The 57,520-nt window shown below is 38.6% G+C and carries 63 protein-coding genes, 1 pseudogene and 1 other annotated feature (2 of these 65 only partly in view); of the genes and pseudogenes, 54 read left to right on the forward strand and 10 right to left on the reverse strand.

The window, feature by feature from the left end; translation table 11 throughout:
- On the forward strand, positions 1-170 hold the final stretch of the coding sequence (locus tag AAHB15_RS22115; RefSeq protein WP_342043354.1) for a YrrS family protein. The gene continues 436 nt to the left of window position 1, outside the view; 170 of the gene's 606 nt are visible here — the last part of the coding sequence; its start codon lies beyond the left edge, outside the window; its stop codon occupies positions 168-170.
- 33 nt (positions 171-203) lie between these two features.
- Here the strand turns inward: AAHB15_RS22115 and AAHB15_RS22120 are convergent, their stop codons facing one another.
- Positions 204-407 carry a DUF2536 family protein gene (locus AAHB15_RS22120; RefSeq protein ID WP_098529905.1) on the reverse strand — a complete coding sequence of 68 codons (204 nt, stop codon included), beginning with the start codon at positions 405-407 and terminating at the stop codon, positions 204-206.
- Positions 408-699: 292 nt separating this feature from the next.
- Here AAHB15_RS22120 and mtnN point away from each other — a divergent pair, with 292 nt between their 5' ends.
- The 6 genes from mtnN to AAHB15_RS22150 all read left to right on the forward strand — a co-directional run bounded on the left by mtnN (position 700) and on the right by AAHB15_RS22150 (position 4,633).
- Positions 700-1,395, forward strand: a complete 696-nt coding sequence (gene mtnN / locus AAHB15_RS22125) for a 5'-methylthioadenosine/S-adenosylhomocysteine nucleosidase (protein ID WP_335574121.1) — start codon at positions 700-702, stop codon at positions 1,393-1,395.
- A gap of 17 nt (positions 1,396-1,412) precedes the next feature.
- Entirely contained in the window at positions 1,413-2,336 is a 924-nt protein-coding gene (locus tag AAHB15_RS22130; protein ID WP_335574120.1) for a PLP-dependent cysteine synthase family protein, read from the forward strand.
- Position 2,337: 1 nt separating this feature from the next.
- Entirely contained in the window at positions 2,338-3,471 is a 1,134-nt protein-coding gene (locus AAHB15_RS22135) for a bifunctional cystathionine gamma-lyase/homocysteine desulfhydrase (RefSeq protein WP_335574119.1), read from the forward strand.
- Between the two features lie 142 nt (positions 3,472-3,613).
- Entirely contained in the window at positions 3,614-3,868 is a 255-nt protein-coding gene (locus tag AAHB15_RS22140) for a YrhC family protein (RefSeq protein WP_335574118.1), read from the forward strand.
- Between the two features lie 461 nt (positions 3,869-4,329).
- Positions 4,330-4,470 carry a YrzI family small protein gene (locus AAHB15_RS22145; RefSeq protein ID WP_144564103.1) on the forward strand — a complete coding sequence of 47 codons (141 nt, stop codon included), beginning with the start codon at positions 4,330-4,332 and terminating at the stop codon, positions 4,468-4,470.
- A gap of 22 nt (positions 4,471-4,492) precedes the next feature.
- Complete coding sequence (locus AAHB15_RS22150; RefSeq protein ID WP_335574117.1) at positions 4,493-4,633, forward strand: YrzI family small protein; 141 nt, start codon at positions 4,493-4,495, stop codon at positions 4,631-4,633.
- A gap of 475 nt (positions 4,634-5,108) precedes the next feature.
- On the opposite strand, the gene AAHB15_RS22155 is transcribed toward AAHB15_RS22150, so the two are convergent.
- The gene (locus AAHB15_RS22155) at positions 5,109-6,908 is read right to left on the reverse strand and encodes a M3 family oligoendopeptidase (protein ID WP_342043355.1); all 1,800 of its coding nucleotides are present in this window, start codon (positions 6,906-6,908) and stop codon (positions 5,109-5,111) included.
- A gap of 116 nt (positions 6,909-7,024) precedes the next feature.
- Positions 7,025-7,189 (reverse strand): hypothetical protein, encoded by a 165-nt coding sequence (locus AAHB15_RS22160; protein ID WP_342043356.1) that lies wholly within the window; start codon positions 7,187-7,189, stop codon positions 7,025-7,027.
- 224 nt (positions 7,190-7,413) lie between these two features.
- Here AAHB15_RS22160 and AAHB15_RS22165 point away from each other — a divergent pair, with 224 nt between their 5' ends.
- The gene (locus AAHB15_RS22165) at positions 7,414-8,370 is read left to right on the forward strand and encodes a F510_1955 family glycosylhydrolase (RefSeq protein WP_335574114.1); all 957 of its coding nucleotides are present in this window, start codon (positions 7,414-7,416) and stop codon (positions 8,368-8,370) included.
- A gap of 74 nt (positions 8,371-8,444) precedes the next feature.
- Here the strand turns inward: AAHB15_RS22165 and sigK are convergent, their stop codons facing one another.
- Both sigK and pssA read right to left on the reverse strand, forming a co-directional pair.
- Entirely contained in the window at positions 8,445-9,158 is a 714-nt protein-coding gene (gene sigK, locus AAHB15_RS22170) for an RNA polymerase sporulation sigma factor SigK (protein WP_144564091.1), read from the reverse strand.
- Positions 9,159-9,331: 173 nt separating this feature from the next.
- Entirely contained in the window at positions 9,332-9,871 is a 540-nt protein-coding gene (gene pssA, locus AAHB15_RS22175; RefSeq protein WP_098529915.1) for a CDP-diacylglycerol--serine O-phosphatidyltransferase, read from the reverse strand.
- A gap of 129 nt (positions 9,872-10,000) precedes the next feature.
- Between pssA and AAHB15_RS22180 the strand changes: the two genes are divergently transcribed.
- Positions 10,001-10,783, forward strand: coding sequence for a phosphatidylserine decarboxylase (locus tag AAHB15_RS22180; RefSeq protein ID WP_342043357.1), 783 nt, complete (start codon positions 10,001-10,003; stop codon positions 10,781-10,783).
- An 80-nt stretch (positions 10,784-10,863) separates the two neighbouring features.
- Here AAHB15_RS22180 and sda read toward each other — a convergent pair whose 3' ends face one another.
- Positions 10,864-11,004, reverse strand: a complete 141-nt coding sequence (gene sda / locus AAHB15_RS22185; RefSeq protein ID WP_251563454.1) for a sporulation histidine kinase inhibitor Sda — start codon at positions 11,002-11,004, stop codon at positions 10,864-10,866.
- Positions 11,005-11,501: 497 nt separating this feature from the next.
- Between sda and AAHB15_RS22190 the strand changes: the two genes are divergently transcribed.
- Genes AAHB15_RS22190 through AAHB15_RS22225 form a run of 8 tightly spaced genes read left to right on the forward strand, consistent with a single transcriptional unit; the run spans position 11,502 to position 16,547 of the window.
- Positions 11,502-12,017, forward strand: coding sequence for a YqeG family HAD IIIA-type phosphatase (locus AAHB15_RS22190; protein WP_144564082.1), 516 nt, complete (start codon positions 11,502-11,504; stop codon positions 12,015-12,017).
- A 3-nt stretch (positions 12,018-12,020) separates the two neighbouring features.
- Complete coding sequence (yqeH, locus tag AAHB15_RS22195) at positions 12,021-13,127, forward strand: ribosome biogenesis GTPase YqeH (protein WP_342043358.1); 1,107 nt, start codon at positions 12,021-12,023, stop codon at positions 13,125-13,127.
- 32 nt (positions 13,128-13,159) lie between these two features.
- Positions 13,160-13,993 carry a shikimate dehydrogenase gene (aroE, locus tag AAHB15_RS22200; RefSeq protein ID WP_335574111.1) on the forward strand — a complete coding sequence of 278 codons (834 nt, stop codon included), beginning with the start codon at positions 13,160-13,162 and terminating at the stop codon, positions 13,991-13,993.
- Positions 13,993-14,283 carry a ribosome assembly RNA-binding protein YhbY gene (gene yhbY, locus AAHB15_RS22205; protein WP_335574110.1) on the forward strand — a complete coding sequence of 97 codons (291 nt, stop codon included), beginning with the start codon at positions 13,993-13,995 and terminating at the stop codon, positions 14,281-14,283. Before aroE ends, yhbY begins: the two co-directional genes overlap by 1 nt.
- Before the next feature lie 35 nt (positions 14,284-14,318).
- A complete protein-coding gene (locus tag AAHB15_RS22210; protein WP_098529922.1) occupies positions 14,319-14,909 on the forward strand; it encodes a nicotinate-nucleotide adenylyltransferase in 591 nt (196 codons plus the stop codon).
- A complete protein-coding gene (gene yqeK / locus AAHB15_RS22215) occupies positions 14,878-15,444 on the forward strand; it encodes a bis(5'-nucleosyl)-tetraphosphatase (symmetrical) YqeK (RefSeq protein ID WP_342043359.1) in 567 nt (188 codons plus the stop codon). Before AAHB15_RS22210 ends, yqeK begins: the two co-directional genes overlap by 32 nt.
- Before the next feature lie 3 nt (positions 15,445-15,447).
- The gene (rsfS, locus tag AAHB15_RS22220) at positions 15,448-15,804 is read left to right on the forward strand and encodes a ribosome silencing factor (RefSeq protein WP_098529924.1); all 357 of its coding nucleotides are present in this window, start codon (positions 15,448-15,450) and stop codon (positions 15,802-15,804) included.
- The gene (locus AAHB15_RS22225; protein ID WP_342043360.1) at positions 15,801-16,547 is read left to right on the forward strand and encodes a class I SAM-dependent DNA methyltransferase; all 747 of its coding nucleotides are present in this window, start codon (positions 15,801-15,803) and stop codon (positions 16,545-16,547) included. The genes rsfS and AAHB15_RS22225 overlap by 4 nt, the downstream gene beginning before the upstream one ends.
- Positions 16,548-16,621: 74 nt before the next feature.
- Here AAHB15_RS22225 and comER read toward each other — a convergent pair whose 3' ends face one another.
- Positions 16,622-17,443 (reverse strand): late competence protein ComER, encoded by an 822-nt coding sequence (gene comER / locus AAHB15_RS22230; protein WP_144563240.1) that lies wholly within the window; start codon positions 17,441-17,443, stop codon positions 16,622-16,624.
- An 86-nt stretch (positions 17,444-17,529) separates the two neighbouring features.
- Between comER and AAHB15_RS22235 the strand changes: the two genes are divergently transcribed.
- The 3 genes and pseudogenes from AAHB15_RS22235 to AAHB15_RS22245 all read left to right on the forward strand — a co-directional run bounded on the left by AAHB15_RS22235 (position 17,530) and on the right by AAHB15_RS22245 (position 21,124).
- Positions 17,530-18,177 (forward strand): helix-hairpin-helix domain-containing protein, encoded by a 648-nt coding sequence (locus AAHB15_RS22235; protein ID WP_342043361.1) that lies wholly within the window; start codon positions 17,530-17,532, stop codon positions 18,175-18,177.
- Positions 18,178-18,249: 72 nt separating this feature from the next.
- A pseudogene (locus tag AAHB15_RS22240) lies at positions 18,250-18,693 on the forward strand (ComE operon protein 2); the annotation flags it as partial.
- A 103-nt stretch (positions 18,694-18,796) separates the two neighbouring features.
- Complete coding sequence (locus tag AAHB15_RS22245; RefSeq protein WP_342043363.1) at positions 18,797-21,124, forward strand: DNA internalization-related competence protein ComEC/Rec2; 2,328 nt, start codon at positions 18,797-18,799, stop codon at positions 21,122-21,124.
- A gap of 71 nt (positions 21,125-21,195) precedes the next feature.
- Here the strand turns inward: AAHB15_RS22245 and AAHB15_RS22250 are convergent, their stop codons facing one another.
- Positions 21,196-21,330 carry a YqzM family protein gene (locus AAHB15_RS22250; RefSeq protein WP_098529929.1) on the reverse strand — a complete coding sequence of 45 codons (135 nt, stop codon included), beginning with the start codon at positions 21,328-21,330 and terminating at the stop codon, positions 21,196-21,198.
- Positions 21,331-21,637: 307 nt separating this feature from the next.
- Between AAHB15_RS22250 and holA the strand changes: the two genes are divergently transcribed.
- Positions 21,638-22,654, forward strand: coding sequence for a DNA polymerase III subunit delta (holA, locus tag AAHB15_RS22255; protein WP_342043364.1), 1,017 nt, complete (start codon positions 21,638-21,640; stop codon positions 22,652-22,654).
- A gap of 49 nt (positions 22,655-22,703) precedes the next feature.
- On the opposite strand, the gene rpsT is transcribed toward holA, so the two are convergent.
- The gene (gene rpsT, locus AAHB15_RS22260; RefSeq protein ID WP_098529931.1) at positions 22,704-22,964 is read right to left on the reverse strand and encodes a 30S ribosomal protein S20; all 261 of its coding nucleotides are present in this window, start codon (positions 22,962-22,964) and stop codon (positions 22,704-22,706) included.
- Between the two features lie 212 nt (positions 22,965-23,176).
- Here rpsT and gpr point away from each other — a divergent pair, with 212 nt between their 5' ends.
- The 13 genes from gpr to deoC all read left to right on the forward strand — a co-directional run bounded on the left by gpr (position 23,177) and on the right by deoC (position 38,241).
- A complete protein-coding gene (gene gpr / locus AAHB15_RS22265) occupies positions 23,177-24,295 on the forward strand; it encodes a GPR endopeptidase (RefSeq protein WP_342043365.1) in 1,119 nt (372 codons plus the stop codon).
- 123 nt (positions 24,296-24,418) lie between these two features.
- A complete protein-coding gene (gene spoIIP / locus AAHB15_RS22270) occupies positions 24,419-25,624 on the forward strand; it encodes a stage II sporulation protein P (RefSeq protein WP_335575287.1) in 1,206 nt (401 codons plus the stop codon).
- Between the two features lie 17 nt (positions 25,625-25,641).
- Positions 25,642-25,956 carry a DUF3679 domain-containing protein gene (locus AAHB15_RS22275; RefSeq protein WP_335575288.1) on the forward strand — a complete coding sequence of 105 codons (315 nt, stop codon included), beginning with the start codon at positions 25,642-25,644 and terminating at the stop codon, positions 25,954-25,956.
- A 271-nt stretch (positions 25,957-26,227) separates the two neighbouring features.
- Positions 26,228-28,063, forward strand: a complete 1,836-nt coding sequence (gene lepA, locus AAHB15_RS22280; protein ID WP_098529935.1) for a translation elongation factor 4 — start codon at positions 26,228-26,230, stop codon at positions 28,061-28,063.
- Positions 28,064-28,141: 78 nt separating this feature from the next.
- The gene (gene hemW, locus AAHB15_RS22285; protein WP_342043366.1) at positions 28,142-29,281 is read left to right on the forward strand and encodes a radical SAM family heme chaperone HemW; all 1,140 of its coding nucleotides are present in this window, start codon (positions 28,142-28,144) and stop codon (positions 29,279-29,281) included.
- Positions 29,282-29,406: 125 nt separating this feature from the next.
- Positions 29,407-30,438 (forward strand): heat-inducible transcriptional repressor HrcA, encoded by a 1,032-nt coding sequence (gene hrcA, locus AAHB15_RS22290; RefSeq protein ID WP_342043376.1) that lies wholly within the window; start codon positions 29,407-29,409, stop codon positions 30,436-30,438.
- Positions 30,439-30,588: 150 nt separating this feature from the next.
- The gene (grpE, locus tag AAHB15_RS22295) at positions 30,589-31,188 is read left to right on the forward strand and encodes a nucleotide exchange factor GrpE (protein ID WP_335575290.1); all 600 of its coding nucleotides are present in this window, start codon (positions 30,589-30,591) and stop codon (positions 31,186-31,188) included.
- A gap of 29 nt (positions 31,189-31,217) precedes the next feature.
- On the forward strand, positions 31,218-33,044 hold the full coding sequence (dnaK, locus tag AAHB15_RS22300; RefSeq protein WP_342043367.1) for a molecular chaperone DnaK: 1,827 nt from the start codon (positions 31,218-31,220) through the stop codon (positions 33,042-33,044).
- A gap of 136 nt (positions 33,045-33,180) precedes the next feature.
- Complete coding sequence (dnaJ, locus tag AAHB15_RS22305; protein ID WP_335575292.1) at positions 33,181-34,308, forward strand: molecular chaperone DnaJ; 1,128 nt, start codon at positions 33,181-33,183, stop codon at positions 34,306-34,308.
- Positions 34,309-34,325: 17 nt separating this feature from the next.
- Positions 34,326-35,267, forward strand: coding sequence for a 50S ribosomal protein L11 methyltransferase (prmA, locus tag AAHB15_RS22310; protein ID WP_342043368.1), 942 nt, complete (start codon positions 34,326-34,328; stop codon positions 35,265-35,267).
- A gap of 94 nt (positions 35,268-35,361) precedes the next feature.
- Positions 35,362-36,111, forward strand: coding sequence for a 16S rRNA (uracil(1498)-N(3))-methyltransferase (locus tag AAHB15_RS22315; RefSeq protein WP_335575294.1), 750 nt, complete (start codon positions 35,362-35,364; stop codon positions 36,109-36,111).
- A gap of 6 nt (positions 36,112-36,117) precedes the next feature.
- Positions 36,118-37,491, forward strand: a complete 1,374-nt coding sequence (gene mtaB, locus AAHB15_RS22320) for a tRNA (N(6)-L-threonylcarbamoyladenosine(37)-C(2))-methylthiotransferase MtaB (protein WP_342043369.1) — start codon at positions 36,118-36,120, stop codon at positions 37,489-37,491.
- Between the two features lie 75 nt (positions 37,492-37,566).
- Positions 37,567-38,241 (forward strand): deoxyribose-phosphate aldolase, encoded by a 675-nt coding sequence (deoC, locus tag AAHB15_RS22325; RefSeq protein ID WP_335575296.1) that lies wholly within the window; start codon positions 37,567-37,569, stop codon positions 38,239-38,241.
- A 42-nt stretch (positions 38,242-38,283) separates the two neighbouring features.
- On the opposite strand, the gene AAHB15_RS22330 is transcribed toward deoC, so the two are convergent.
- Positions 38,284-39,225 carry a Na/Pi symporter gene (locus AAHB15_RS22330; RefSeq protein ID WP_144563224.1) on the reverse strand — a complete coding sequence of 314 codons (942 nt, stop codon included), beginning with the start codon at positions 39,223-39,225 and terminating at the stop codon, positions 38,284-38,286.
- 186 nt (positions 39,226-39,411) lie between these two features.
- Between AAHB15_RS22330 and rpsU the strand changes: the two genes are divergently transcribed.
- The 20 genes from rpsU to rpoD all read left to right on the forward strand — a co-directional run.
- Positions 39,412-39,585 (forward strand): 30S ribosomal protein S21, encoded by a 174-nt coding sequence (rpsU, locus tag AAHB15_RS22335; protein WP_007087607.1) that lies wholly within the window; start codon positions 39,412-39,414, stop codon positions 39,583-39,585.
- Between the two features lie 15 nt (positions 39,586-39,600).
- Positions 39,601-40,047, forward strand: coding sequence for a GatB/YqeY domain-containing protein (locus AAHB15_RS22340; protein WP_098529945.1), 447 nt, complete (start codon positions 39,601-39,603; stop codon positions 40,045-40,047).
- Between the two features lie 132 nt (positions 40,048-40,179).
- Positions 40,180-40,812 carry an NfeD family protein gene (locus tag AAHB15_RS22345; RefSeq protein WP_335575297.1) on the forward strand — a complete coding sequence of 211 codons (633 nt, stop codon included), beginning with the start codon at positions 40,180-40,182 and terminating at the stop codon, positions 40,810-40,812.
- 22 nt (positions 40,813-40,834) lie between these two features.
- Entirely contained in the window at positions 40,835-41,830 is a 996-nt protein-coding gene (gene floA, locus AAHB15_RS22350; RefSeq protein WP_396897333.1) for a flotillin-like protein FloA, read from the forward strand.
- A 33-nt stretch (positions 41,831-41,863) separates the two neighbouring features.
- Entirely contained in the window at positions 41,864-42,310 is a 447-nt protein-coding gene (locus AAHB15_RS22355) for a hypothetical protein (protein ID WP_342043370.1), read from the forward strand.
- 76 nt (positions 42,311-42,386) lie between these two features.
- Positions 42,387-42,689: a sporulation protein YqfC gene (yqfC, locus tag AAHB15_RS22360; RefSeq protein ID WP_098529948.1), complete on the forward strand. Its 303-nt coding sequence runs from the start codon at positions 42,387-42,389 to the stop codon at positions 42,687-42,689.
- Positions 42,686-43,900: a sporulation protein YqfD gene (yqfD, locus tag AAHB15_RS22365; protein WP_342043371.1), complete on the forward strand. Its 1,215-nt coding sequence runs from the start codon at positions 42,686-42,688 to the stop codon at positions 43,898-43,900. The genes yqfC and yqfD overlap by 4 nt, the downstream gene beginning before the upstream one ends.
- Positions 43,875-44,843, forward strand: coding sequence for a PhoH family protein (locus AAHB15_RS22370; protein WP_098529950.1), 969 nt, complete (start codon positions 43,875-43,877; stop codon positions 44,841-44,843). Before yqfD ends, AAHB15_RS22370 begins: the two co-directional genes overlap by 26 nt.
- Before the next feature lie 202 nt (positions 44,844-45,045).
- Complete coding sequence (locus AAHB15_RS22375) at positions 45,046-47,217, forward strand: HD family phosphohydrolase (RefSeq protein ID WP_335575301.1); 2,172 nt, start codon at positions 45,046-45,048, stop codon at positions 47,215-47,217.
- The gene (ybeY, locus tag AAHB15_RS22380; RefSeq protein ID WP_335575302.1) at positions 47,214-47,684 is read left to right on the forward strand and encodes an rRNA maturation RNase YbeY; all 471 of its coding nucleotides are present in this window, start codon (positions 47,214-47,216) and stop codon (positions 47,682-47,684) included. Before AAHB15_RS22375 ends, ybeY begins: the two co-directional genes overlap by 4 nt.
- Positions 47,668-48,048, forward strand: coding sequence for a diacylglycerol kinase family protein (locus tag AAHB15_RS22385; RefSeq protein WP_335575303.1), 381 nt, complete (start codon positions 47,668-47,670; stop codon positions 48,046-48,048). Before ybeY ends, AAHB15_RS22385 begins: the two co-directional genes overlap by 17 nt.
- A 235-nt stretch (positions 48,049-48,283) precedes the next feature.
- Positions 48,284-48,667 carry a cytidine deaminase gene (locus AAHB15_RS22390; protein WP_420491225.1) on the forward strand — a complete coding sequence of 128 codons (384 nt, stop codon included), beginning with the start codon at positions 48,284-48,286 and terminating at the stop codon, positions 48,665-48,667.
- Positions 48,657-49,577, forward strand: coding sequence for a GTPase Era (gene era, locus AAHB15_RS22395; protein WP_335575305.1), 921 nt, complete (start codon positions 48,657-48,659; stop codon positions 49,575-49,577). The genes AAHB15_RS22390 and era overlap by 11 nt, the downstream gene beginning before the upstream one ends.
- Positions 49,578-49,734: 157 nt before the next feature.
- On the forward strand, positions 49,735-49,878 hold the full coding sequence (locus AAHB15_RS22400) for a YqzL family protein (protein WP_098529956.1): 144 nt from the start codon (positions 49,735-49,737) through the stop codon (positions 49,876-49,878).
- Between the two features lie 36 nt (positions 49,879-49,914).
- A complete protein-coding gene (gene recO, locus AAHB15_RS22405; protein ID WP_342043372.1) occupies positions 49,915-50,667 on the forward strand; it encodes a DNA repair protein RecO in 753 nt (250 codons plus the stop codon).
- A 113-nt stretch (positions 50,668-50,780) separates the two neighbouring features.
- Positions 50,781-50,965 (forward strand) — a binding site (T-box leader).
- Positions 50,966-51,038: 73 nt separating this feature from the next.
- Positions 51,039-52,421 (forward strand): glycine--tRNA ligase, encoded by a 1,383-nt coding sequence (locus AAHB15_RS22410; RefSeq protein WP_098529958.1) that lies wholly within the window; start codon positions 51,039-51,041, stop codon positions 52,419-52,421.
- Positions 52,422-52,544: 123 nt separating this feature from the next.
- A complete protein-coding gene (locus tag AAHB15_RS22415) occupies positions 52,545-53,180 on the forward strand; it encodes a helix-turn-helix transcriptional regulator (protein ID WP_342043373.1) in 636 nt (211 codons plus the stop codon).
- A gap of 26 nt (positions 53,181-53,206) precedes the next feature.
- Positions 53,207-54,016 carry a pyruvate, water dikinase regulatory protein gene (locus AAHB15_RS22420; protein WP_335575307.1) on the forward strand — a complete coding sequence of 270 codons (810 nt, stop codon included), beginning with the start codon at positions 53,207-53,209 and terminating at the stop codon, positions 54,014-54,016.
- A 543-nt stretch (positions 54,017-54,559) separates the two neighbouring features.
- Positions 54,560-56,368, forward strand: coding sequence for a DNA primase (gene dnaG, locus AAHB15_RS22425; RefSeq protein WP_098529961.1), 1,809 nt, complete (start codon positions 54,560-54,562; stop codon positions 56,366-56,368).
- A 42-nt stretch (positions 56,369-56,410) separates the two neighbouring features.
- Positions 56,411-57,520, forward strand: partial view of an RNA polymerase sigma factor RpoD gene (rpoD, locus tag AAHB15_RS22430; protein ID WP_098529962.1) — the 5' portion only. It continues 21 nt past the right edge of the window; the window shows 1,110 of its 1,131 coding nt (coding positions 1-1,110); it begins with the start codon at positions 56,411-56,413; its stop codon lies beyond the right edge, outside the window.

A 57,520-nucleotide genomic window follows, 5' to 3' on the forward strand; every position in this document is an offset into this window, starting at 1 on the left:
CAGGTCTTGATCAAAGCAATATGACCGTATATTGGCTTGGCAGTGATAAGTCTACTAGCAATGGAGCCGTTGGGACCGTTGCTTCTAAAGATAAGTCACAGAAATATAAGGTTTATATAAAATGGGTCGATGGCCAAGGCTATGTCCCTACAAAGGTTGAACCACAATAATGATAATAGGATGGTGCATCTAATAGCACCATCCTATTTCTTTTTAAAATGCACAACCGCTGTAAAATAGGTCTGACCGTTTTCGTTCACATGCATTTGATGTGAAACAGAGTGGACGGATAACATAATGGCACGATTCTCATCAATCTGTGACTCAATCTTTTTCTGCAATGTCTTTAAATTATCCGCCTCAAAAAATTCTACCTTATCCTCAATAAAGTCGAGTTGAAAATTCATTTGGCTCCCCCTTTCCATATGTTGATTTTAGTTAATTTAATGCTTGTATACAATTGTTTTATCATTAATCTAGCAGGTTGTTTTTAAATGGTGATAGAATAGGGTTTGCGGATACGATGTAGGAATACGAGGAAGATTATAATCGTACATTCGTAAATATTAAAAACTAATTGCTTACACTAACCTGACAATACATAACTGAATACAATAATGCAATCCCATTTTTGATGGAGTGATATATTTATTTGTCCGGGTTAATGGCAGGCTACAGAAAGAAGAAAGAGGTAAACATATGAAGATCGCAATAATTGGAGCAATGGAAGAAGAAGTAACCTTACTACGAGATAATATTAAGGATCAAACACAAGAGACGGTTGCGGGCTGCGAATTTACATTTGGTAACATGCATGATTCAGAGGTCATCTTACTGCGTTCGGGTATTGGGAAAGTAAATGCGGCGATGTCGACGACCATCCTGCTTGAAAAATATAAGCCCGATTGCATCATCAATACCGGTTCAGCAGGAGGCTTTAATCCTTCTTTAAACGTTGGGGACGCCGTTATTTCAACAGAAGTCCGTCATCATGATGTCGATGTAACTGCCTTTGGATATGAATATGGCCAGGTACCTCAGCTTCCTGCTGCTTTTTTAGCGGATGACAAATTAATTTCTGTGGCTGAATCTGCGGCAAAAGAACTTGATAAGTTTCAAATTGTTAAGGGACTAATCGTAACAGGTGACTCCTTTATGGAAGACCCGGCACGGGTTGAGTTTGTTCGGTCGAAATTTATGGACCTTCAGGCGGTGGAAATGGAAGCTGCAGCGATTGCGCAAGTGGCCCACCGTTTCGGAGTTCCGTTTGTCATTATTCGTTCACTTTCCGACATTGCCGGAAAAGAGTCTGAAATCTCATTTGATCAGTTTATCGACAAAGCAGCAACTAATTCTGCTACTTTGGTTATGAAAATGGTAGCTGCATTAAAATAGTATTTAGGGGTGGAGCAATGCAGTTTTACAAAAACGTCCATGAATTAATTGGGCATACACCTATGGTTGAAATTACACAATTTTCTTTGCCTGAAGACGTTCGTATTTTTGCAAAGCTTGAATTCATGAACCCAGGGGGAAGTGTCAAGGACCGGCTTGGTATTAAACTTTTAGAAGAGGCGTTTTCGAGCGGGAGACTAAGGCCAGGCGGTACCGTCATTGAACCCACTGCTGGAAATACCGGAATTGGTCTGGCGCTAGCCGCGATTAATAAAGGAGTACAGGTCATTCTGTGTGTACCAGAGAAATTTAGTATCGAAAAACAGGAATTAATGAAAGCACTGGGGGCTAAGGTCGTTCATACTCCAACAGAACAGGGGATGAAGGGAGCAATAGCTAAAGCTGACGAGCTTTTAGAAGAAATCCCGGGTTCCTATTGTCCGCGGCAATTTGGGAATCCGGCTAACCCTGAAACATATTATAAAACACTTGGGCCCGAAATTTGGGAACAAATGGATGGGAACGTCCATATTTTTGTTGCCGGGGCAGGTACTGGCGGAACCTTTATGGGGACCGCCCGGTATTTAAAAGATCAGAACCAAGCAGTTAAGACTGTTATAGTGGAACCAGAAGGATCTATATTGAATGGCGGAGAGTCCGGACCTCACAAAACAGAAGGAATTGGGATGGAATTTTTACCAGGCTATATGGATTCCGCATATTTTGATGCGATTCATACCGTTTCAGATGTTAATTCCTTTCGTCTGGTGAAGGAGTTAGCTATGCAGGAGGGACTGCTTTGTGGGAGTTCTTCAGGTGCAGCCTTCTATGCTGCCTTGGAGGAGGCAAGGGCTGCAAAAGCAGGGACTAATATCGTGGTTATTTTTCCGGACGGCAGTGAACGTTATTTAAGTAAGAAGATTTTTGAAGGAGGCATATAGCTTGAAACCGAAAACAAGGTTAATTCATGGCGGTATCAGTGAAGATCCTGCAACTGGTGCTGTTTCTTTCCCAATTTATCAGGTAAGTACGTATAAACAGGAGGGGGTTGGAGGGCACAAGGGCTTTGAATATTCCCGGACCGGAAATCCTACCAGACACGCGTTAGAGGAGCTTATAAAGGAAATTGAAGGCGGTACAGCAGGTTTTGCTTTTGGCTCTGGAATGGCGGCGATTACGGCTGTATTCATGCTGTTTAACAGTGGGGATCATGTCGTCATCACAGACGATGTCTACGGTGGGACGTTCCGTGTATTGACGAAGGTATTAAAGCGCGTTGGTATTGACTCAACCTTTGTCGATACTAGCAATTTGGAAAATATTCAACGTGAAATTCGTCCAAATACTAAAGGAATTTACATCGAAACACCGACCAACCCACTCTTAAAGATTACCGATATTGAAGCAGCAGCAAAGCTGGCAAAGGAGCATAATTTGTTAACAATCGTTGACAATACGTTTTCCACTCCTTATTGGCAAAATCCGCTTGAGCTCGGCGCAGATATTGTCCTTCACAGTGCGACAAAATATATTGGCGGCCACAGTGATGTGGTGGCTGGGTTAGCGGTGGTAAACAGCAGCAAGCTTGCTGAAGACCTCCATTTCGTTCAAAACTCCACTGGCGGTGTTTTAGGGCCGCAGGATTCATGGCTATTAATTCGTGGGATTAAAACTTTAGGAATTCGTATGGAGGAAACGGAAGCGAATACGAAGGAGATCGTCGCATTTCTACAAACCCATCCTAAGGTCAACAAAGTATTCTACCCAGGCCTTGAAACCCATCCTAATCATGAGATTGCTAAAAAACAGGCAAGAGGGTTTGGCGGCATGGTTTCCTTTGATGTTGGCAGTGGTGCAAATGCAGATCTAATCCTTAGCAGAATTAAATACTTTACCCTGGCAGAAAGCCTTGGAGCCGTCGAGAGCCTAATTTCCGTGCCAGCACGTATGACACATGCTTCAATCCCAGCTGAACGAAGAGCAGAGCTAGGCATCACAGAAGGTTTAGTCCGAATCTCTGTAGGCATCGAAGACGTCGAAGACCTAATCGAAGACCTAACACAAGCATTAAAATAATGATAATACAGCAAAAGGTGACAGGCACCATGTGAAATTTTCACATGGTGCCTGTCACCTTTTCTAATATTTACATACTGTTTAGCTACTATATCTGTGGTAAAGTAGGTTAGTAGATTTTAAGAAAGACAGGTGATAAGTAGTGAAGCAGCAAACCAAGGTGTTGTATGAGAAAATGGTCGATTTTAAACGTTTCGGAACTGTCTTATTGGCTGTTGGAATCTTTTTTTATTTAGGTGTTATTATTCCGGTTGAAGGAAAAACTGAACTAGCACAAAATTTGATGGTCCTTTCTTCCACATCCTTTATTGCTTTGTCGATCTTGTTTTTTATCCAGTACAAGCAATGTCAACTAAAGCTATTAGAAATGGATGATAACGAAGATTTAAATAATTAACCGCCAGGCGCTCCGATTTTTTTGTCGGGGCGCCTTTTTACGTATTTTAAGAGGGCAATTTCCTTATTTATTAAAAACTTGAAAAAAATGGTTTACAAAGTTAGTTAGCGTGGATATAATTACCATATAAAGTGAAATATTCCAAAGGAGGTCGAAGAAAATGATGTTAAATAGATCCGTTTACTCAAACGCCGTAACAGCGGGAACAAGTATGACAACTGTATATCTAAATAACACTCATTCGACCAGATTGGAATGGATCGCTTAGCGTATCATTTGCGTAAAGTGATAATACATATCCATGCCGCAGGGAGAATGACGCCTTGCGGTATTTTTGTGCCTAAAATTAGGCTCTGGCTGCAGGGAATCTCTTTCTGCGGCCTTTTTGTGCCCTTTTTACGAGCCATTTGGATATGTGGTGCATATTGTAAAACTGCAGGCATTTAAGGAGGTGGTTGTACATGACCCTGAATATTCTATTTTTCTCGATTACCATCAAAAAACGATATGTAAGTTTGGAGGAAGCAGCTAACCAGGAAATGATTGAAAAACTTTATGAAGAACACAAAGATCGTCAAATATCCATGCACCGCTATATGTGAACAATAAGGAAGTGAAACAAAAATGACTCTAAATATCCTGTTTTTAACGATTACAATCCGTAAACGAAAAATCAGCACCGAAGAAGCTGTCCATCAAGAAAAGGTTGAAAAGCTTTATGAACAATTCAAAGACAGACAAATTTCTATGTATCGAAACATTTAGAAGTAACAATTAAAAATTATACAAAGAAAGGTGGTTTTTGATATGATGTTTTTTCTAATGCAAGGACGGGGAGCAAGCTTATGGGGTATGAAGGATACCACCTAGTCGAGGAAGAAAAAATAGGAGGTAAAATCACGATGCCACTGCACACTATATTTTTATCATTAATATTTAAATTGAAGAAAACAAACAAAAACACTAATTCGTAATGAGTCATATATTAGCCATGCTAGTAAACCTCATATCATTGTTAACAAAATGTTCATTATTCCCTGAGATTGGTACTGTGAAAATATGATAAATTCAAATTAGAAAATAACAGATCTCTAAGGGGTGGAGAACATGTTTATGGTTGTGATGGGTCTCATTATTACAGGAGCAATTGGATGCGTAATTTCAGCTGAGATTAGTGTAGAATAATATAAAAAAAATGAGCATTGGCTAAATAAAGCCGATGCTCATTTTTTTATCTCGATTATTTCTTTTCCGTTAATTCGAGGAATTCATCGATATCAGCAAGACAAGTACCCACGGCTTTTTCCCAAAAGTCTTTTTGGGTTAAATCCACTTGTAAATGTTTTTGGGCTAAATCCTCTACCTTCATGGAGGCAGTGTCTCTTAACAGAGCCATATATTTTTCCTCATATCCTTTCCCCTCTTCAAGGGCCTGTGCATAAATGCCCAACGAGAAAAGGTAGCCAAATGTATAAGGGAAGTTATAAAAAGGTACATCCGTGATAAAAAAATGGAGCTTCGAAGCCCAAAAAAGTGGATGATATTCTTCTAAAGCATCACAGTAAGCCTCTTTCTGTGCTGCCAACATCAATTCACTAATTCGATCTGCAGTGACAGTCCCAACTTTCCTTTCCTCATAAAAACTCGTTTCAAACAAGAAGCGAGCATGGATATTCATAAGAAGGGCAACCGTCCGCTGGATTTTATCATCCAATAGAACAAGATTTTCTTCTTCGTCCTTAGCATTTTTAACAGCTGCATCTGCCACAATCATTTCGGCAAAGGTTGAGGCTGTTTCTGCCACATTCATGGCATAGTTGCAATTGAGAAATGGGACTTCTCTCATTGCATAGGAATGAAACGCGTGCCCAAGCTCATGGGCGAGTGTAGAAACATTGGATGGCGTACCGGAGTAGGTCATAAAAATCCGCGATTGTTCGTTCTCTGGAAGATATGTACAAAACCCTCCCGGTGCTTTCCCTGGACGGTCCTCTGCTTCAATCCATCGTTCCTCAAAAGCATTTTTCGTAAAGGCCGCGAGCTTTTCTCCAAAAAGGGCAAAGTTCTGTTCAATAAAGTGGGCCCCTTCTTGGTAAGGTACCTTTGTTTCCGTTTTTCCGTATGGAGCATCTAAATCAAACCAGCTTAACTTCTTAAGTCCGAGGAGTTTAGCCTTGCGCTCCAAATAATCAACAAGCTTTTGTTTATGCTGCGAAATAACTGACCACATCGTTTCCAATGTTACTTTTTCCATCCGGTTAATGCTGAGCGGCTCTTGTAAGACATCTCCCCAGCCACGCTTCTGGTAAACACTTAAACGGAATCCTGCCAGATGATTAAGTGTTTTGGCGAGAATGTCGGCTTGGTTTCCCCAGGCTTGTTCCCAATTTTTAAAAATAGCAGCACGAATCTCACGGTCGGGGTTTGAGAATTTGTTAAAAGCTTGTCCGACGGAAAGCTGTTGTTCCTCATCGTTTTCACTAAAGGGAACTTTTATTTTACTAACTATTAAATCATAGAGTTGGCCCCAGCTATGATAGCCGTCAACCTCAAGGGTGCTGATTAAGGCTTCTTCTTCTTTTGAAAGTTTCTCTTTAGCCTTTTCTCGGCTCTCCGTTAAAACAAAGCTAAATTCTTTCAACGGTTCTGTGGCAACTAACTGCCCCCAGACTGAGTCATCAATTGTGGTGAAGTGATGGTCTAGTGAACCTATTGCTGTTTGAAATACGGCTCCCAAACTTGTTATTTTTGCATCAAGAGAGTAGGCCTTTTTATCTTTTGTGTTTTGCGCCAATAAGCAGCCAATAAACGCTCCAGCATGAGTTAACTTCTTTGCGGCCTCTTCTAAATCACGTAAGAGTTCCTGCAGGAATTGGCTATCCTCCACTGAATTAAGGGGTGTCCAATTGTTTACCTTTGCTTCAAACCCTTTAATACTTTCTTCCGTTTGAACGATGAACTTTTGTAATTCATCGGAATCACTTCCTTTAGGGAAAAATACATCAAGATTCCATATTTCTGAATATGTATTGACTTTCATGTTGGTACCTCCTCAAATATGTACTTCTTCATTATAATCCATTTATCAAAAAATTCTCTTACTTTGCACTATATAAAAATAGCTTATGCAGTGAGCACAAGCCTGAAAATATACTCTCAACAGAACTGTGTATACCACCACCAGCCACCAAAGATTAATAATAGAACGAATAAGATGATGATGACTGCAATCCATATCCCACCGCCACCGTAGCTATAAGGTACAGGGCAGGAAGGATATGGGGCTGGGTAACCGTAGGGATATGAATAACCAAATGGCATCTGAATCACCCCTTTGCCCTTTTATATTAAGGTATGAGGACTACTATTAACGGTATAGGCAAACGTGTATGTCCCACTAAATACAAATAAAATTTAGAGATAAATTACGGAAAGCGGTTTTCCAGTGGAAGATTATTTGACAATCGTATGAGGAGTGGGGTATAAGTGGATGGATAAGGATTCCTAACCAAATATCTCATATTTTAATATTATAGGAGGAAAAAATGAAGCTTACGACTAAAACGTTTTTTGCTTTTCTTTTAGGAGTCGTGCTGGTTACATCAGGATGCTCCAATAAGAGTCAGGTGAAAGAAGAAACAAGTTCGAAAAATAAAGCTGCTTTTCAAATCGTGGATGCCGGTTCCATAAGCTTGAAAAATATCCGCGGGATTGGCTACCCGGGCAACGATACTGCCCTATATATTGCCGGAAATAATGGACTAAAACTTTATAAAGATAAAAAGTGGTACAAAACAACGGCAAACCAACATGACTATATTGGTTTTCAAGCTGTTGAGACAGGATTTATCGCCAGCGGCCACCCGCAAAAAGGCTCGGGCTATAAGGATCCGCTCGGTCTAATAAAAAGTGTTAATAAGGGAGAAACCATTCAGAAGCTGGCTTTTTATGATAAAGCTAACTTTCATTTTACTGCAGCTAGTTACTCCGGAAATGGACTTTATGTCATTGGGGAAGCGCAAAGTGATGAGGTAAGTTTGGGTGTGAACTATTCTACTGATAACGGGGACACTTGGAAGAAAAGTGCACTTAAAAATTTTAGTGCAGATTCAATGGGGATGATGGCAGTTCATCCGACTAACGGAAATACAATGGCGATGTCAACAAGATCTGGTATCTATTTTTCAAACGATAACGGGAATACCATGAAACGGATAACAGGACCAATCATGGTGACGGCATTAACCTTCAGCGGGGATTCAATTCTTTTTTCTAGTGTTGAAAATGAGAAAATTTTATTAAAAACAATTGCCCCTTCCACTGGTGAACAGGCTGATCTGATTATACCGTTTCTTGATTATGATAACCCGATTACCTATGTGGCTGTTAATCCAAAGAATACTAACCAGCTGGCCTTTACTACATACAAAAATGATTTATATGAATCCACTGATGGCGGGAAAACATGGAACAATTTGTTGAACGACGGTAAAAATAAGTAAACTTAAACAAAAGGGCAGGAGGAGAACTCCTGCTCTTTTGGCAATGTCATATTCTATTCATCATGATAGAAACTTTATCTTTTCTTCCGATCTTTTTCAGCACGGTAAAACTCATGGAACATTTTCATCAGCGCTCGTTTTTCAATCCTTGATACATAGCTTCTTGATATCCCTAGTTCTTTCGCAATTTCCCGCTGCGTTTTTTCTTTTTGTAAATCCAGACCGAATCGGCCGATAATCACTTCCTTTTCCCTGTCATCTAGCACTTCAATATACTTTTTTATCTTTTCAAGCTCCATGTTAAGTTGAATGGTATCCACTACATCTTCAGATTCTGATTTTAGTACGTCAATTAATGAAATTTCATTGCCCTCCTTATCCTGACCGATCGGGTCATGCAGAGAAACATCCTTTTTTGTTTTTTTGAGTGCTCTAAGGTGCATTAGAATCTCATTTTCAATACATCTTGCTGCATAAGTGGCGAGTTTTGTGCCTTTCCCTTCTGAATAGCTCTCAATTGCTTTTATTAATCCTATCGTTCCAATGGAAATTAAATCTTCTGAATCCTCGCCGGTGTTTTCGAATTTTTTTACGATATGGGCGACAAGGCGTAAATTGTGTTCGATTAACATATTACGTGCGTGCGCATCCCCTTCTGCCATTAACCGTAAGTACTTTCTTTCTTCTGCTGCAGAGAGGGGTTGAGGAAAGGCATTATTTTTTACATAAGAAACAAGAAATAAGAATTCCTTCATTAAATATCCGAGAGCTGTTAAGATTCCAGTCATCTACATCCACCCCCGTGCTTTTTTGGACTCTAGCCCTTTTATTAATTCCTATGAAGAAAACAAGAAATTGTGTCTGTCCTGATAATTTTATTTACAAAAAATAAAAATGACCTATCTAGCGAACCACTAGAAAAGGTCAGATTTGTTTGGATTTAGATTAAGGCGATATTTTCTTATACTTTTTTCAGTTTAAAGGAGCTTACCATAAGAAATGATAAAATAATCATAATAAATAAAAACGTTTGAGAGGGGAGGTAAGGGATTGCCAGATAACTTAAGGTTGCAAGGCAGCCTGCTGCTGTAATCGGTAATCCTGTAAAATAGCCATTACTCTCTGTGATGTTAAACCGTGCTAATCGAAAGGCACCACAGCTAATGTAAAAAACCGTAAAAAATGAACCTGGTCCGCCAAATTCAAATAAAATTCCTTGGTATAGTAATAGTGCTGGTGCGACTCCAAATGATATAATATCACTCATGGAATCCAATTGTTTCCCTAATTCTGATTCGATATTAAACTTTCGGGCAATCATACCATCAAACCGATCGGCTAGAGCTGCAATAAAAATGAGTAATAAGCTTAAGCGTAAATTTCCATGCAAGCCAAGGACAATTGCAAATCCACCGAGTGAAAGGTTTGTTATCGTAATAACATTTGCTGTTTGGGATTTCAGTTTTTTTATTGTGTGATCCAATACATCTAATAAAAACATTCTCCACACCACTCCTTTTTTTTAAAACAGAAGGGAATTATACTTTTTTAGGTTATTCTATATTATTTAATTCTAAGGGTTTTATGTCATTGCGTAAAGAGTATTTTTACACTATTTGGGGGTATTATCATGTTACAGGGTTTATATCGTCTGTTAATAGAATTGACCAATGGAAGGTGGACATCAGGGGTTTTAAAAAAGTTCGCTCGTTCACGAGTTAGTCGGTTTGTTGTCCCGTCGTTTGCAAGGATTTATCAAATAAATCTCGAGGAAATGGAAAAAGGGCTGTCTGATTATCCAACATTGCACGATTTATTTGTTAGAACGCTAAAAAAAGAAGCAAGAAAGATTGATCCCCAAACGGACACTGTAGTCAGTCCTGTTGATGCCGTTTTGGAAGACGTTGGAAAAATCAAAGAAACAAGTGACATCATGGTAAAAGGGAAAACCTATTCTATTGGTGAGATGCTGGGGAATCATGATATTTTGTCCAAATATCTAAATGGTACATATATGATTTTATATTTAAGTCCAAGCCATTACCATCGAATCCATAGTCCTGTCAATGGAACTGTTACCAAACAATGGGAACTTGGTTCGAAATCCTTCCCGGTTAATAAATGGGGATTGAAATACGGTCATGGGACTCTTTCAAAAAACTATCGCGTCATTACTGAAGTGAAAACAAATTATGGATATGCAGCCATTGTTAAGGTTGGAGCAATGTTCGTAAATTCAATTGAGACGACTCATAAGGGCAGTGAACTAGAAAAAGGCGGGGAAATGGCTTACTTTAGTTTTGGGTCGACAGTTGTCCTGTTATTTGAAAAAGGGATCTTTCAAATGGACAAAACACTTCATACTCCACAAGAGCTTAAAGTAGGGGAAAGACTAGGAATACTTGTAAAGTAGTGCAAAACGGCGCTTTTTAGCGCCGTTGTTATTTTTACTCTATATAAAAAGAAAAGCCCTCAAAGGGCAGAAAGTTAAGATTAAGAAGACTTTTTGATTTTATTGTATAAAGAACGTCGGTGAATCTCAGACTCAATGAGACCAATAAATTCTGGGCTTAAGTTTAATTCTCTTGCTTTAAAATATGATTCGATTAATAATTCATCTGACAGTTTCCGCATGTCAGAATCCACCTCCGATTTAAAATAAAATGGTTCTATTTTATAAAAACAAAACATAAATTGGTAAGTTCAATAGCTGTAACCTAAATCTACCAAATTTATTCCTTTAGAACAATCGTTCTCTTTATCCACAGATTCACGTGGATAACTTGTGATTAATTTGTTTATAAAGTAACAAAATGTAAAGGTTTCAATGGGTATAATGTTAATAAGGTTATCCACAGAGCAGCGAAATAATGGGTTTTGTCGAAAAATATTTATTTTTATTTTTGTGAGATCAGTAATTCCTTTAAATTTAACGGAAAGTAATCGTATTTGAATCTCATGATTGTCGATATTTGAAGGATAATAAGAAATAAAGTAATTTTGATCAGTAATTTTGAGCCCTTTCACTTTTCTTTTGAAACGAGGGGGGAAATTGGTTATGATGGTACAAGAAAAGAAAATGGTGGTTGTTCATCCAACATTTTATTTAGAACTAATGAGGTGTACGCTTAGTGTTAAAACAATTTTTACCAAATGAACATGTGAAAAGCATTCTTGATATTTCACCTGAAGAATTAAAAGCAAGAGGGATTAAGGGGATTATTACCGATTTGGATAATACCCTTGTAGAATGGGACCGTCCCAGTGCCACTCCACAATTAATCAAATGGTTTGATGAAATTAAAAAACATAATATCCTGGTAACCATTGTTTCTAATAATAATGAAGAAAGAGTAAAGTTTTTTTCAGACCCTCTCAAAATACCGTTTATTTATAGAGCACGGAAACCTATGGGACCGGCGTTTTACAGGGCGATACAACAAATGGGAATAAAAAAGGAAGAGGCAGTTGTCATTGGCGACCAATTATTAACCGATGTCCTTGGGGGAAATCGGAGCGGATTTCATACGATTTTGGTTGTGCCTGTTGCCTCGTCTGATGGTTTTTGGACAAAATTCAATCGGTTTGCGGAACGAAGAATTTTAAATTGGTTCCGTAAAAAAGGGATGCTTCAATGGGAGGATTAATCTGTGAGTGATCAACAATATATTTGTATGGGCTGTGGTATAAGGGTCCAAACGGAAAACCCAAACGAAATTGGTTATGCTCCTTCTTCTGCTTTGGAGAAAGAGACCATTATTTGTCAAAGATGTTTTCGGTTAAAACACTATAACGAAGTTCAAGACGTAAATTTAACGGATGATGATTTTTTAAAGATTTTAAATGAGATTGGCAAGTCTGACGCCCTCATTGTCATGATTGTAGATATCTTTGATTTTAACGGGAGCTGGCTTCCGGGCTTGCACCGATTCGTTGGTAACAATAAGGTAGTCCTTGTGGGAAATAAAGTCGATTTACTGCCAAAATCTGTGAAGCATGCCAAGTTAGTTCAGTGGATGAAGCATGAATCAAAAGAACTAGGGCTCAGACCGGAAGAAGTATTTTTAGTAAGTGCTGCTAAAGGACTAAATATAGGAGATACGGCCGCAGCCATTGATGTTTTGCGAAATGGAAAAGATGTTTATGTGGTCGGTTGTACGAATGTTGGAAAATCAACATTTATCAATCGAATTATTAAAGAGGTAACGGGTGAAGAGGACGTTATCACCACCTCTCATTTTCCTGGTACAACATTAGATATTATCCAAATCCCGTTAGATGATGAAAAATTTTTAATTGATTCACCCGGAATTATCAATCACCATCAAATGGCGCATTTTATTAACAAAAAAGATTTGAAAATTATCACTCCTAAGAAGGAAATAAAGCCAAAAGTTTTTCAATTAAATGAAGGCCAAACCTTGTTTTTTGGGGGCTTGGCACGTTTTGATTATATAAGCGGCGGCAGAAGATCCTTTGTTTGTTATGTATCCAATGAATTGAATATCCATCGGACGAAAATAGAAAATGCTGACGATCTTTATGAAAAGCATTTAGGGGAATTGCTGACACCACCAGGACCAGAAGATTTAGAATTTTTTCCTGAGCTAGTCAGACAAGAATTTACTGTCAAGGAATCGAAAACAGATATCGTTTTTTCAGGTCTTGGCTGGATTACCATAAATGAGCCTGGGGCAAAAGTGGCTGCCTATGTGCCAAAGGGTGTACAAACTTTAATGCGAAGATCATTGATTTAGTATAGAAAGTTTTAATAGGGTGGGGGAAATAGATGAAAAAGTTATTTGGAGTATTGGGGAACCCGATTGGCCATTCGATGTCACCGGTTATGCATAATGATTTGTTTTCTCTTTATAATATCGATGCAGAATATCTTCCTTTTCTAGTACAGGAAGATGAATTAAGAGATGCGGTAAATGGATTAAGAGCACTGGGAGCAGGTGGATTTAATGTCACCGTTCCTCACAAAAGCAGCATTATCCCATTTCTTGATGAAGTGGATGAGTTAGCAGCCAGTATTGGTGCTGTTAATACAGTTGTCAATAAAGATGGCAAATTGATAGGCTACAATACCGATGGTCTGGGGTTTTTAAAAGGGTTAGATGACTATTTAAACAAGATTGAAGGTCAAAAGATATTGGTAATTGGAGCAGGTGGTGCAGCTAGAGCTATCTATTTTACTTTAGCGAAAGAAAAACCGATGCAGATTGACATTGCTAATCGCACACTTGAAAAAGCTGTTCAACTCATTGAAGAGTGTCCATACTCCATTTCCTCAAGGGCTCTAACCTTAAAGGATGCCAGCAGTGAATTAGGTGAATATGACTTGATTATTCAAACGACCATGATTGGTATGGAGCCAAATATCACGGAGCAGCCCATAACTCTTGAATATCTAAGAGAAGATTCCGTTGTTTGTGAAATCATCTATAACCCGCTTGAAACAAGGATTTTGCGTGAAGCAAAGAGCATAGGGGCAACGGTTCAAAACGGAATTGACATGTTTGTTTATCAAGGGGCTCTAGCCTTTGAAAAATGGACAGGGATATTTCCAGATATACAAAGAATGAAAGAAAATGTGTTGGGACAACTAGGAGGAAAATAATGCTAACAGGTAAACAAAAAAGATTTTTACGGTCAAAGGCACATCATTTAGATCCGATCTTTCAAGTAGGGAAGGGCGGGGTAAATGAGAATATGATTAAACAAATTGCCAATGCGCTTGAAGCCAGAGAACTTTTTAAAGTAAGTGTTCTGCAGAATTGTGAGGAAGATAGAACAGAGGTAGCAGAGCAGCTGGCAAACGGTACTGGAGCAGAGATCGTTCAAATTATTGGAAACACGATTGTCTTGTATAAAGAATCTACAGAAAAGAAAACAATCATTCTTCCCTAAAAAAGTGACCTTTAAAAGTAAAGGATGGCGAATGCATGAAGAAAGTTGGAATATTGGGCGGCACGTTTGATCCGCCCCATTATGGACATCTTTTGATTGCCAATGAAGTTCTTTCGGCCCTTAAGCTCGATAAAATTTGGTTTATGCCAAACCATGAACCGCCACACAAGAAAAAACCGGAGTCTGTTAAGGATGAGGACCGCCTTCGTATGCTGGAGCTGGCCATTGAGGGAAATTCGGCATTCAGGGTTCAACCAATCGAACTCGAACGTAATGGGCCATCTTATACAGTCGATACAATGAAAATACTTAACGCTGAGTATTCTGACCATCAATTTTTCTTTATAATTGGTGCCGATATGATTGAATACTTGCCGAAATGGCATGATATTGATATACTCGTTAATCTTGTCCAATTTGTTGGGGTAGAAAGACCATCTTACAGCCATCAAACAGACTACCCTGTTCTTTATGTTGACGTACCTGCCATTGATGTGTCATCTAGTATGATAAGGGATAGAGTGAAAAAAGGTAAATCGGTTCGTTATTTATTGCCCGACCCAGTTATTGATTATATTGAGGAGAAACATTTATATGGAACGTCAAAAAGCTTTAGACATAGTTAAACTCCAATTAACGGAAAATCGATACCAGCATACGCTAGGGGTAATGGAAACAGCTATTAGCCTGGCAGAGAAATATGGAGCAGATGTGAAGAAAGCAGAAATAGCAGCTATTTTTCATGATTATGCAAAGTTTCGCCCAAAGGATGAAATGAAAGAAATTATCATGTCACAAGGTCTGCCGCAGGATTTACTTGTATATAATACTGAATTGTGGCATGCTCCAGTTGGTGCATACCTGGTAGAAAAAGAGGCAGGGGTCAGTGATAATGAAGTATTGGATGCCATCCGCTACCATACTTCTGGAAGACCTAATATGACATTGCTGGAAAAAGTGATCTATTTAGCGGATTATATAGAACCTGGGAGACATTTTCCAGGAGTAGAAGAAGTAAGAGAAATCGCAAATGAGAATTTAGAAAAGGCACTCATAAAAGCAATTCAAAATACAATACTCTTCTTAATGAAAAAGAACCAAACGATTTATCCGGAAACATTTTATACTTATAATGATTTAATCCAAAAACTGGAGGACTGATGAATGGATAATCAAGAACTTCTAAAAATTGCGGTAAAAGCAGCAGACGATAAACGTGCTGAAGATATTTTGGCGTTAGATATGAGAGGGATCTCGTTAATTGCTGATTATTTTATTATTTGTCATGGTAATTCTGACAAACAGGTACAGGCGATTGCACGAGAAATGAAGGAAAAGGCCCAAGAGAACGGTTATGATGTAAAAAGAATCGAAGGTTTTGATGAAGCAACATGGGTGCTAATTGATTTAGGAGATGTTGTAGCCCATGTATTCCACCGTGATGAACGAAGCTATTACAATTTAGAACGGTTGTGGGGCGATGCGCCGCATGTTGATATCCTCAGTGAGTTAAATTCATGAGTTATGAGCAATTTGCTTACTTGTACGATGAGCTTATGAAAGATGCCCCATATGACCAATGGGTATCGTTTGTTAAGGACATTCTTGCCAAATATGACGTTGAAGCAACCCGCCTGCTGGATTTAGCCTGTGGGACAGGGGAGCTCTCAATCCGATTGGCTAAACAAGGGTTTGAGGTTACGGGAATTGATTTATCAGAAGATATGCTTTCGGTGGCCCAGGAAAAGGCACAGGCTAGTGGTGTTAAAATACCTTTTTTTCAACAGAACATGGCGAATTTGGAGGGACAAGGACAATTTGATGCAATCGGTATCTTTTGTGACTCAATAAATTATTTGCAAACGGAAGAAGAGGTAAAATCGACTTTTTCAAATGTACACCAACATTTACAAGATAATGGGATCTTTATTTTTGATGTACATTCTGTTTATAAAATCACAGAAGTATTCATTAATCAAACCTTTGCCTTGAGTGAGGATGACATTTCTTATATTTGGAATAGTTTCCCTGGAGATAATCCCAATAGCGTTGAACATGAACTAAGTTTTTTTGTTTTAGACGAGCGGACAGGGAAATATGATCGAATCGATGAACTGCATTTCCAGCGTACTTATCCTATTGAGCAATATTCTGACTGGTTAGATGCTGCGGGCTTTCAATTGCTTGAGATAAGTGCCGATTTTGAACATCAAGACCCAACAGAGCAATCTGAACGAATTTTCTTTGCTGCAAAGAAAAAATAAAAAAAGCCATCTTTTTTAAAAAAGATGGCTTTTTTATCATTTATTAGAGGGATTTGTAAATGGTTGTCGAATTATTATCTAGAGAATTGAATTTCAACCTTTTCTAGATCCTCTTTAAACTTCGTATGGGTTGCTTGGAATACGTGCTCAAATACTGATCCAAGCTCGGCATCTAACACCTTAATCCCTTCACCTGTTATCCCGCCCTTTACACACACCTTTTCTTGTAATGACGGTAACGTATAATGTCCTTGCTTAATTAATTCTCCAAGTCCTACAATCATCTCACTTGCAAAAACAGTCGCTGTCTCCGTATCAATCTCGGTCTCTTTCACAGCGGCCTGAATAAAATTCTGAAGCAGATAGCTAAAGAAAGCAGGTCCACAGCTTACAATATCAGAGGCTACCCTTGTAATTTTTTCATCAATATGAACCGGCACAGAAATCTTTGAAATTAGTTTTTCTAGTTTTGTTTTCCAATGTTCGCTGCAATTTTCCCCATACGTAACGAGTGAAACCCCAGCTAATGCTCGATTGGTAATGCTAGGTATTACTCGGACAGTTGAACAGTTTACCCTTTTTTCAATTTGGCTGGTACTGACAGGACTAGTTATCGAAACAAGACACTTATCAGGAGTTAAATGTGGATTAATTTGCTCAAGCAGATTACGGATGTCTAATGGCTTTACACAAATAAAGATTATATCGGATTGTGCAGCTACTTCTTCCGGGTTTGCCCCAATCAAAATGTCCTTATATTTATCTTTAAGCAGCAAGGCTTTTGATTTTGTTCGATTCGTGATCATCATGGAAGAAGGGAAAGCGGCCTTACCGTCAATCAAAGCCTCCACTATGATTCGCCCCATATTACCGGTACCAATAATACCTATATTCACAATTCGACCCTCCTTCGCATCCCGTATTCTTTTATAACATTATGAAAATGAAATGTGAAATATACCTTTAGAAAGGATGGATATTCTTGAAGAATTGGTTAATGGAACACAAGATTCATGTTGTTGTAGCACTGTTGCTTGGTTTCGGAGGTTTTTATTATTTTTATCTTCAGGTTCCTACGGATTCTGCCACATTAAATTCAATTAGTCAAGAGAACGAAGCCCTAAAACAAGATGTGGAGACAGAAACAGAAAAGAAAGCCACACCAGCGGCTAACCAGCCTGAAAATATTATGGTGGACGTAAAGGGACAAGTCAATCGTCCAGGCGTTTATCAATCTAACACAGGTGAGAGGGTAATTGACGTAATAGGACGAGCCGGTGGATTAACGGAGCAGGCTGATCAAACACAAGTTAATTTTGCTGAGCATGTGGAAGATGAAATGGTCATTTACATTCCAGGAAAAGGTGAAGAAGGAAGTAGGTTACCTTCCTCAATTGGAGCAAGTGGAACTGTTTCGAGCGCGGATGGACAAAAACATGGGAAAATTAATATTAATAAAGCGGATGAACAGGAGCTGCAAAATCTTCCAGGGATAGGTCCAGCAAAAGCAGCAGCGATTATCGAGTTTCGAAATACCAGCGGCCCGTTTAAAGCGATTGAAGACTTAAGAAACATTAGCGGAATTGGTGATAAGACATTTGAAAAACTAAAGGATTTAATCGCAGTATAATAAAACTTCCATTGACCTAAATTGGCTTGTACCAGTAAACTTAAAAGAAAAGTCATACAGGGAGTGGAAAACGTGGAGAGAATTTCTTGGGATCAATATTTTATGGCACAAAGCCATCTGCTTGCATTAAGAAGTACCTGTACAAGACTGACCGTTGGCGCAACCATTGTCAGAGATAAACGAATTATTGCCGGAGGCTATAACGGTTCGATTGCTGGCGGTGATCATTGTATTGATAAAGGGTGTTATGTGATAGACCATCATTGTGTAAGAACGATTCATGCTGAAATGAATGCCCTATTGCAGTGTGCAAAGTTCGGTGTTCCGACCGCTGATGCCGAAATTTATGTGACCCATTTTCCTTGTCTTCAATGCTGTAAGGCAATCATTCAGTCGGGGATTAAAATTGTCTATTATGCGGAGGATTATAAAAATCACCCATATGCAATTGAGCTGTTTGAACAGGCAAAGGTAAAAATTGAGAAGGTCGAATTAAAAGAGACAGTAATTCAATTAGGCAAATAATAACCTCTAAATAGCGCCGGATGACTTCCGGCGTTCACCCTCGCAATCAGTTATCGCCACTATCTTCAAAAAACCAATTATGGAGAATAAAATAATGAGCGGAAAATATATTTATGTCGCCCTAGGTGCATTTTTAGGTGTATTATGTTCACTTGTGAAAATTTTCCCATTTATTATATTAGCTTTTTTATATCTACTTGCGTTAGCTAAACTTAAGAAATTCAAACAAGCCCAAATTTTATTGATCATCCTTTTAGGTTTTGTCTTTTTTCTTAAAGGAGAGTGGGCAGATACACATAACAATTCAAAGCTTTCGCCAGCTAAGACTGTTTTTTACATACAATATACTCAAGACCCGATTATTGATGGCGATTTATTAAAAGTACAAGGAATAGAACGCGAATATAAAGAACAAGTTCTGCTCCGGTATCAAATTAAATCAGAGAAAGAAAAAAAGGTTCTGCAAAATCAAAGCCTTTATGGCTGCCTTTGTCAGGTTAAAGGGACGTTAAAGAAGCCCTCTATAGCTAAAAATCCGAATGGATTTGACTATAGGAGCTATTTAGCTGCGAACGGAATTTTTTGGGTCATCGATCTTGAGCAAAGACCGCTTCAAAATTGCAATCCTACCAAATTATCTCCATCCGTATTCATAAAACAGCTTCGCTTTACTGGCATTAGTGATCTGAAAAGTAATTTTCCTCAGGAAATTGCAGGGTTGTCAGCAGCTTTAATATTTGGTGATACAAATATCCTTGACCCTGAATTATTAAGCGACTACCAACGTACTGGCATCGTCCATCTTCTGGCTATATCTGGTCTCCATGTAACTTTGTTCATAGGAATGATATTTTTTATCGGAATTAGATGCGGACTAACAAGACAGTTTATGACAAACTTTCTTTTGATCCTCTTACCTGTTTACGTTGTTCTAACAGGCAGTTCCCCATCGGTCATACGCTCTTGCTTAATGATTTCTCTGATCTTAATCGCTGAAAAGTGGAAGCACCATCTAAGGCTTATAACCATTGATGCCATAAGTTTGGCCTTTATCCTTTATCTATTTGTTTCACCAATGATCATTTTTGATATTGGCTTTCAGCTTTCCTTTTTAGTCAGTTTTGCTATTATTTTAGCTGCCCCCGAAATCCTCAAAAGGTATAGAGGGAATGGAGCAAAGATGGTTGCCACCTCTGTGACAGCACAGCTGTCTGCCATGCCGCTTTTGCTTTACCATTATTTTGAACTTTCCCTGATAAGTATAGCTGCCAACTTGTTGTACATACCTCTATTTTCATTTGTTTATCTTCCTGCTGTATATGTATTATTTATTATTCAATTACTGATTGGAACCACCCCAAGGACACTGATTATCCTCTTAGAAAAGATCATTGAGTTATCCAATAAGCTACTTGAGGTTATTGGGAATATACCTTACACCAGTTATACACCTGGGAGACCTCACAACTTCATTATTTTTATTTACATTATCCTTATAGCTTCATTATTTTACGTATGGGAAAGGGGGCCTTATTTAAACAAGAGAGCGCATTCAATGGTTCTCGTTGTTACACTCTTATCCATCCAACCCTGTTGGAATTGGTTGAATCCTTATGGTGAAGTGACCATGATTGATGTTGGACAAGGGGATAGTATATTGATTCATTTTCCACATGGACAAGGCAACTATCTCATTGATACAGGCGGTTCGCTGAACTTTAAAGAGGAAGAATGGAAAATGCGGTCCAAACCATTTGAGGTTGGACGGGATGTGGTTGTTCCATTTTTAAAAGGGAAAGGGATTACAAAAATTGATAAGTTAATCCTAACCCATGGCGATATGGATCATATTGGCGGTGCTAGTTCGATTCTTTCAGAACTTGAGGTCAAAAAAATATTAATGCCATCAGTAACTGAACCGTCGGAGACAGAGGTGCTTATTTCTAAGGAAGCAGCAAAACAAGGGATACCAGTCATAAAAGTATCTTCAGGAGATAATTGGTATCAAAATGGGAATTCATTTTATATTCTTTCTCCAGAAAGAAACTTTACGGGCGAGCGAAATAGAGGCTCAATAGCTTTTGTTGCAGCGATAGGAGGTATCAGCTGGTTTTTTGGAGGAGATCTTGATCAAGAAGGAGAAGAGAAAATTATAGCACAGCATCCTAAATTAACCATTGATGTTTTAAAAGCCGGTCATCATGGCAGTAAAACGTCAAGCGCAGAGGCGTTTATTAATCAAATCAAGCCAAAGGCAGCCCTTATTTCTGTCGGTGAACATAACCGGTTTGGGCATCCTCATCAAGAAGTCTTAAACCGTTTGGCAGCTGTTCATACTAAGATATATCGAACCGATCTACAGGGGGCAATCACCTATTATTTTTATGGCGGAAAAGGAACCTTTTCAACCTATTTACCATAAGTTATACTAAATCTTTTAATTAAAAAAGACTGCACCGTTGCAGCCTCTTTGATAAATTATGTAGCACTCATTTAGGAACCAATTAATTTAATGACTGTAGCAATAATAAAAATTACAGCGAAAAAGCCAAAAGAAACTCCAAAACCTATCCCAGAATCGATCGCATCATTACGCTTGCTTTGCACTTCTTTTTCAAAATGATTCACGCTCTACCCCTCCTATTTTCAAGTATAGTATAAGCTATTTGTCTGAAAAAATCCAGCATCCTTTCGCTTCTTTCCTATACTGACAAGAGTTGTCAAAATAGTTCGACTCAAAAAGGGCTACAATATAAGTAGTCAGGAACCCCGCCAGGCAATATAAGATCCTAGGGAAAATATTGCTGGCGTTCAAATAGATCCGGGAATTGGCATTTGTTGGATAAAATGTGCTAATTCCCTTTTAATACTTGTCAAAAGGTCCAAGCTTCTTTACGATAGAATATGAGTGAAAAGTTAGGGGAGCGCTGGACAAATGGTACTTGAAGTATGGAAAAAAATTAAAAAAAAGGAAATTGCTCCTATTTATTTATTATATGGAACAGAAGCATTTTTAATCAATGAAACAAAACAATTACTTCTGAACCAAATTCTTGATGAAGAAGATAAGGATTTTAATTTTTCAGCTTATGACTTAGAGGAAACTCCGGTTGATTTTGCATTAGAGGACGCCGAGACCTTCCCTTTTTTAGGCGAAAAAAAGGTTGTTTTTTTACATAATCCCGTTTTTTTAACGGCTGAGAAAACAAAGGAAAAGGTAGAACACAATCTGGCAAAGTTGGAGGCATATTTAAAAGAACCTGCTCCCTATACTGTCATGGTCATTTCCGCTCCATATGAAAAATTGGACGAAAGAAAAAAGATTACTAAAGAACTTAAACGAAATGCAGAATTAGTTGAGGCCAAAAAATTATCTGAACATGAATTAAAAAAATGGGTAAAAGAACGGGCGAGAAGCAACGGGCTGGAGTTTGAGGAAAAGGCGGTTGACCAATTGCTCTCCTTAGCCGGAACAAATATGTTTATGCTTTCTAGCGAGGTGGACAAATTATCCCTTTATGCGGCTGAGCAAAAGCGTATTGATAGTGAGCTGGTTGAAAAATTGGTTGCCAGAACGCTGGAGCAAAATATTTTTACTCTTATTGAAAGAGTGGTCCAAAGAAGATTAGATGAGGCATTGCGGATTTATTATGACTTGTTAAAACAAAATGAAGAACCTATAAAGATCTTAGCACTGTTGTCCGGTCAATTTCGGCTAATCTATCAGGTAAAGGAACTCTCAAGAAGGGGATACGGACAGCAGCAAATTGCCGGCTATTTAAAAATTCATCCATTTCGGGTTAAACTTGCCCTTGGTCAGGCCGGCAGTTTTACGGATGAAGAATTAGCAAACCTGATGGAGATGCTTGCAGAGGCAGATTACCAGATGAAAACAGGCGGAATGAATAAATCTTTATTGATTGAGATGCTTTTGTTCAGATTAAAAAGGTAATAAAAAAACGATTCCAGATAGGAATCGTTTTTTTGTACGCTTTTTAAGATTAAAGAGCGTTAGACTTTTTCATTAGACGTGATTTTTTACGAGCAGCAGCATTTTTGTGGATAAGACCTTTAGCAGCAGCCTTGTCTAATTTACTAGCAGCAGAAACTAATGCTTCTTTAGCAGCAGCCGCATCGTTAAGAGTAACAGCAGCTTCTACTTTTTTAACAGCCGTACGCATTGCAGACTTAGCAGTTGTATTTTGAGCATTACGAGCTTCAGTTGTTTTCACACGCTTAATAGCAGATTTAATGTTAGGCATTACATTCACCTCCTACAAAGTATCGAGACTTATATGAACTCGACTTTACATTCATCCATAATAATTCAGAACAAGAAGTATTTTATCAAACAGAAGGCTAGATTGCAATACACAATTCATGGGGAAAAGAATTTAAAATGCATGTTTTACGGGCTTAAGGGCAAAAATAGGAAATAGTTTCTATTTAGGATTCTCTATTAGGGGTGGATTTCATGAATGAGTCTATTGATTTAAGCAAGTATTCGATACGAACAGATTTAGCGATTGAAGCTAGAGAAATGGTGCTTGCTGGAAAAACAGTCGGAGAAGAAGAGAACCTTTCGAAAATCGAAGGTGTCATTATTAAAGAAAAAGATGTGGACGATATTAAACTCTCTCTTGTTGAGGTTACAAAGCAAGGGGAAGAACAGTTAGGAAAAAAAGCAGGCCGATACTTAACGTTGGAGGTACAGGGAATCAGGCAGCAGGATTCCGAGGTACAACAGAAGGTGCAAGAAATCTTTGCCCGGGAGTTTGCCCATTTTTTAGCAGGGTCGGGAATTAAAAAAACGGATTCTTGCCTTGTGGTTGGGTTGGGGAATTGGAATGTCACTCCCGATGCACTTGGTCCAATGGTGTGTGAGAATCTCTTGGTAACTCGGCATTTATTTCAGCTTCAGCCTGAGAATGTTGAAGAGGGTTACCGATCTGTTAGTGCCTTATCACCAGGTGTAATGGGCCTGACGGGGATTGAAACAAGCGACATCATTTTTGGAGTTGTTGAAAAAACGAAACCGGACTTCGTCATCGCTATCGATGCATTAGCATCACGTTCCATAGAAAGAGTCAATTCAACGATTCAAATCTCTGATACAGGTATACACCCTGGTTCAGGGGTGGGAAACAAAAGAAAGGAACTAAGCAAGGAGACCTTAGGGATTCCGGTAATCGCCATCGGGGTACCAACCGTTGTAGATGCTGTTTCAATCACAAGTGATACGATTGATTTTATCCTAAAACACTTTGGGAAAGAGCTAAGGGAAGGAAATCGCCCTTCTAGATCCCTTGCACCAGCAGGGATGACTTTCGGAGAAAAAAGAAAATTAACAGATGCGGATATGCCTGAGGAACAGCATCGCAAAACATTTTTAGGTATGATTGGCACGCTTCCGGATGACGAAAAAAGAAAACTAATCTACGAAGTTCTCTCACCAATTGGTCATAATTTAATGGTGACACCAAAAGAAGTCGATGTGTTTATCGAGGATATGGCGAATCTTATTGCAAATGGATTAAATGCCTCGTTACATTCTGCAATCGATCAAGAGAATGCTGGTTTTAATACAAGATAAAATCACATAAAGGGGTCTTGCAATTAATAGTCCCCTTTTCTTCCACTATTAAAATAAATCATAGTTCTACCATTTCTAGTAAGGACATAGTATTTACTAGAATCGTTTAAGCGAGGTGGAACTATGAAAAACCCTAGAACATCAGGTGCATTTTTAAGTGTCCAAGGTACAAGCATCATGAAACTTTTTGCGGCACTTTGTTTATTTATTATATTGATTTTCTCTATCAGCGGGCTCTTAACATCATTAAAGCCGCAATATCGACTTATGTCTACATCCGTCAATCAAGCTGCTACAAATGTGAATGGAGAACTTCTTTACCAATTAATGGGCTGGGAAAACCACCATTTTTTAAAGGTAGAGAATAACTGGGTAACCACACCAAAGCTAACTAATTTGATCTTTAAACTATCTAGCAATATTAATCTAAATGACCCGCGCAGCCTTCTGGGCAGAGAGCTTCCGGGATTCTACCAATTTGATGGGAAAATCCTTGTCGCCGGGGAAGGGACTAATTATACTAATATGCCGGTTGAGTCGGCACCGCCAATTAAAATTATGAAAGAGGAACGTGAAGCAGCCTTACAAAATCTTGAAGGATTGGACAAGCCTTCAGATGAAAATTCTTCGCCAGCACCTGGACAAACTACAGGAGGCAGAAAGGTGGTCTACGTTTACTTCTCTCATAATCGGGAATCTTATTTACCATACCTTAAAGGTGTAACCGACCCGGATTTAGCGTATCACTCGCAAATAAACGTGACCAAGATTGGTGACCAATTAAAAACAAGCTTAGCTGACAGAGGAATTGGCAGCTTTATAGATAAAACTGACATTCAAGCGGAATTAAACAAAAAAGGCTGGAAGTTCTGGCAATCTTATGATGAATCTCGGACCGTTGTTCAAACTGCTATGGCCGGGAATCGTGATTTACATTATTTTATTGATATTCATCGTGATTCGCAGCGAAGAGAAAAAACCACGGTCACCATTAATGGGAAATCTTATGCAAAGGTAGCCTTTATTATTGGCGGAAAAAATCCAAATTACGAAAAAAATGCAAAACTGGCAACAGAACTCCATAAGCGGCTTCAGGAAAAATATAAGGGGTTAAGCAGAGGAGTCATTATAAAAAATGCCGCTGGATCAAATAGTATCTATAACCAAAACCTTTCGGAAAATGCAATCTTGATGGAATTTGGCGGAGTTGACAATACATTTACTGAATTAGACCGCTCCGCTGATGCACTAGCCGATGTGTTTAGTGATTACTACTGGCAGGCAGAAAAAGTAAATCAGGATACAGAGCAACCGTCCAATAAACAATAGTGGTTAGGAGCACTTTTATGAAATTGTTTATGTTGAAAAGCTTATGTCTAGCTGCTTTATTGCTAATTGCTGTGTTAACGGGCATGCAGTTGGCGAATAATGGGATTCAAAAAATGAAGGGGTATGAGGATCCCAACCTAGAAACAGCAGTCAGTTTTCATGAAAAGGGGGCATCGTTCCTTGGAAATGAGATTTCCAGCCATGATATTGCAGCAAAAAAGAAAAAACTGGAGGAAATAAGTGCCTTTAATTTCTTTTCTTCAATGGGCAGAAAAATGTCAGATGGGATCACAGGTGCTTCAGAAAAACTAATCCATCTTATCGATAACTAAGAAAAGCGGAAGGCGCCCGCCTATCGGCGACAAGCACAAGACGAGCCGATGGTGCCTGGAGATGGACAATTCTCGAAGTCGAAATTTTTACTTTCGTATCGTATAAGAAAAACGGCATACCTATTATGCCGTTTTTAATTTTGGACACATTGCATTCTTTTTAACCAGGCTTTACTAACAAACGGGAATCGATTCTGTATTGAATCTTGTTTGCCCTACTGATATAATCAAAAATAGTGTACATGTGCGAGTATAGTAGGAGTGGAAGACCATGAACAGAGAAGAAAGACTCAAACGACAATCAAAAATTAGAAACTTTTCCATTATTGCCCATATTGACCATGGGAAATCAACATTAGCTGACCGGATTTTGGAAAAAACGAATGCCTTATCCTCTCGTGAGATGAAAGATCAGCTTTTGGATTCAATGGATTTAGAAAGAGAACGCGGGATTACGATTAAGTTAAATGCCGTACAATTAAAATACAGAGCAAAAGATGGGGAAGAATATACATTCCATTTAATAGATACACCGGGACATGTCGATTTTACGTATGAAGTTTCAAGAAGTCTTGCAGCATGTGAAGGGGCTGTTTTAGTCGTGGATGCTGCGCAGGGAATTGAAGCACAAACACTAGCAAACGTATACTTAGCCCTAGATAACGACCTTGAAATATTACCAGTTATTAATAAGATTGACCTGCCAAGTGCTGATCCAGAAAGGGTCCGCGGCGAAATCGAAGAAGTAATCGGTCTGGATGCCTCTGAAGCAGTTCTTGCATCAGCGAAAGCTGGCATTGGGATTGAAGAGATTCTCGAACAGGTTGTTGAGAAGGTCCCTGCTCCAACTGGAGATCCAGAAGCCCCATTAAAAGCCTTGATTTTTGACTCTTTATATGACGCCTATCGCGGCGTTGTAGCCTATATTCGTGTCGTCGAAGGTACCGTTAAGGTTGGTGACAAAATTAAGATGATGGCTACTGGAGCAGAGTTTGAAGTAAACGAAGTTGGTGTATTCACACCTAAGTCCGTTATGCTTGATGAGCTGTCTGTTGGAGATGTTGGCTTCCTGTCAGCTTCGATTAAGAATGTCGGGGATACACGTGTCGGTGATACGATTACCAACGCTAAAAACGGTGCGACTGAACCGCTTCCTGGTTATCGAAAATTAAATCCAATGGTATACTGTGGACTTTACCCAATTGATACTGCGAGATTTAATGATCTCCGTGAAGCTTTGGAAAAACTGCAATTAAATGATTCGTCGCTTCAATTTGAGCCAGAGACGTCTCAAGCACTAGGATTTGGTTTCCGTTGCGGATTCCTTGGACTTCTTCATATGGAGATCATTCAAGAACGGATTGAACGAGAATTTAAAATTGATTTAATTACAACGGCGCCAAGTGTTATCTACCATGTCCATTTAACAGATGGTTCTCAACTAAATGTCGACAACCCCTCCGATATGCCGGACCCGCAAAAAATTGACCGTGTTGAAGAGCCATATGTTAAGGCAACGATGATGGCTCCAAATGAATATGTGGGTGCTATTATGGAGCTTTGCCAATTGAAGCGCGGAATTTTTATCGATATGCAATACCAAGGTGAAAACCGAGTTAGCATCGTGTATGAAATTCCTTTAGCTGAAATTGTGTATGATTTCTTTGACCAGTTGAAATCTAGTACCCGGGGCTATGCGTCCTTTGATTATGAGTTGATTGGTTATAAACCTTCAAGTCTGGTTAAAATGGATATATTACTAAATGCCGAGAAAGTGGATGCATTAAGCTTTATTGTCCATAAAGATTTTGCTTATGAACGCGGCAAAGTAATTGTTGAGAAGTTAAAAGAACTGATCCCAAGACAACAGTTTGAAGTACCTATTCAAGCGGCAATTGGTCAAAAAATTGTGGCTCGTTCTACTATTAAAGCGATGCGTAAAAACGTATTAGCTAAATGTTACGGCGGGGATATCTCCCGTAAACGTAAATTGTTAGAAAAGCAAAAAGAGGGTAAGAAACGGATGAAACAAGTAGGGTCCGTTGAAGTACCACAAGAAGCATTTATGGCCGTATTGAAAATGGACGATAACAATACGAAAAAATAAAAACTAAAGAGAGGTTAGGGAGCACCTGAATCAGGTTTTCCTAGCCTCTTTTTCGTTAAAAAGAATAGAGGAAGAAACATGATTAAAGCAGCATACCTCCATATCCCGTTTTGTGAGCACATTTGCCACTACTGTGACTTTAATAAAGTGTTTTTAAAAGGCCAGCCAGTTGATGATTATTTAAAGGCCCTCGACCGAGAGATGAAAATGACCCTTTGTGAATTTTCAACCGATTCACTGGATACCATTTTTGTTGGCGGAGGAACTCCCACTTCTTTAAATGAACAACAGCTCTACACTTTTTGTGAAAGTATTATTACAAACCTGCCAAGAAGCGAAAATATTGAATTTACTTTTGAAGCCAACCCCGGTGATTTATCAAAAGAAAAATTACAAATATTAAAGGATGCTGGTGTGAACCGAATCAGTCTTGGTGTACAAACGTTTAATGAGGAGCTGCTAAAAAAAATCGGCCGTGTCCACAAAGCAAAGGATGTTTACCAAACGGTTGAAAACGCAAAAAAAGTTGGATTTGAGAATATCAGCATTGATTTGATTTTTAGCTTGCCCACCCAAACTGTCCTGGACTTTAAAGAGTCATTAACAGAGGCCTTTTCGCTGGATATTCCACACTTTTCAGCCTATTCACTAATTATTGAGCCAAAAACTGTTTTTTATAATTTATTAAAAAAGGGCAAGTTGCCGACTCCCGGGGAAGATGTGGAAGCGAGTATGTATGAAATGTTAATGGAAGAAATGGAAAAGAACGGTTTTCATCAATATGAAATCAGTAATTTTTCAAGACCGGGATTCGAAAGTAAACATAATTTAACCTATTGGAATAATGAATATTACTATGGATTCGGGGCAGGCGCACACAGTTATGTAAATGGCTGGAGACGGTCTAATTCAGGGCCTGTAAAAAAATATATGGAGCAAGTCAATAATAATGTTCTCCCGATTTTTGAAGACCATCTCGTTACAAAAGAAGAGCAGATGGAAGAGGAAATGTTTCTCGGGCTCCGAAAAACGGAAGGGGTCTCCATTCCTCACTTTTATGAAAAATTTGCCCTTGACCCTCTAAATTTATTTGCAAAGGAACTGTCCAATCTAAGTGCTAAACAATGGATAGAAGTGCAAAACGATAATATATATTTAACTAAAAAGGGCCGCTTATTGGGTAACGAAGTATTCCAAGCCTTTTTAGGTGTCATCTAATACAAAGTCTTTAGGCTGATGTGCCATTTTGCGTTCTTTTTGATTGACACCATCCCACTTTTTTTGATAATTTATTAATATAATTAGCACTCGTTAATGAGGAGTGCTAACAGAGGTGATGAATGTTGCTAACAGATCGTCAATTGTTGATTCTTCAGGTTATTGTTGATGACTTTATTCGATCTGCCCAACCAGTCGGCTCAAGAAGTTTGTCGAAAAAAGAGGAAATTTCCTTTAGTTCCGCTACCATTCGAAATGAAATGGCCGACCTAGAAGAGTTGGGGTTTATTGAAAAGACACATACCTCCTCAGGGCGTGTGCCTTCAGAAAAAGGATATCGGTATTATGTGGATCATTTAGTCTCGCCTCAAGCATTAAATCAAAATGATATCTCGATCATTCAATCGATTTTTGCAGAGAGAATATTTGAGTTTGAAGCAATCATCCAAAAATCTGCGAAAATCTTATCGGAGTTAACCAATTATACATCCATTGTCCTAGGACCTGCTGTTAGTATTAATAAATTAAAGAAAATACAAATCATTCCTTTAAATAAGGAAACAGCTGTGGCTATTTTTGTAACGGATTCGGGTCATGTTGAAAACAGGACATTTTCGCTGCCAGATATGGTGGATGCAAGTGATATTGAAAAAACGGTAAACATTCTGAACGATCGTTTATCCGGAGTCCCACTAGAAGAGTTAAATGATAAGATATATAAAGAAGTGGCCATGCTGTTACGCCAGCATATCCATAACTATGATTTAATGCTCCATTTGATTGCAGAATCATTTAAAATGCCGGTAACAGAGAAGTTATTCTTCGGTGGAAAAACAAATATGTTAAGCCAGCCGGAATTTCACGATATTGCCAAGATTCGTAGTTTAATGACTATGATTGATCAAGAAGATTGGATTTACAATCTAATTCGAAATGAATCAGCTGGCATCCATGTTAAAATCGGCAGGGAAAATAATATTAGTGCCATGGATAATTGCAGTTTAATTACTGCTTCTTATTCTGTAGGTATTGAAAAATTAGGAACCATTGCAATTTTAGGTCCTACAAGAATGGAATATTCACGTGTAATTAGCCTGCTTCAATTTTTAAGCAGGGATTTGACCACTGTTTTAACAAAATTGTATCAAAGTAATTAGTGCTGGTAATATTGAGTAAGGGTGAAATGCCTTTTAGAAATGTCCAGCGCCCTAGCGGCTAGACGCCTTTCTATGTTTCACCCCTTTTCCTTGTAATATATATCAGTTACGATAAAGTAGTTAGTGAATCCTTTAAGGGAGGTGAGTAAGTTGACGACTGAAAAAAATAATACAATCAATGAAGAAGTAGAAATCGAAAATACTGAACAAGTTGAACTTACTGAGGAAAATACTGGTGAAGCTGTTCCTAGTGAAGAGACAGCAACAGAAGAAGCAGAAGTTAATCCTGTTGAACAATATCTGCAAGAAATCCAGCAGCTTAAGGGTAAGCTCGAGGAAGCAGACAATCGAATTTTGCGACTTCAAGCTGATTTTGATAATTTCCGCCGCCGTACTAGATTAGACCAAGAGGCAGGCGAAAAATATAGAGCTCAAAAATTAATTACTGACCTATTGCCGGCTTTAGATAACTTTGAAAGAGCCATGAAAGTAGAAGCCGATAATGAACAAGTTAAGTCTTTACTGCAAGGAATGGATATGGTATACCGAGGTATGGTGGATGCACTGAAAAAAGAAGGTGTTGAGCCAATTGAAGCTGTTGGCAAAGAATTTGATCCACACCTGCACCAAGCCGTTATGCAGGGAGAAGATGAGAATTATGGTTCGAACATTGTTACTGATGAATTTCAAAAGGGTTATCTGTTAAAGGATCGTGTTATTCGACCTTCAATGGTTAAAGTAAATCAATAATTCTACATATTTATTAGGAGGAAAAGGCAATGAGTAAAATAATTGGTATTGACCTTGGAACAACAAACTCATGTGTATCCGTTTTAGAAGGCGGAGAACCAAAAGTAATTCCAAATCCCGAAGGAAACCGTACAACTCCTTCTGTAATTGCGTTTAAAAACGGAGAACGCCAAGTTGGGGAAGTGGCAAAACGCCAAGCAATAACAAACCCAAATACAATTATTTCAATTAAACGCCACATGGGTACAAATTACAAAGAAAATATTGAAGGAAAGGACTACACTCCACAAGAGTTATCCGCTATTATTCTTCAATATTTAAAATCATATGCTGAAGATTACCTAGGAGAGCCAGTAACAAAAGCAGTTATTACTGTACCAGCTTACTTTAATGATGCAGAGCGTCAAGCAACAAAGGATGCGGGCAGAATTGCAGGCCTAGAAGTGGAACGTATTATTAACGAACCAACAGCAGCTGCACTTGCTTATGGTTTAGATAAAACGGATCAAGATCAAACCATTCTTGTTTATGACCTTGGCGGCGGTACGTTTGACGTTTCAATCCTTGAATTAGGTGACGGCGTATTCGAAGTTAAAGCAACTGCAGGGGATAACCGTCTAGGCGGCGATGACTTTGACCAAGTTATAATTGATTATTTAGTAGAACAATTTAAAAAGGAAAATGGCATTGACCTTTCTCAAGATAAGATGGCATTACAACGTTTGAAAGATGCAGCTGAAAAGGCGAAGAAAGATTTATCTGGTGTAACTACCACTCAAATTTCTTTACCATTTATCACTGCTGGTGCAGCGGGCCCGCTTCATCTTGAAGTAACAATGTCAAGAGCTAAATTTGATGAACTCTCTGCTAACCTTGTTGAACGGACAATGGGACCTGTTCGTCAAGCTTTAAGTGATGCAGGATTATCACCATCACAAATTGATAAGGTAATCCTTGTTGGTGGTTCTACGAGAATTCCAGCTGTTCAAGAAGCAATCAAAAAAGCAACTGGTCAAGAGCCTCATCGTGGTGTTAACCCAGATGAAGTTGTAGCAATGGGAGCTGCGATTCAAGGTGGAGTTATTACAGGAGACGTTAAGGATGTTGTCTTACTAGATGTAACTCCATTATCTCTTGGTATCGAAACAATGGGCGGCGTGTTTACAAAGCTAATTGACCGTAACACAACGATCCCAACATCGAAATCACAAGTATTCTCAACTGCTGCAGATAACCAAACTGCTGTTGATATTCATGTTTTACAAGGAGAACGTCCAATGGCTGCAAATAACAAAACCCTAGGACGCTTCCAATTATCGGATATTCCGCCAGCACCACGTGGCATCCCGCAAATCGAGGTAACGTTCGATATCGATAAAAACGGTATTGTGAATGTACGGGCAAAAGACCTTGGCACAAATAAAGAACAACAAATTACCATTAAATCTTCCACAGGTCTTTCTGATGATGAAATTCAAAAAATGGTTAGGGAAGCCGAAGAAAATGCTGAAGCAGATAAACAGCGCAAGGAAGAAGTGGAACTTCGCAATGAGGCTGACCAGCTAGTCTTTACAACAGAAAAAACGTTAAAAGATTTAGAAGGTAAAGTGGATGCAGCAGAAGTTGCAAAAGCAAACGATGCAAAAGATGCCTTAAAACAAGCCATTGAGAGCAATGATTTAAATGAGATTCGTGCTAAAAAAGATGCTTTACAGGAAATCGTCCAGGCATTAACTGTTAAGCTTTACGAACAGGCTGCACAAGCACAACAAGGTGCTCAAGATGCAGGCGCTGCTGGTGCAAAAGACGACAATGTTGTAGATGCTGAATTTGAAGAAGTAAAAGACGAAAAATAAACTAATGAGAGTATAAAGTGTTTTTATTCTTACAAAAAAGTCAAAGTCAAAGTAACAGGCTTTGGCTTTTTTATTGCAATACCCAACTAAACGGTGTTAGAATAATCTTTATGTGACAGATTCGGGAGTGGTAATCATGAGTAAACGAGATTACTATGAAGTACTTGGTGTTAGCAATAGTGCTTCTAAGGATGAAATAAAAAAGGCCTATCGAAAGCTATCTAAACAGTATCATCCGGACATTAATAAAGAGCCAGATGCAGCTGATAAATTCAAAGAGATTGCTGAAGCTTATGAAGTACTAAGCGATGATCAAAAAAAGGCCCATTATGACCAATTCGGACATACCGATCCAAACCAGGGCTTCGGCGGCGGTGACTTTGGCGGCGGCTTTGGAGGGTTTGAGGATATCTTTAATACCTTCTTTGGCGGTGGCGGCGGGTCTAGAAGACGTGATCCGAATGCGCCAAGACAAGGTGCTGATTTGCAATATACAATGACGGTTTCATTCGAAGAAGCTGCGTTTGGAAAAGAAACAGATATAGAAATACCAAGAGAAGAAACATGTGAAACCTGTCATGGCTCGGGTGCTAAACCTGGAACTAACCCTGAGACATGTCAGCATTGTCATGGTACTGGACAGCTAAATGTCGAACAAAACACTCCATTTGGCAGAATTGTTAATCGCCGAACTTGCCATTATTGTAATGGTACTGGAAAAGAGATTAAACATAAATGTTCAACATGCGGCGGAAAAGGGAAAGTCCAAAAACGGAAGAAAATCCATGTCAAGATTCCTGCAGGTATTGATGATGGACAACAGTTGCGCATGGCAGGTCAGGGTGAAGGTGGAATCAACGGCGGTCCGTCCGGTGATCTTTACGTAGTATTCCATGTTCGTTCACATGAGTTTTTCGAACGGGATGGCGATGATATTTATTGTGAGATGCCAATTAACTTTGTTCAAGCTGCCTTAGGTGATGAAATTGAGGTTCCAGCCTTACAAGGAAAGGTGAAGCTTAAAATCCCTGCTGGTACACAAACAGGTAAAAAATTCCGCCTCAAAGGAAAAGGGATTCCAAACGTTCGTGGATACGGCGTTGGAGATCAGTATATAATAGTCCGTATTATTACCCCAACGAAGCTGTCTGATAAACAAAAACAGCTTCTTAAAGAATTCGCGGACATTAGTGGTTCTTCGCCGATTGGTGAACACGAAGAAAGTTTTTTCTCAAAAGTAAAAAGAGCTTTTAAAAGCGAGTAAGGATGGAGTTGGTAGAGATGAAGTGGTCAGAGATTAGTATCCACACGACAAACGAGGCGATCGAACCTATTTCAAATATTTTACATGAGGCTGGGGCGAGTGGTGTAGTCATAGAAGACCCCTTTGAATTGACGAAAGAAAGGGAAGATCAATTCGGAGAAATCTACCAACTTAATCCAGACGATTATCCCGAAGAGGGCGTCATTATAAAAGCCTATTTACCTGTTAACAGTTTCCTAGGTGAAACGGTAGACGCAATCAAAGAATCGATTAACGATCTTATCCTTCATGACATTGATTTAGGGTTAAATAGAGTAACCATAAGTGAAGTAAATGAAGAAGAATGGGCCACAGCTTGGAAAAAGTATTATAATCCAGTGAAAATTTCTGAAAAATTCACGATTGTGCCTACCTGGGAGATATACGAGCCTGTTAGCAGTGATGAACTAATTATTGAATTGGACCCTGGTATGGCCTTTGGTACAGGAACACATCCAACAACGGTAATGTGTATCCAGGCTTTAGAAAGAACTGTTCGTCCGGGGGATCGTGTTATTGATGTAGGTACAGGCTCAGGCGTTCTTAGCATCGCTGCAGCATTGCTTGGAGCAGAAGACGTTAGGGCATATGATTTAGATGAAGTGGCTGTTGCATCAGCAAAGCTGAATATCAAGCTGAATAAGGTACATGATAAGGTTTCTGTTGCGCAGAACAACCTCTTAGATGGTGTTGGGGAAAACTCTGCAGATGTGATTGTCGCGAACATTTTAGCGGAAGTTATTCTCAGGTTCACTGATGATGTTGCTCGTGTTGTAAAACCAGGAGGTTCTTTTATTGCCTCTGGTATTATCCAGCCTAAAAAAGATCTCGTGAAGGATGCCCTAATTGATTCGGGTTTTGAAATCGTTGAAACCATTTTAATGGAAGATTGGGTTGCGATTAGCGCAAAAAGGAAATAATGACTGAAAAAGGGGTGTAGACAACCCCTTTTTATTTTCCTTACATCTATAAAATAGTAAAATAAAGTGTAAATGTTAAGAGAGGGTGCAATGTATGCAACGCTACTTTGTTCAACAAAAAGCCAATAATGATCACTTTATCATTGATGAAGAGGACCGTCATCATATCGTAAAGGTCATGCGGATGGAAATCGATGATCGAATTATTTGCGTTGATCCAGAGGGCAAACAGGCTGTTTGCAGGCTTTCAGAAATTACCAATTCAAGTGTCGTTGCAGACGTTGTACAATGGATAGATGAGAGTCCCGAGCTCCCAATTTCGATCACAATAGCAAGCGGGTTACCTAAAGGGGACAAGTTAGAGTGGATCATCCAAAAAGGGACGGAATTAGGCGCCCAACAGTTTTTGCCCTTTTCTGCTGCCCGTTCGGTTGTAAAATGGGATGAAAAAAAAGCAGCAAAAAAAATAGATAGATGGCAAAAGATTGCTAAAGAGGCGGCAGAACAATCCCATCGAACTATTTTACCTAGTATTATTAATCCTATGTCCTTTAAAGAGTTGCTGAAAAAGAGCAATGACTTCGATTATAAATTAGCAGCATACGAGGAAGAAAGCAGGCAAGGTGAGACCTCGGTGCTTTCTTCAACCTTAAAGAAGATGAAAAATGGTGAAACCCTCCTTTTCGTTTTTGGACCGGAAGGCGGTTTAGCGGAGGAAGAGGTTCAGCAATTAAAGGATTTTGGGTTTGGGCTTTGCGGTTTAGGACCGCGTATATTAAGAACGGAAACCGCACCATTATATTCACTTGCGGCTATTTCCTATCATTTTGAACTATTGAGGTGAGATTAAATGGCAACAGTTGCGTTTCATACACTAGGTTGTAAAGTGAATCATTATGAAACAGAAGCCATTTGGCAGTTGTTTAAACAAGAAGGTTATGAGCGGGTTGATTTTGAATCAATTTCCGATGTCTATATTATTAATACATGTACCGTTACAAATACGGGCGATAAAAAAAGCCGCCAAGTCATCCGGCGTGCTGTTCGAAAAAATCCAGATGCTGTTATTTGTGTAACCGGATGCTATGCTCAAACTTCTCCAGCCGAAATAATGGCGATCCCTGGTGTTGATATTGTAGTAGGAACCCAGGATCGTGTGAAAATGCTGGATTATATTGAACAATTTAAAGCAGAACGTCAGCCTATTAATGGCGTAGGAAATATCATGAAAAACCGAGTTTATGAAGAGCTTGATGTTCCAGCCTTTACGGACAGAACTCGTGCCTCACTGAAAATTCAAGAGGGCTGCAATAACTTCTGTACGTTTTGTATTATTCCATGGGCACGCGGCCTGATGAGATCCCGTGATCCAAAAGAAGTCATTCATCAAGCCCAGCAGCTGGTTAATGCCGGTTATAAGGAAATCGTCTTAACTGGTATTCATACCGGCGGTTACGGTGAAGACATGAAAGACTATAATCTTGCTGCCTTGCTCCGTGATTTAGAAGCAGGTGTAAAAGGTATAGAAAGATTACGTATTTCATCGATTGAGGCAAGTCAGATTACGGATGAAGTCATTGAAGTAATTAAACATTCCAAAACAATCGTCCGTCATTTGCATATCCCGCTTCAATCCGGTTCTAATACTGTACTAAAACGTATGCGCCGTAAATATACAATGGAATTTTTTGCAGAACGGTTAGAGCGTCTAAAGGAAGTACTTCCAGGGCTTGCAGTTACTTCTGATGTCATTGTTGGTTTTCCAGGTGAAACAGAAGAAGAGTTTATGGAAACTTATAATTTCATTAAAGATCATAAATTCTCTGAACTTCACGTATTCCCATATTCTAAACGGACCGGCACTCCAGCTGCAAGGATGGAGGATCAAGTAGATGAGGAAGTCAAAAATGAACGAGTTCACCGTTTGATTTCACTTTCAGATCAACTTGCAAAGGAATATGCGTCTCTTTTTGAAGGTGATGTATTGGAGGTAATTCCGGAAGAGGAATATAAGGAAGAATCGAATACGGGTCTTTTTGTTGGATATTCTGATAATTACTTAAAAGTAGTTTTTCCAGCAACAGAAGCTATGATTGGGAAAATTGTTAAAGTCAAAATTACTAAAGCAGGTTACCCTTATAATGAAGGGCAATTTGTCAAAGTGGTGGAAGATTCAGCATTAATGAGTGAAGAAGTTTTTAATAAGGAAGAAACAGCCATTTAAGGAAAAAGGACCTGATTAGGTCCTTTTTTATTTTGGATAAACTACATAAGAGAATAATTACTAAGGAGTGAACATATGGCTGTGACAAATATTGCCGCAATGATTGACCATACATTACTGAAGCCTGATGCAACAAAGAAGCAAATTGAAACCCTTTGTCAGGAAGCACGGGATCATAAATTTTTTTCTGTCTGTGTAAATCCTGCCTGGGTAAGTACCGCCAAGGAATTGTTAAACGGAAGTGGTGTGAAAATTTGTACTGTAATCGGTTTTCCTCTAGGGGCAACTACGACTGAAACGAAAGCATTTGAAACGAAGAATGTTATCGACTTAGGCGCAGATGAAGTAGATATGGTCATTCCTATTGGTGCATTGAAAGACGGAAATGATCAATTAGTTGAACAGGACATCCGTGCTGTAGTAGAAGCGGCTAAAGATAGAGCATTAACAAAGGTAATCATTGAAACAAGCTTGTTAACAAATGAAGAAAAGAAACGGGCTTGCGAACTTGCAGTCAAAGCAGGAGCTGATTTTGTTAAAACATCGACAGGTTTCTCAGGCGGAGGTGCCACTGCTGAGGATATAGCTCTTATGAGACAAACTGTAGGATCGAATATTGGGGTCAAAGCCTCTGGAGGAGTCCGAAGTACGCAGGATGCTTTAAGCTTGATAGAGGCTGGTGCTACAAGAATTGGAGCCAGCGCAAGTGTTGCTATAATAAAAGGTGAGCAAGTAAATTCAAATTATTAACCTGCCATATAAAAAAGACGGTATAGCGATACCGTCTTTTTCTTAAGAGATAGGTTTTTTGGAAGTTCTGTCGTGTAAAAACAAAATCATCTCGCCAAATTTAGTGGCAAATGGTAAAACCATTAAAGAGGTAACAACATTAAAAATAACACTTATATGTGCTAACTGAATATCTGTTTGACTTGCAAGAAGCTCTGCATTCTTTGTTAAAAAAGGGATGAGCGGGATAAAAATTAACACTCCAAATACATTGAGCCAGACATGTGCGAAGGCTGCCAGTCTAGATTCTTTACCGCCTCCAATCGATGCAATCACAGCCGTAATACACGTCCCAATGTTTGCTCCAAGAACAATCGCAATCCCTGCATCTAGCTGGAGCAGGCCGGCTGTTAAAAATCCCATTGCAATCCCCGTCATCGCAGTACTTGACTGGATGATCGAAGTGATAACTGCCCCTGTGAGCAGGCTTAAGGCAATATTGTCATTGATGGATAATATAAATTTGTTGATAAACGGCATGACTGTAAGAGGCTGGGCCAATAGTTCGAAACCCTTCATCGCTGTGAACACGGAAGCAATCCCAAATAGCAGCATTCCAATGCTTCTTGCCTTTTTATTCTTAAATAAAATAAGCAGCGCACCGCTTATGGCTAAAGGAACAAGGATTCTATCTATGTCAAAAGTAATTAATTCTGTTTTAAAGGTCGTCCCAATATTGGTGCCGAGAATAATGCCAATAGATTGAGGAAATGTCATAATCCTAGCTGAAATTAATCCGATTGTAATAACCATTACCGCCGAGCTGCTTTGCAATAGTGCGGTAATAAATGTACCGGTTAACATTCCTTTTAAAGGTGTACTGGTTAGTTTAATTAACCATGTTTTTAATTTATTGGCTGACAAATTGAATAATCCAAACCGAATAATCGTCATTCCAAAGATAAATAATAAAATACAAAGTATAAATAATAGTATGTAAAGCATATTATTTGGCCCCCTCCCTTCATTGTATGGGTGCACCTGAAGGGACATGCCAATTTTTTAGACAAGTATCTTGAAACTTTCATATATAGTGTGAATTTAAGTTGACCTTGTATCAAGGTTATATTATAATTGCAAGGTACATGGATTGAATGTAAGTGTGTTGTGTTTCGGAGGGAGGGAAAGAGAATGTCTAAAACCGTCGTTCGTAAAAACGAATCGCTTGAAGATGCTCTTCGTCGCTTCAAACGTACAGTATCAAAAACTGGTACTTTGCAAGAGGCAAGAAAGCGCGAATTTTATGAAAAACCAAGTGTAAAACGTAAGAAAAAGTCTGAAGCAGCAAGAAAACGTAAGTTTTAAGAGAGGGTGTAATATATGAGTCTTCTCGAGCGTTTGAACAATGATATGAAACAAGCGATGAAAAACAAGGAAAAAGACAAACTCTCAGTTATTCGGATGGTGAAAGCATCACTTCAAAATGAAGCCATCAAGCTCGGTACACAAGAGCTTTCCGAAGATGCAGAGTTAACGGTCCTTTCTCGCGAAGTAAAACAACGCAAAGACTCCCTCCATGAATTTGATAAGGCTGGTCGTCAAGACCTAGTTGATAAATTGCGTACAGAACTTGAGATTCTTGAGCTGTATTTACCAAAACAGCTTTCTGAAGAGGAACTGTCAGAGATTGTCAAAGAAACGGTCGCTGAAGTCGGCGCAACATCAAAAGCGGAAATGGGAAAAGTGATGGCTGCTATTATGCCTAAAGTTAAAGGTAAAGCAGATGGTTCGCTCGTTAATAAATTTGTACAACAACACCTTTCATAAGTATTCTGACATAAAGACTGCAGGTAATATGCCCGCAGTCTTTTTACATATTTGGATAAATTTGAAACTTTTTAATGACTAGGGACGTATAACAGATAGTCAGAAAGAACTGAATAGAAAGGGGGGGCTTATATGATTGAATTTCTAACAAACCCTGTTGTTGTAACTGTCCTATTAACTATTGCAGGAGTCGGAATCGTTTTGGAACTTTTTACAGCCAGATTTGGTATTGCAGGTTTAATAGGGATATTTGCGCTAATCTTATTCTTTTATAGTCACTTTCAAGCAGGTTTAGCAGGATTTGGAACATTACTTCTATTTGTTGCCGGAATTCTGCTTATTTTTTTGGAATTTTTTTTACCTGGGGCGATAGCAGGTACACTAGGAGTCGCAGCCCTAATATTAAGTCTGTTTTTAGCAGGCCAAAATGCCTTGCAAATTGGAGTTTCCATTTTAATTGCCATTGCTGTCTCAATTTTTATATTCTTTTTGATGATTAAGACCTTTGGAAAAAAACTTGTTTTATTTAATAGGATGGTATTAACCGAGGCCGCTAGAAAAGAGGATGGATACGTTTCAAATATTAATCGAACTGATCTTCTAGGGGTGGAAGGCCATACTCTTACCATCTTACGGCCGGCAGGAACTATTGTTATAAACAATGAACGCGTGGATGCAGTTTCGGAAGGCGGTTTTATCGAGAAGAATGCCAAAGTGAGGGTCATCAAGGTTGAAGGGGCCCGCATTGTCGTCAGAGAAGTATAAAAAAAGCAGGAGGAGATTGAATATGGATATTATATCAGGGGGAACTATTTTTATTATTGCAGTTGTTATCATTGCCCTTATTTTTTTAGGAATATTACTATCATTTGTACCAGTCATGCTGTGGATTTCCGCACTGGCTGCAGGAGTCAGGATTAGTATTTTTACATTAGTTGGTATGAGACTTAGACGTGTAACCCCAAGCAGGGTCGTAAATCCACTTATAAAGGCCCATAAAGCCGGTTTGAATGTCACAACTAATCAGCTTGAAAGTCACTATCTTGCGGGTGGTAATGTCGATCGAGTGGTCAATGCGTTAATCGCAGCGCACCGTGCCAATATTGAATTATCCTTTGAACGATGCGCGGCCATTGACCTGGCAGGACGTGATGTATTAGAGGCCGTGCAAATGAGTGTAAATCCAAAGGTAATTGAAACGCCATTTATTGCTGGTGTGGCTATGAATGGGATAGAAGTAAAAGCGAAAGCAAGAATTACCGTCAGGGCCAATATAGAGCGTCTTGTCGGTGGTGCTGGTGAAGAAACAGTTGTTGCCAGAGTGGGGGAAGGCGTTGTATCCACCATCGGTTCGTCAGATAGCCACAGCAAAGTTCTTGAAAATCCGGATTTAATTTCGCAAACCGTTTTGTCGAAGGGGCTTGACGCCGGGACAGCTTTTGAGATCCTTTCGATAGATATTGCTGATGTTGACATCGGTAAAAATATCGGGGCTGAATTGCAGACAGAACAAGCAGAGGCAGATAAAAAAATTGCTCAGGCAAAGGCAGAAGAACGCCGGGCAATGGCTGTTGCTCAAGAACAGGAAATGAAAGCAAAAGTACAGGAAATGAGAGCTAAAGTAGTGGAAGCAGAAGCGGAAGTACCACTTGCAATGGCAGAAGCACTTAAATCAGGAAATATCGGTGTAATGGACTATATGAATTTTAAGAATATTTCTGCTGATACTGATATGAGAGGCTCGATTGGAAAGATGACAGGTGACAAAAAGAATGATCAATAATCCCCGTGTTGCCAAAAAAGGAGGGGGACAGGTTTGGAAACTATTTTAATCATGATTGTCGTAGGAGTCATCTCTATGATTTTTAGGAAAACAAAAAACAACCAAGGACAATCAATTAGAAAACCCTTTAGGAGTAGCTTGGGGGATTTTCAAACCATGATAAAAGAAATTACTGATATTCCGAAAGATACAATGATAGTACAAACAGAAAAGAAGCAGGGTCCGCTGCAAGGTAACCAAGGTAAGCTTGAACAAGAATTCCTGCGGGTAAGACAAGATTCTGAAACAGGCAGGATGGGGATGGCAGCGGCGCGAACTCAAACTGCAAATGGAGGACCGATAAAAAATCAAGAAGAAATAAAATTCCCTTTAACAGAAAATCCAGATCCACGTACAGTTATAAGTGGAATAATTTGGTCGGAGATACTAGCTGAACCCCGTTCAAAAAATCCTTATACTGTGAAAAAACGCACGAGTTGATTTGAAACGAGTAGAAAAAGAAGTGCTAGAACCCCCTTTTGTCTCATAAATATGAGATGAAAGGGGGTTCTTTTTTATGGCAAAAAAATGGGGCCAACGGGTTCGAAATTGGATGGCTAATAAAATGGATCTTCCTCAGGATGTCATGATGGATCTACCTCGAATTACGATGATTGGACAAATCCATATATATGTGGAAAATCACCGCGGCCTGCTGTCCTTTACTGATAAAGAGCTCCGTTTGTTACTAAAACAAGGGCAATTGTTAATTAAAGGTAAGGGTTTTGTGATAAAAACCATCTTACCAGAAGAGATTTTATTGGAAGGAAAGATTGATCAAGTCATTTATATAAATGATATTGCGGGAGGAACAAAATGAAGAACCAGTGGATTGAATTTCTATATGGCAGAGTTATAGTAAAAGTATCCGGAAAAGGGCTTGAACGTTTTTTAAATGTATTAACAAGAAATGGTTTACATATTTGGAATGTCAAACGGCATGGGACCGAGACGATTACATTCAAAATACGGGTCCAAGATGCTCTTAAGATTAGAAGGTTTGCACGAAAAAGTGAATGCAAAATTTCCTTTTTACAGCGAGAGGGTGCTCCATTTTTACTTAAAAGATTATGGAAAAACAGCGGCTTTATGTTAGGAGCCGCCGCCTTTATATTTATCATTTTCCTCCTTTCAAATATGATTTGGGGTATTGAGATAAAGGGGGCAAAACCTGCAACTGAGTATCAAATTCGCAAAGAATTGGACAAGATGGGTGTTAAAATTGGAAAGGTTCAATTCTTTGTAGCCAACGTGGAAGGGATTCAAAGAAAATTGACCAATAATATTGGCGCATTAACATGGGTTGGTGTGGAATTAAAAGGGACAACCTACCATCTGCAAGTGGTGGAAAAAAATGAGCCTAAAAAACCTGAGCAATTTTCACCGCAAAACCTGATTGCAAAAAAGAAGGCCATTATTGTAAAAATGTTTGTTGAAAGCGGCCAGAAAGTTGTTGATATTCATGACCATGTTGAAAAAGGACAATTACTCGTTTCAGGAGCATTCGGACAAGAAGACAACCCTGAACTAACAGCCGCAAAAGGTGAAGTATGGGGGGAAACTTGGTATAAAAGCCATGTCGAGCTTCCATTGGTCACCAAATTTAAAGTGTATAATGGCAAGGAACAGCAAAAACATTTCTTATTATTAGGAAATTTAGAAGTACCTATCTGGGGCTTTGGGAAACCTGAATTTAAGCATTATGAGACCGAAAAAAATGTGCATAACATTCGCTTTTTAAAATGGGAGCTGCCTATTTCTTATGTAAATAAAACAATCCGGGAGCGTGAAGTGTACGAAAGGAGCTATTCTACTAGTGAGGCTGAAAAAATGGCATTAGAACTAGCAAAAAAACAAATAAAAAGCAGTCTAGATGAGGATGCTAAGATAAAGGATGAAAAAATTTTACACAAAGCAATGGAAAATGGTAAAGTTATACTAGATATCCATTTTAAGATAATTGAAAACATTGCAGTCGGACAACCGATTTCCAAGGAGACTCCTGATGACAGAAAAATTAACAACCATTAATGTACAGTTAGAAAATCCGGCAGAAGCTATTACGCTGCTAGGAAATTCTGATCAAAACCTAAAAACAATTGAAGAAGAGCTGAATGTATCGATTATTACAAGAGGTGAATCTGTCAGTTTATCCGGTGATGAAGATAAGGTGATTATGGCGGGTGAAATAATCGACAGATTGATCTTTGTAATCCGAAAGGGTATAAATATAGGTCAACGAGACGTTCTTTATGCTATTCAAATGGCTCAAAAAGGCACACTAGATTATTTTGTGAATCTATATGAAGAAGAAATCGGTAAAAATATTAAAGGGAAAACGATTCGAATTAAGACGCTGGGCCAAAGACATTATGTGACAGCCATAAAGAAAAATGACTTAGTGTTTGGAATTGGTCCTGCCGGAACCGGTAAAACCTATCTTGCAGTCGTAATGGCCGTCAACGCTCTCAAAACAGGACAAGTAAATCGAATTATTTTAACAAGACCTGCAGTGGAAGCTGGTGAAAGTCTGGGCTTCCTGCCAGGCGATTTAAAGGAAAAAGTTGACCCATATCTACGGCCTCTGTACGATGCGCTAAACGATGTCCTAGGGGCAGAACATACCCAGAGGCTAATTGAACGGGGCACAATCGAAATTGCGCCGCTTGCCTATATGAGGGGCCGTACGCTAGATGACGCTTTCGTTATCTTAGATGAGGCGCAAAATACCACTCAAGCACAAATGAAAATGTTCTTGACCAGGCTGGGATTTGGATCAAAAATGGTGATAACAGGCGACCAGACCCAAGTAGATTTACCGAAGGGTGTAAAATCAGGCCTAATTGTGGCAGAAGAGATTTTACAAAATGTAAAAGGGATTTCATTTATCTTTTTAGAACAAAGTGATGTTGTTCGTCATCCTCTTGTCGGCAGAATCATTGAAGCCTACGAAAAGAAGGGTAACCAACAGTAAAAAGAGGGGTAAACCTTTTTGGTTTACAGGGATAAACCTTTTTGGTTTATCCCTTTTTCCATATTTACACAAATATTTTCTATTTAAGGTGAAACTTTCCCGAAAAACTGATATGATTTTACAAAAAGCGTATTTTCTAGTAGTATTTTGTTATTCTTTTACTATAACAATGATGAATAGGGCCGTGGTTGGGGGGATTTAGTTGGATAAACTACAGCAGAACTTCATACGGATACGAAAATTACTTGATATTACTTTTTTTCGAATTTTATTTTTTATTGTGCTAGGGATAATTTTGGTTGGGGCGATCTACAACAACGTTAAACCAGAAAAACTTGAGCTAAGCTTGTTCTCCGTAGCAGAAAATACCATTCGTTCTCCCGCAACAGTAGAAGACAAGGAAAGTACCGAAAACAAACGGAAAGAGGCTATTAATCAGGTACAGCCTGTATACGCTTTGAAAAATGAATATACACAAAATCGAGTTGATTTAATATCTTCTATTTTTCAATCAGCGATAGAGGTTAATAATGAAATTGAGGAAGATAAGAGAAAGCAGGAAGAAAAAGCTTCAGAAGAAACGATAAAGGAACCAAGTGATTCCGATAAAGAGTCACAGCTAAAAGCAAAATTGACTTCAAGTGTTTCGAAGGATCTTTCTAATCAAGTTTTTACTGCCTTAATTCATGCTGATAATGATGAACTAGCTATTGCGAAAGATTTAACTGTTACGGCAATCAGTAATGTGATGACCAAAAGAATTTCTGCTGATGAGGTGGAAAATGCTAAGAAAAGGGTAGAAGAAGAATTAAAGTACACCACCTTAAATGATGAATTAAAATTAGCTGCTATTGAATTAGGGAGATATGCTGTCATTCAAAATGAGTTTTATGACCCTAATGCAACAGAGGAACTCAGACAACAGGCCGCAGAAAAGGTTGAGCCTGTAAAAATCCTTCAGGGACAAATTATTGCTGAAGAAGGGGAATTAATTAATCAGGATATATTTCGGCAATTAAAATTGGTAGGTCTCATAAACAATAACCATTCATATAAGCCGCTTATTGGTTTAATCGTGTTAATTACCATAAGCCTATCAGCTATTTATTACTATTTTCATCAAATGAAATCACTCCCGGAGAAGCGCCAAACCGCCTTATTATTGTATGGGATTATTTTTATTCTCTCGATTTTTATCATGAAATTCATTAGTATCCTGCAAGTTTTTAGCTTTGAGGGCATCGGTTATATTTTTCCGGCTGCAATGAGTGGAATGTTAATTAAAATATTAATTGATGAAAAGCTGGCTATTTTTATGTCTATCCTTTTGGCTGTATGCGGGAGTATCCTTTTTAATGAGGGGATTACCGGAACACTTAATTTTTCAGTAGGGATCTATATCCTTTTTAGCAGTATTGCAGCTATTCTGTTTTTAAACAGTCAAAATCGCCGTTCAAAAATATTCCAATCAGGTTCCTTCGCAGCGATGATTAATGTGTTAACAATAGGTGCGTTAATGCTGCTCCCCAATGGACAGTATTCAGGAACGGAGTACGGCTACTATCTAATCACAGCACTTGTATCCGGGATCAGCTCTGCTGTGTTGACTGTAGGGTTATTACCATTTTTTGAAGCAAGCTTTGGAATTCTTTCTTCTATAAGGCTGATTGAATTGTCAAACCCTAATCACCCACTCCTAAGAAAAATACTAATGGAGGCCCCCGGAACTTATCATCATAGCGTAATGGTGGCAAATTTAGCCGAATCTGCCTGCGAAGCTATTGGGGCAAATGGGCTTTTAGCAAGGGTTGGTAGTTATTATCATGATATCGGAAAAACCAAAAGGCCGAACTTCTTTATCGAAAACCAAATCAATCATGACAATCCCCATGATCGGCTGCCGCCAGATAAAAGTGCACACATTATTATTGCTCATGTAATCGACGGGGCGGCTATTTTAAAGAAATATCACATGCCGAAAGAAATTATTGATATCACAGAGCAGCATCATGGAACAACATTGCTAAAATTCTTTTATCATAAAGCCCTTCAGAGCGAGTCGGATAGTAAAGAAGAGGAATTTCGCTATCCCGGCCCTAAAGCACAAACAAAGGAATCTGCGATCGTTGGTATCGCGGATAGTGTAGAGGCAGCAGTACGCTCGTTATCACAGCCTACACCGGAAGTAATCGAATCGCTTGTAAGAAAAATTGTGGCTGAACGGCTAGAAGATGGACAGTTAAATGAATGTGATATTACGATGAAAGAAATTGAAACCGTCTCTCACGCATTATGTGAGACTTTAAAGGGGATATTTCACTCAAGAATTGAGTATCCAGAATTAACAAATACAAAGCAGGTGAAGCAAGCATGACATTACTCATTGATAGTGTGGACGAAACAAATGAATTGACAGAGCAGCAAATGCTTGAAATAGAAAGAATAATTAATTTTGCTGCTAGGAAGCAGCTGATTGAAGAGCATAGTGAGGTATCTATAACCTATGTTTCGAATGAGAGGATTCAAGAAATTAATCGTGAATACCGCGATAAAGATACCCCCACGGATGTCATTTCATTTGCAATGGAAGAGCTTGGAGAGGGTGAGGTAGAATTATCAGGAGTGGATATGCCCCGAATCTTAGGCGATATTATTATCTCGATCCCAAGGACAAAGGAGCAGGCTGAGGAATATGGCCATTCTTTCGAGCGAGAGCTAGGATTTTTAGCCGTCCATGGTTTCCTTCATCTTTTAGGCTTTGACCACATGACAGAGGAAGATGAAAAGGAAATGTTTACATTGCAAAAGGAAATTTTGAACGATTATGGACTCACACGATAAACGGAAACGATTCGTCTTATTAAATTCCTTTTCGTATGCAGTTGCAGGAATTCTGACAGCTGCTCAAAACGAAAGAAATATGCGATTTCATCTTATTAGCTCACTAATCGTTTTAGTGTTATCCTTTTATTTTTCAATATCAAAACTAGAGTGGATTTTCATACTCTTCGCTATTGGGGGGATGTTTGCCCTAGAATTAATGAATACTGCAATTGAGCGGGTAGTAGACCTGGTTACAACAGAATTTCATCCGCTTGCAAAACAGGCTAAAGATATTGCCGCTGGAGCTGTTTTCGTTTATTCGATATTAACAGTAATCGTGGGCATCATCATTTTTTTGCCCTATGTATTAAAGCAGTTCTAGAAAGCTTACTAATTAACAGGATTTTAACTAATTTGAAATACGTTGATCGTTTCGGTAAAATAACTAAAATAATTTATTTTTAGAAGACAAGTTACATTATGAGAAAATTCTAATTTTTTAAAATTTTTATTACTTTTTCGCTACACCTAATGATTTTCTCTAATATTTGAGGTAAAATAAAGAAACAGCAGTTCCTGCTGGAAGGGAAGACGTTTTTGTGAACATTGAACAATTAATGGAAGAAGCAAAAAAGGCAAGAAATAAAGCATATGTTCCATACTCTAAGTTTGGAGTTGGAGCAGCATTGTTAACAACAGATGGGAAAGTATATCACGGCTGTAATATTGAAAATGCGGCTTATAGTATGTGTAATTGTGCCGAGCGTACGGCCCTTTTTAAGGCTTACTCTGAAGGTGACCGAGATTTTCAAATGATGGCTGTTGTTGCGGATACAGATCGCCCTTGTTCCCCATGTGGTGCATGCAGGCAAGTAATATCTGAGCTATGCCCAAGTGATATGAAAGTGATATTAACCAATCTTAAAGGCGATGTAAAAGAATTAACGGTAGCTGAGTTACTTCCTGGTGCCTTTTCTCCGGAGGATTTACATGCAAACTAAAGGGAATGAAAACGGATACAAATCAGGATTTATTTCAATTATCGGACGGCCGAATGTAGGGAAATCAACCTTCCTTAATCGGGTGATTGGTCAAAAAATTGCCATAATGAGTGATAAACCGCAGACAACTAGGAACAAAATTCAAGGAGTGTTATCCCTTCCTGATGCGCAAATGGTTTTTATTGATACACCAGGTATCCATAAACCAAAACACAAATTGGGCGACTTTATGATGAAGGTAGCACAAAATACACTTAAAGAGGTTGATTTAATTTTATTTATGGTAAATGCCGAAGAAGGATTTGGACGCGGGGAAGAATTTATTCTAGAAAAATTCCAAACCGTTAATACCCCTATCTTTCTCGTCATTAATAAAATTGACCAAATACATCCTGATAAATTGCTGCCTATTATTGAATCATATAAAGAAAAATATGACTTTAAAGAAATCGTTCCAATATCCGCATTAGAAGGGAACAATGTTGAACGATTATTAGAGCAAATTAAAGGCTTTTTACCTGAAGGGCCGCAATATTATCCAGCTGACCAAGTTACTGATCATCCGGAACGTTTTATTATTACCGAAATGATTAGGGAAAAGGCACTTCATTTAACAAGAGAGGAAATCCCTCACTCTTTGGCGGTTGTTTTGGATAAGATGGAACGGCAGTCAAATAAGGATATTATTCATGTTATGGCAACAGTTATTGTTGAAAGAGATTCACAAAAAGGTATTATTATTGGTAAGCAAGGGAGCATGCTCAAAGAAATTGGCAAGCGGGCCCGGGTAGATATTGAAAATCTTCTTGGTTCAAAAGTATTTTTAGAGCTTTGGGTTAAGGTACAAAAAGATTGGCGTAATAAAATGTCCCAGCTTCGTGATTATGGCTTCAATGAGGATGAATATTAACAAAACCCTATCTAAAATATTAACTATTAAACAAGATTATGCATGGACAACATTAACAATTATTTCGTCTTATATTTTGGCAAAGGCAGGCTATGATAATTATAAGGTTTGGGATTTAACATTAGGCTAGTCTAAATAATGAAAGGTGGGGTTTTCGATGATGGATTTTACGTGGAAAGTATTCCTCCAGACAGGTAATATTGACACATATCTTCTCTTTAAGGAGCTTGAGAAGGAAAACCAAGAAATACCCGGAAATCAGAATGAAGATCTAGCACAAATTGATTTTCCCGTTTCATAAGTTTGTTTTCGCTCTTACGTTAGAAGGTGACAAAAAATGCTTCAGAAATATGAAGGCATTGTCATTAGAACCACAGATTATGGTGAAACTAATAAGATAGTAACGATATATACCAGAGAAGGTGGTAAGATTGGCGTTATGGCTCGTGGAGCCAAAAAGCCAAATAGCCGCCTTTCCTCTATTTCCCAGATTTTTACACATGGATATTTCCTCTTGCAAACCGGTTCTGGTTTAGGGAGCCTGCAGCAGGGAGAAATCATCACTTCCTTGCGCGCTATTGGAGAGGATATTTTTTTAACAGCCTATGCCAGTTATATTGTTGAATTAACAGATCGATGTACTGAGGATAAAAAACCAAACCCGTTTCATTTTGAATTGCTTTATCAGACACTTAATTATATGAATGAAGGCTTTGATCCTGATATACTCATGAATATATACGAGATGAAGATGTTAAATGTAATGGGACTCTACCCGATTTTAGATCGATGTTCTATCTGTGGCAGTTCTGACGGTCATTTTTCATTTTCAATTCGGGAAGGCGGATTTATCTGTCATCGCTGTTTGGATAAAGATCCATATCATTTTCCATTATTACCAGCAACTGTTAAATTATTACGGCTATTTTATTATTTTGATCTTACCCGCTTAGGAAATATTTCAGTTAAAGACGAAACGAAGGCTGAATTGAAAAAAATTATCACAGCCTATTATGATGAGTATTCAGGTCTTCATCTTAAATCTAAGAAGTTTCTTAATTCGATGGATCATTTTCGTAATCTGTTATAGTTACCTTGTTGACAATGTTAGAAGTTTTCGTTACTATTTCCTAATAAAGGCTATTTTCGCATATATTATTAAGGTCCAGAAGCAACAAAGTTTACGAAAAGAGCCTCAATAAAATATTTGCATTGACGGAGAGTAGTAATTAGTCAACTCTATAAAAGCGAACCTAGGGCGGTGTGAGCTAGGGTATAGGGCACTAATGAAGGCGTTCCTGAGCAATCGTGTTGAAGAAACACAATTTAAGGAGGCTGCATTTAAAGCAGCAAATAGGGTGGAACCGCGGGTAACTCTCGTCCCTATGCTTGTTAAAAGCATAGAGACGGGAGTTTTTTTATGTCTCCCACTATCCATTTAAAAAAAGGAGCGAGAAAACAATGAATGTAACAATGGAACAAATCGTTTCACATGCGAAACACAGAGGATTTATTTTTCCAGGGTCAGAGATATATGGAGGTTTAGCTAATACTTGGGATTACGGTCCATTAGGCGTAGAATTTAAAAACAATATCAAGCAGGCTTGGTGGAAAAAATTTGTTCAAGAGTCTCCTTATAATGTCGGCTTAGATGCCAGCATCTTAATGAATCCAAGAACTTGGGAAGCCTCAGGTCATATTGGTAATTTTAATGACCCAATGATTGACTGTAAAAACTGTAAGGCCCGTCATCGTGCTGACAAACTAATTGAAAATGCCCTTGAGGAAAAAGGCATAGAAATGGTGGTAGACGGGCTTCCATTCGAAAAGATGGAAGAATTAATCAAGGAACATAACATTGCTTGTCCTGACTGTGGCAGCCATGATTTTACCGGTATTCGCCAGTTTAATTTAATGTTTAAAACATTCCAAGGGGTAACGGAAACTAGTACAAATGAAATTTTCCTTCGTCCGGAAACCGCTCAAGGTATTTTTGTAAATTTTAAAAATGTACAACGGACAATGCGGAAAAAGTTACCGTTTGGGATTGCACAGATTGGTAAAAGTTTCCGAAATGAAATTACCCCTGGTAATTTTACATTCCGAACAAGAGAATTTGAACAAATGGAGCTTGAATTTTTCTGCAAACCGGGTGAAGAGCTAAAATGGTTCGATTATTGGAAGCATTTTGCTGAAAACTGGTTATTATCTCTAGGTCTAACAAAGGAAAACATTAGGCTTCGTGACCATTCAGAAGATGAGCTTTCCCACTATAGTAATGCGACAACCGATTTTGAGTTTAAATTTCCGTTTGGCTGGGGCGAACTGTGGGGCGTAGCTTCAAGAACAGATTATGATTTAAAGCAGCATATGGATTTTTCCGGTGAAGATTTCCATTATTTAGATCAGGAAACGAATGAAAGGTATGTACCATATTGTATTGAACCATCACTTGGTGCTGACAGGGTTACTCTAGCTTTCTTAATCGATGCCTATGATGAAGAACAGCTTGAAGACGGTACTTCGAGAACGGTGATGCATTTCCATCCTGCATTAGCACCATATAAAGCTGCGGTATTACCGTTATCGAAAAAACTGTCTGAGGAGGCGAAAGAGGTATTTGCTGATTTATCAAAACACTTTACGGTGGATTATGATGAAGCAGGCTCTATCGGTAAACGCTACCGCCGCCATGATGAAATTGGTACACCATTCTGTATTACCTATGATTTTGACTCTAAAGAAGACCACATGGTTACAGTGCGTGACAGAGATACAATGGAACAAACCCGTCTCCCTATTTCTGAATTAGTAAACTTTTTACAAGAAAAAATGGTGTTTTAAGTAAGCTAAAGGTGCGGATGTCCGCACCTTTTATCTTTAACCATTATTATTTAAAATAGCGGAAAAGTAGTATATAATATTTCTAAATCAAACGAGGCAAGAGATTATTGTATTTTTAAGGTGGTGAGGACAATCGAACTGACTAAACGCCAGGAACATATATTACAGATTGTAAAAGATAATGGTCCTATAACTGGTGAGCAAATTGCTGACCAATTGAGTTTAACACGTGCTACACTACGGCCTGATTTGGCAATCCTAACAATGGCAGGTTTTTTGGATGCACGGCCGCGGGTTGGCTATTTTTATACTGGAAAGTCGGGCACTCAGCTATTGACTGAAAACCTGCAGAAAATTTATGTCTCGGATTATCAATCTATCCCTGTGGTAGTAGGTGAAAGTGTTTCGGTTTATGATGCGATCTGTACGATGTTTCTTGAAGATGTGGGTACTTTATTTGTAGTGGATCAAAACTCGAATCTAGTCGGGGTATTGTCGAGGAAAGACTTATTGCGGGCAAGTATTGGCAAACAAGAGCTTACCAGTATCCCTGTCAATATCATCATGACCAGGATGCCGAACATAACAACATGTGAACGTGAAGATTTATTAATTGATGTTGCCAGGAAACTAATTGAAAAGCAAATCGATGCCTTGCCTGTCGTAAAGAAATCGGAGAGCGGGTATGAGGTTATTGGCAGAGTGACAAAAACAAACATTACAAAAGCCTTTTTGGCTTTAGCTGATGAGGAAAGATAAATAGGAAATGGAGCTGATGAGGCAGAATGAGCGCGCCGATCATTTATGTGGTCTCTGATTCAGTTGGGGAGACAGCTGAATTAGTTACGAAAGCAGCAATTAGCCAGTTCAATGGATCTGGTATGAAATTAAAGAGATTTCCTTATGTGGAGGATAAAGAACATATCGAAGAGGTTTTATCACTGGTTTCCCATGATAAGGGAATGATTGCTTATACCCTTGTAAAACCAGATATGCGTACATATTTGAAGGAGAGAGCCGATGAAGACGGTATACAAGCTGTTGATTTAATCGGGCCTATTATTGATCAAATTCAAATTTTCAGCGGGAAAACACCATTATGTGAACCTGGTTTGGTAAGGAAACTTGATGAGGATTATTTTAAAAAGGTTGAGGCAATCGAATTTGCAGTAAAATATGATGATGGACGAGATCCAAGAGGGCTCTTAAAGGCTGATATCGTTTTGATTGGAGTTTCAAGAACCTCTAAAACCCCATTATCTCAGTATTTGGCACATAAACGGTTAAAGGTGGCCAATGTACCACTGGTTCCGGAAGTAGATCCGCCGGAAGAACTATATAAAGTTCCAATTGATAAATGCTTTGGGTTGAAAATAAGTCCGGAAAAGTTAAATAATATTAGAAGAGAACGGCTGCTTTCCCTAGGATTAAACGATCAAGCAAGCTATGCTAATATTGAACGGATTAAAGAGGAATTAACCTTCTTTGAGAAGATTGTAAAGAGAATTAAGTGTCCGGTGATTGATGTGACCAATAAAGCAGTCGAAGAGACCGCAAATGTTATACTAAATTATATTCAAAAGGGAAGATTCTAACACATAGTCAATTGATTATGTGTTTTTTAACTTAAAAAAATCGAAAAAAAGTTATGGTAAAATGATAACAAATATACTATAATAAAAAATTGTGATAAAAATATATCTTTTTAGGTTTAGAGTTGCATTAGAACGAATAAACTATTTATTGTTAGATGTCAAGGCAGCCCCCTAAAAAAAATTCGACATAAATCCTTTTTATAAAAGTTATCTGATTAAGAAGGAATATGCGGAGTGATGTAGAATTTATACTTATGGATAAGGCAAATCGGCTATTTTTGTCGATTCAGATTCTTGCCCGGTCAAAATGAAATTGTCGAAATCGTATTTAAAATTCCGCTAACGTTTATTTTGCTGCTTCCTACGTTCATCATGTGAAAGAAAAATATTACATATAGAGGAGAATACGAAAGAGGGTCAAATACTAATCATTTTAAGGACCAAGCAAGATTTGTGATGAAATTAACAAAAAATTTGTCGAAATTTGCAGGAATTTAATGAATGCTTGCCGAATACCTGTAGTACAAATGGAGTTGTGTTTGCATGGCAGACCTTATTGCCGAAGAAAAGATTGACCAAATTCGTCAGGCTGTTGATATAGTCGAGGTAATAAGCGATTATGTTCAACTGAAAAAACAGGGGCGAAATTACTTCGGATTATGTCCATTCCATGGAGAGAGCACCCCATCATTTTCAGTATCACCTGACAAACAAATCTTTCATTGTTTTGGTTGTGGAGCGGGGGGAAATGTATTTTCTTTTTTAATGGAGCTTGAAGGAATATCATTCCAAGAGGCAGCCATTAAACTAGCAGCGAAGGTAAATATTGATTTAGGAATAAACATACCTTCATCAAAGGGCGGAAAAAAACTTTCTAAAGAGCTTCAAGCGATGTTGGATGCCCATGAGCTTTTAAGGAAATTTTACCACCATCTCTTAGTAAATACAAAAGAAGGCCAGCATGCGCTTGAGTACTTACTGAACAGAGGGTTTACCCAAGAATCAATTGATAAGTTTCAAATTGGGTATTCATTAAATTCATGGGACTTCGTGTATAAGTTCTTGACTAAAAGGGATTTTTCACCTGAATGGATGGAGAAAGCCGGTTTAATTATCAAACGAGAGCGGGATGGAACTTACTTCGATCGTTTTAGGGACCGGATTATGTTTCCTATTTTTGACCGTCACGGTAATACGATTGCTTTTTCTGGGAGATCACTTGGGCCTGATGAGCCAAAATATTTAAATAGTCCCGAAACAGCAATCTTTAATAAAAGTAAAATTTTATATAATTATCACTTGGCAAAACCAAGCATAAAAAAACTGCAATATGCTATTTTATTTGAAGGATTTGCGGATGTAATTGCTGCAGACCGGGCTGGTGTAGAAAATGGTATAGCCACAATGGGAACGGCATTAACAGATGAGCATATTGCTCTGTTAAGACAAAATGTTCAAACGATTACCATTTGCTATGATTCCGATAAAGCGGGTATCGAAGCTGCTTACAGGGCAGGGAACCATCTTCAAGAAGCTGGCTTTCAAATTAAAGTTGCGATGATGACAGATGGTCTGGATCCTGATGAATATATTCAAAAGAATGGTACAGATAAGTTCCGCAATGAAGTCATTGGTGCAAGTTTAACCTGGATGGCCTTTAAATTTCTTTATTTCCGGCGAGGAAAAAATCTTCAGCTTGAAGGAGATCAGCTCGCATACATCGAACAGATAATCAAGGAGATAAGTAAACTCGATAAGGCTGTTGAAAGGGATCATTACTTAAGACAGCTGGCATCGGAATTTTCCCTCTCGTTAGAGGCTTTAAAGCAGCAGCAAAAGCAAATTTATTTTGCTGATAAGAGAAAATCAAATGGGTTGAAAGAACCAGCTCATAAACCTTTGTTAGTTGTTAAGCCCGCAGAAGAACTGAAACCGAAATATGTTACAGCAGAGAGGCGCTTGATCGCCCATATGCTTAAAAATCGAGAAGTGGTATATAAAGTTCAGGAATTACTAGCAGGACAAACGTTTAATACCGATGAACATCAGGCAATAATAACCTATCTGTTAGGATTTTTTGAAGATCACACAGAACCTGACACCAGCGCGTTTTTAACCTATATTCAAGATGACAATCTTAGAAGAATGGTTGCAGACATTGAAATGATGTCCATCAATGATGAGTTAACAGATCAGGAATTAACTGATTATATCAAACAGGTGTTGAATTATCAAAAATTGTTAAAGATAAAAGAAAAAGAAGTGGAACTAAAAGAGGTTGAACGAGAAAAGGACTTTAGTAAGGCCGCAGTGATTGCTAATGAAATTAATCACTTGCGTAAATTGTTATAAATTCCATTTTATTGTCTTTGATTTTTGGAAGGAGGGGGACATATGGCTGCTGAAAAATCAGCCCGTTCAAAAGAGGTTGAAAATGAATTAACTCTTGAACAAGTAAAAGACCAGTTAACTGAACTGGGTAAAAAAATCGGTGTCCTTGCCTATGATGATATTGCTGAGAAAATGGCTAATTTTGATGTGGATTCCGAGCACATGGATGAATTTTATGAGTCCTTAACTGAGCAAGGAATTGAACTAGTAGGCGATAGTGATGAGGAAGATCCAGATATTAAAAAATTGGCAAAAGAAGATGATGAAGAATTCGATTTAAACGATCTTAGTGTTCCTCCTGGAGTTAAGATAAATGATCCTGTCCGGATGTATTTGAAAGAGATTGGCCGTGTTGACTTACTATCTGCCGAAGAAGAAATCAAGCTTGCAAACCGAATTGAGGAAGGTGACGAAGAAGCAAAACGTCGTCTTGCCGAAGCCAATTTACGGCTTGTGGTTAGTATCGCAAAACGGTATGTTGGCCGTGGCATGCTGTTTCTTGATTTGATCCAGGAAGGGAATATGGGTCTCATTAAAGCAGTTGAAAAATTTGATTATCGTAAAGGCTTTAAATTTAGTACCTATGCCACTTGGTGGATTCGTCAAGCCATTACACGTGCTATTGCTGACCAAGCAAGAACAATACGAATTCCCGTTCATATGGTGGAAACCATTAATAAACTAATTCGAGTTCAGCGTCAACTCTTGCAAGATCTTGGCCGCGAACCAACACCGGAAGAAATCGGTGAAGATATGGATTTAACTCCTGATAAGGTACGAGAAATCCTTAAAATCGCTCAAGAACCAGTATCACTTGAGACTCCAATTGGTGAAGAAGATGATTCACACTTAGGTGATTTTATTGAAGACCAGGACGCAACATCACCTTCAGAACATGCTGCCTATGAATTATTAAAAGAGCAATTAGAAGATGTTCTCGATACTCTAACTGACCGAGAAGAAAATGTTCTTAGATTGCGCTTTGGATTGGATGATGGCCGGACCCGTACCCTTGAAGAGGTAGGAAAGGTATTCGGTGTTACTCGTGAACGTATCCGTCAAATTGAAGCAAAGGCATTGCGGAAATTGCGTCATCCAAGCCGCAGTAAACGT

The sequence above is a fragment of the Bacillus sp. OTU2372 genome (genome assembly GCF_038440275.1).
GTDB classification, from domain to species: domain Bacteria; phylum Bacillota; class Bacilli; order Bacillales; family Cytobacillaceae; genus Neobacillus; species Neobacillus bataviensis_B.

Coding starts and splice junctions, on each gene's coding strand:
- yhbY (WP_335574110.1), top strand. CDS start 13,993: ATGCTAACAGGTAAACAAAAAAGATTTTTACGGTCAAAGGCACATCAT.
- AAHB15_RS22345 (WP_335575297.1), top strand. CDS start 40,180: ATGATTGAATTTCTAACAAACCCTGTTGTTGTAACTGTCCTATTAACT.
- rsfS (WP_098529924.1), top strand. CDS start 15,448: ATGGATAATCAAGAACTTCTAAAAATTGCGGTAAAAGCAGCAGACGAT.
- AAHB15_RS22130 (WP_335574120.1), top strand. CDS start 1,413: ATGCAGTTTTACAAAAACGTCCATGAATTAATTGGGCATACACCTATG.
- mtnN (WP_335574121.1), top strand. CDS start 700: ATGAAGATCGCAATAATTGGAGCAATGGAAGAAGAAGTAACCTTACTA.
- floA (WP_396897333.1), top strand. CDS start 40,835: ATGGATATTATATCAGGGGGAACTATTTTTATTATTGCAGTTGTTATC.
- AAHB15_RS22275 (WP_335575288.1), top strand. CDS start 25,642: ATGAAATTGTTTATGTTGAAAAGCTTATGTCTAGCTGCTTTATTGCTA.
- AAHB15_RS22155 (WP_342043355.1), bottom strand. CDS start 6,908: ATGAAAGTCAATACATATTCAGAAATATGGAATCTTGATGTATTTTTC.
- sigK (WP_144564091.1), bottom strand. CDS start 9,158: ATGACTGGAATCTTAACAGCTCTCGGATATTTAATGAAGGAATTCTTA.
- aroE (WP_335574111.1), top strand. CDS start 13,160: ATGAAAAAGTTATTTGGAGTATTGGGGAACCCGATTGGCCATTCGATG.
- AAHB15_RS22165 (WP_335574114.1), top strand. CDS start 7,414: ATGAAGCTTACGACTAAAACGTTTTTTGCTTTTCTTTTAGGAGTCGTG.
- AAHB15_RS22315 (WP_335575294.1), top strand. CDS start 35,362: ATGCAACGCTACTTTGTTCAACAAAAAGCCAATAATGATCACTTTATC.
- rpsU (WP_007087607.1), top strand. CDS start 39,412: ATGTCTAAAACCGTCGTTCGTAAAAACGAATCGCTTGAAGATGCTCTT.
- era (WP_335575305.1), top strand. CDS start 48,657: ATGCAAACTAAAGGGAATGAAAACGGATACAAATCAGGATTTATTTCA.
- mtaB (WP_342043369.1), top strand. CDS start 36,118: ATGGCAACAGTTGCGTTTCATACACTAGGTTGTAAAGTGAATCATTAT.
- dnaJ (WP_335575292.1), top strand. CDS start 33,181: ATGAGTAAACGAGATTACTATGAAGTACTTGGTGTTAGCAATAGTGCT.
- yqfC (WP_098529948.1), top strand. CDS start 42,387: ATGGCAAAAAAATGGGGCCAACGGGTTCGAAATTGGATGGCTAATAAA.
- dnaG (WP_098529961.1), top strand. CDS start 54,560: ATGGCAGACCTTATTGCCGAAGAAAAGATTGACCAAATTCGTCAGGCT.
- AAHB15_RS22210 (WP_098529922.1), top strand. CDS start 14,319: ATGAAGAAAGTTGGAATATTGGGCGGCACGTTTGATCCGCCCCATTAT.
- ybeY (WP_335575302.1), top strand. CDS start 47,214: ATGACATTACTCATTGATAGTGTGGACGAAACAAATGAATTGACAGAG.
- AAHB15_RS22145 (WP_144564103.1), top strand. CDS start 4,330: ATGACCCTGAATATTCTATTTTTCTCGATTACCATCAAAAAACGATAT.
- AAHB15_RS22410 (WP_098529958.1), top strand. CDS start 51,039: ATGAATGTAACAATGGAACAAATCGTTTCACATGCGAAACACAGAGGA.
- rpsT (WP_098529931.1), bottom strand. CDS start 22,964: ATGCCTAACATTAAATCTGCTATTAAGCGTGTGAAAACAACTGAAGCT.
- AAHB15_RS22390 (WP_420491225.1), top strand. CDS start 48,284: ATGGAAGAAGCAAAAAAGGCAAGAAATAAAGCATATGTTCCATACTCT.
- yqfD (WP_342043371.1), top strand. CDS start 42,686: ATGAAGAACCAGTGGATTGAATTTCTATATGGCAGAGTTATAGTAAAA.
- gpr (WP_342043365.1), top strand. CDS start 23,177: ATGAATGAGTCTATTGATTTAAGCAAGTATTCGATACGAACAGATTTA.
- AAHB15_RS22120 (WP_098529905.1), bottom strand. CDS start 407: ATGAATTTTCAACTCGACTTTATTGAGGATAAGGTAGAATTTTTTGAG.
- AAHB15_RS22400 (WP_098529956.1), top strand. CDS start 49,735: ATGATGGATTTTACGTGGAAAGTATTCCTCCAGACAGGTAATATTGAC.
- yqeK (WP_342043359.1), top strand. CDS start 14,878: ATGGAACGTCAAAAAGCTTTAGACATAGTTAAACTCCAATTAACGGAA.
- prmA (WP_342043368.1), top strand. CDS start 34,326: ATGAAGTGGTCAGAGATTAGTATCCACACGACAAACGAGGCGATCGAA.
- holA (WP_342043364.1), top strand. CDS start 21,638: ATGGTACTTGAAGTATGGAAAAAAATTAAAAAAAAGGAAATTGCTCCT.
- AAHB15_RS22330 (WP_144563224.1), bottom strand. CDS start 39,225: ATGCTTTACATACTATTATTTATACTTTGTATTTTATTATTTATCTTT.
- AAHB15_RS22150 (WP_335574117.1), top strand. CDS start 4,493: ATGACTCTAAATATCCTGTTTTTAACGATTACAATCCGTAAACGAAAA.
- sda (WP_251563454.1), bottom strand. CDS start 11,004: ATGCGGAAACTGTCAGATGAATTATTAATCGAATCATATTTTAAAGCA.
- AAHB15_RS22385 (WP_335575303.1), top strand. CDS start 47,668: ATGGACTCACACGATAAACGGAAACGATTCGTCTTATTAAATTCCTTT.
- AAHB15_RS22245 (WP_342043363.1), top strand. CDS start 18,797: ATGAGCGGAAAATATATTTATGTCGCCCTAGGTGCATTTTTAGGTGTA.
- spoIIP (WP_335575287.1), top strand. CDS start 24,419: ATGAAAAACCCTAGAACATCAGGTGCATTTTTAAGTGTCCAAGGTACA.
- pssA (WP_098529915.1), bottom strand. CDS start 9,871: ATGTTTTTATTAGATGTATTGGATCACACAATAAAAAAACTGAAATCC.
- AAHB15_RS22340 (WP_098529945.1), top strand. CDS start 39,601: ATGAGTCTTCTCGAGCGTTTGAACAATGATATGAAACAAGCGATGAAA.
- hemW (WP_342043366.1), top strand. CDS start 28,142: ATGATTAAAGCAGCATACCTCCATATCCCGTTTTGTGAGCACATTTGC.
- AAHB15_RS22370 (WP_098529950.1), top strand. CDS start 43,875: ATGACAGAAAAATTAACAACCATTAATGTACAGTTAGAAAATCCGGCA.
- recO (WP_342043372.1), top strand. CDS start 49,915: ATGCTTCAGAAATATGAAGGCATTGTCATTAGAACCACAGATTATGGT.
- deoC (WP_335575296.1), top strand. CDS start 37,567: ATGGCTGTGACAAATATTGCCGCAATGATTGACCATACATTACTGAAG.
- AAHB15_RS22225 (WP_342043360.1), top strand. CDS start 15,801: ATGAGTTATGAGCAATTTGCTTACTTGTACGATGAGCTTATGAAAGAT.
- dnaK (WP_342043367.1), top strand. CDS start 31,218: ATGAGTAAAATAATTGGTATTGACCTTGGAACAACAAACTCATGTGTA.
- AAHB15_RS22420 (WP_335575307.1), top strand. CDS start 53,207: ATGAGCGCGCCGATCATTTATGTGGTCTCTGATTCAGTTGGGGAGACA.
- AAHB15_RS22160 (WP_342043356.1), bottom strand. CDS start 7,189: ATGCCATTTGGTTATTCATATCCCTACGGTTACCCAGCCCCATATCCT.
- AAHB15_RS22180 (WP_342043357.1), top strand. CDS start 10,001: ATGTTACAGGGTTTATATCGTCTGTTAATAGAATTGACCAATGGAAGG.
- lepA (WP_098529935.1), top strand. CDS start 26,228: ATGAACAGAGAAGAAAGACTCAAACGACAATCAAAAATTAGAAACTTT.